Origin of the sequence: Kitasatospora sp. NPDC058032 (genome assembly GCF_042885845.1) — a bacterium.
In the GTDB taxonomy this organism is placed as follows: Bacteria; Actinomycetota; Actinomycetes; order Streptomycetales; family Streptomycetaceae; genus Kitasatospora.
The window spans coordinates 1-55,679 of record NZ_JBHVRK010000026.1 but is presented as its reverse complement, the minus strand read 5'-3'; the positions used below and the strand labels follow the sequence as shown (position 1 = coordinate 55,679).

Here is a 55,679-nt window from a genome sequence, read left to right as displayed (position 1 = left end):
GTGCCGCCGGCGACCGGACCGCGGTCGACGACGTCGACGGCGAGGCCGGCCCGGGCGGCGTAGTACGCGCAGGCGGCGCCGACGACACCGGCACCGACCACCACGACGTCGGGGAGTCTCTGGGAGTGGGACACGTCAGTAATATGTCACATGCCATCGAACCTGCCAAGACCACCCGCCCGGAACGGGCCAAAAACATCGAAAAGCCCCGGCCCGCCGCTCGGAAAGCGGCGGGCCGGGGCTCGGGGCCCGTGGCCGGACCTCAGGTCATCGGCCGGTTCAGGTGATGTCGTCCATCTGCTCGTGGCGGGCGGCCGGCACGTGGCCGGAGGCACTCGGCGTGCTCGACGCCTCGATCGCCTCGGCCCCGGCGACCGGCGCCACCGAGAGGTCCACCTGCGAGGCCTCCTCGTCGCTCAGCGCGAGGTCCGGGTTGCGCCGGGCCCTGCGCCGGTCGTTCAGCATCGCCACCCCGACCGCGAGGAAGTACAGCGCCCAGATCGGCGCGGCCAGCGCCAGCATGCTGAGCGGGTCGGCGCTGGGCGTCGCGAAGGCGGCGAACACGGTGATGCCCATCACCATGCCGCGCCACCAGCCCAGCAGCCGCTTGCCGGTGACCATGCCGACCAGGTTCAGCATCACCAGCAGCAGCGGGAACTCGAAGGCCAGACCGAAGACCAGCACCAGCCGGGTGGCGATGTCGAAGTAGTCCGCGGGCGGCAGGATCGGCGTGGTCTTGTCCGGGGTGAACGAGATCAGCACCTGGACCGTCACCGGCAGCAGCAGGATCGCCAGGGTCACACCGGCCAGGAACAGCGGAGCGCCGCACGCCATGAAGATCACGGTGTACTTGCGCTCGTGCTTGTGCAGACCGGGCGCCACGAAGGCCCACAGCTGGTACAGCCAGACCGGGACGGTGACGACCACACCGACCGTCAGGGCGACCTTGAGCATCCAGTTGAAACCGGCGGTCAGACCGATGGTGGAGACCTGCGCGCACTTGCCCTTGGTGGTCTCGATGGTCTCCGGGGTGCACTGCGGCAGCGGCTTGAGCAGCAGCGTCTCGATCTGCTTGTGGAAGATCAGCGCGACGATCGTGATCACCACGATCGCCAGGACCGACTTGACCACGCGGTTCCGCAGTTCCCGCAGGTGGTCGGCGAGGGCCATCCGCCCCTCGGGATCCTTGGGCGTCTTCGACGCCTTGGTGAGCTTGCTCAACCCCGGTCCTCAACTCGTGCGTCGAGGCCCGCCGGTCGACGGGCCTCCAGTGGTCGCGTGCGCCGCGCGCTCAGCGCGCCCCGCCGTCCGGAGCGGACTGCCCGGTGGGCTGCTCGTTCACCGGACGGGCGGTCTCGGGCGCGCCCGGGGCGGACTGGATGGTCTTCGCCGTACCGCCGTCGGCCACCGCCGGGGCGGACGGCGCCGGGGTGTCGGCGGTGCCGTCGGTGCGCATCGCCTTGGCCTCGCTCTTGAGGATCCGGGCCGACTGGCCCAGGGAACGCGCCAGCTCCGGCAGCCGCTTGGCACCGAAAAGCGCAATGGCGATGACCGCGACCACGAGGATCGCGGTGAACGAGACCCGCATGCTCGACCACCTTCAGTCTCGGCGGCATCCGACGGGCCGCCCGCTGCGGGGATGGTAACCGCTGCGGGTGACGCCGTGACGACGGCCGCCCGAACAGGACAGCGGCCCCCGTTCGCGCTCAGGAGCCAACTGAGAGCGTAACGCGCCCCTACCTCCGAAGAGCAGCCCCCGGTGCGCCCCGTTCGACATGACCGGCAGGTCCGCGACGGTCCGCCGCACTCCGTGCGCCGGGGTGAACGCTCCGTACGCCGGACCGCGGCGGGCCCGCGCGCCGTCAGGAGCGGGCCGCCGCCGAGGCCGCGAGGGCGCCGGCCGCCTCGGCCAGCGCCCGGGAGGCGGCGTCCACGCCCTTGGCCAGGGCCCGCACGTCCATCCAGAGCCGGACCGCGAGGACGCCGAGCACCAGCAGGCCGGCGGTGGCGAGGAGGACGGCGGCGACGAGCATCCAGGACATGTCCCCCACCCTATCCGCCCCGCTCACCCCTCGGCCGGCACCAGCCGCATGGTCCGCACCCCGGCCGCGGTCAGCGCGGCGACGATCTTCTCCCCGGCGGGCTTGCGCACCGCCGCCCCGCACAGCGGGCACCCGAAGCTGTAGTGCGGCTGCGCCGCCGCGCGGCCGAACGTCAGGCGGAACGCCTCGACCGGCAGCTCCACCTTCTCCCGGCACTCCGAGCAGTACACCTTGAATCTGGTACCGGGCTCCACGGCTCAGACCCGCCCCTCCCCGTAGTGCGCCAGCGCCTCCAGCGCCGCCGCCCGCGCCTGCCCGGCCAGCTCCGGCGGCGAGACGATCCGCCCGTCGCGGCCCAGCCGCAGCGCCAGCGGGCGCAGCTGCGAGGGGTCGGCGCTGCGCAGGGTGATCCGCAGCCCGCCGTCGGGCAGTTCCTCGGCCCGGTCGTGGGTGTAGTACTCGGCGACCCAGCGGCCGCCGGAGGAGACCTCGACGACGACCTCGGGGTCGTCGGCGGAGGGGTTGACCAGCCCGCCGGAGAGGTCGCGCGGCTCACGCTTGGGCGGATCGGCGGGGACGTCCAGGACCTTGATCTCGGCGACCCGGTCGAGCCGGAACATCCGGTGGTCCTCGGAGGTCCGGCACCAGGCCTCCAGGTAGGTGTGGCCCTCGGTGAGCAGCCGGATCGGGTCGACCTCGCGCTCGGTCATGCCGCCGCGGCCGTGCGAGTAGTAGCGCAGCCAGAGCCGGCGGCCCTCGCTGAGGGCGCGGTCGATGTCGGCGAAGACGTGGCTCTCGGCCTCGAAGGTCACGCCGACCCGGGCGCTGCCCTCGGCGTTCTCCCCCGCCGCGTTCTCGATCTTGGCGACGGCCCGGGTGAGCGCCTCGCGGTCGCCGGCCCGCAGGCCGGGCAGTCCGGCGACGGCGCGGGCGGCGACCAGCAGCGCGGTCGCCTCGTCGGCGGCCAGCCGCAGCGGCTGGGCGACGTCGTCGACGTTGTGCCACCAGATCCGCTCGCCGTCGGTGTCGATGTCGAGCAGGTCGCCGCCGCGGAAGCTGGTTCCGCACATCGGCAGGACGTTGAGGTCGCCGATGAGTTCGCGCTCGCTGATGCCGAAGGCGCGGGCCACCTCGGCGACCTCGGCGCCGGGGCGCTCGCGCAGGTAGGTGACCAGCGAGAGCATCCGCCGGGTCTGGTCGATCGCGTTGCTCATGCCCGCACATCCTCCACCACGGTGCCGGCCACCGCACGCAGCCGGTCGATGACGTCGGCCCGCAGCTCCTCGGGGCCGACCACCAGCACGTCCGGCCCGAACTCGGCGAGGTCGGCGCCGAGCCCGTTGCCGTACGGGATCTCCAGTTCGTCCCAGCCGTCGTCGGCCCGCCTGGTGGCGAGCGCCTTGGTACGCAGCGGGAAGCCCGCACCGCGGCGGACCCTGACCACGGCGGTGGCGGTGGCACCCTCCCCGGCGAACTTGGCCACGGTGGCGCGGACGTCGACGTGCTCGGGCACCGTGCCGAGGAAGGCGCCGGAACGGGCCCGGACCTTGCCGGTGATCCGGCTGAGCCGGAAGACCCGGGCGTCCTCGCGGTCACGGTCCCAGCCGGCCAGGTACCAGTGACCGCGCCAGCACTCCAGGGCCCAGGGTTCGACACTGCGCTGTTCGACGGCGGCGGCGCCGGCCTTGCGGTACTCGAAGGTGACCGGGCGGCGGTCGCGGGCGGCGGTGAGCAGCGGTTCGAAGGCGGCCTCCCGGGCGGGGATGCGCGGTTCGAGGGCGGGGCGGCGCTCGGTCTCGGTGAAGGGGACGCCGGCGGCGCGGAGCTTCTGGAGCGCGCCGCTGGCGGCGCCGCTCATCTTGGCCTGCTGCCAGACCCGGGCGGCGAGGGTGAGCGCGGCGGCCTCCTCGGCGTCGAGGGCGATCTCGGGCAGGCGGTTGCGGTCGGCGCGGGCCAGGTAGCCGAGTTCGCCGTCGAGGGCGTTCTCGTCGACGTCGATGACCAGTCCGAGTTCGCGCAGGTCGTCCTTGTCCCGCTCGAACATCCGGTTGAAGGCTTCCTCGCTGCTGTTCTGCCAGGCTTCGCGGTAGGCCTCGATGGACTCCCGCAGCTCCTTCTTGGAGAGCGGACGTCTGGTGTTCATCAGGCACAGGGCGAGATTCATCAGCCGCTCTGCCTTGGCGATCGCCATCGCTGACCCTTCCGGTGTGCCGCGCCGCGCGCGGGGTGCGCCCGCCGGGCGTCGTCGTTGACCCGGCGGGACCGACCGTACCGGTAGCGGTACACCGTGCAAAAGCCGAGTCCGCGAACATCCCCGAACACGTGGGGCCGCACCCCCCTCAGGGGGTGCGGCCCTGGCGATCAGCGTCCTCAGACGGAGATCAGGTCGACCACGAAGATCAGGGTCGAGCCCGCGGGGATGAGCGGGCTGGGCGACTGGTTGCCGTAGGCCAGGTGCGGCGGGATGGTCAGCTCGCGCCGGCCGCCGACCTTCATGCCGGCGACACCCTGGTCCCAGCCCTTGATGACCCGGCCGCCGCCGAGCGGGAACTTGAAGGTCGAGCCGCGGTTCCAGCTGGCGTCGAACTCCTCGCCGGTCGCGAAGGTGACGCCGACGTAGTGGACCTCGACGACCTGGCCCGGCTTGGCCTCCTCGCCGGTGCCGACGACGATGTCGCGGATCTTCAGCTCGGCCGGCGGGTCGCCGACCGGGAAGTCGATCTCGGGCTTGCTCACTAGTACCTCATCTCACGGTTGGTTCGTTCCACGACCAAGCGGCGGGCGCCCGCACCCCGGTCCGTTCCCGGACCACGGTACGGGCGCCCGCCGCCCGTCCGGGCCTCGACCACGCGGCCGGGCCCGGAGGTCACACGTACACCATTGTCACCCGAAAGTGGATCAGCCCTGACCGGCGTCGAGGATGTCGACGACGAAGACCAGCGTGGAGTTGGCCGGGATCTCGTTCTGGGCCTGGTCCTTGTAGCCGAGCGAGGCCGGGATGACGAGTTCGACCCGGCTGCCGATGGTCTGGCCCTCCAGGCCCTGGTCCCAGCCGGCGATGACCTGGCCGCCGCCGAGCGGGAAGGAGAACGCCTGGCCGCGGGTCAGCGAGGAGTCGAAGACCTTGCCGTCCTTGTACAGGGCGCCGGTGTACTGGACGAGGATCTTCTCGCCCTTCTCGACCTTGCGGCCCTCGCCCTTGATGAGGACGTGGCTCTTGAGCTCGGTCGGGTCGGCCGCGCCGGGCACCGGGGTGATGTCGGCGGGCTTCTTGCCGTTGTCCTTGACCTGCGGGAAGTCCGCGGGCGGCGGGGTCACGGTGCCGCTGACGACGGCGTCGGGGGCGTTGCTGTTGCGGATGTCGATGACGAAGATCAGATTGTCCTTCGCCCCGATCGACATGCTGGGGTTGCCCTGGGCGCCGAAGGCGGCGGCCGGCGGGGCGACGACCAGCAGCCGGGATCCGGCCTTCTTGCCGATGACGGCCTGGTCGAGCGCCGGGATGAGCGCATCGGTGCCGGCCTGGAAGATCTGCGGCTTGCCCTTGTCGTCGTAGGACGAGGGGATGTCCTTGCCGGTGTTCCAGTCCTTGCCGGTGTAGTCGACGGAGGTCCAGGAGTTCTTCTCGACCTTGGCGCCGTTGCCCTCGGAGAGGACCTTGACGACGAAGTTGCCGTCGGCCTGGTCGGCGGGCACCTCGATGGTGGCCTTGCTGCCGAAGTCGCCGGTGACGTTGGGCAGCACCTTGGCGCTGTCCTTGATCGGCGGGACGGGCTCGGCGGACGGCGTCGCCGGGGCGGACTTGGCGGCGTCCGGCTTGGCAGCGGCGGTGTCGTCCGAGCCGTCCTTGTTCACCAGGTACAGGGTGACGGCGCTGCCGATGAGCAGGACGCCCAGGACTGTGCCGAGGATCACGCCGAGCTTGCCGACGTTGCCCGGGTTCTCGTCGTACCCGGCCTCGGAGGTGTCCCCGCGGCGGACGGTGGACGCGAAGATCTGCGGGGCCTCGTCGGTCTTCGTCCCGGTGGCCCGCGGAGCTTCCCCGGACCCGCCCCACCCGGCCTGCTGCTTCAGGATCGCCGGGGGCACGATGATCGACTCACCGTCGCCCGGGAGCGGGCCGCCGGGCCGCGAGTCGGCCGGGTCGCCGGCGGAGTTACCAGGCGTGGTGCCGGACCCGCCCGGGCTCGACGCTTTCTCAGACATGACTCCCCATCCATCTCGCCACGAGGTCTTCGAGGTCTACGGCCGGCGTGGTGGCGCCGGGGTGCTGCCGCACTGCCCGCCCGGACCCCGGGCGCCGGCGGCGCCCACCACAGTGCGAGGGCAGTATGACAGGTCAGGATGAGGGCGGGCGCTTGCCCGTGCGAGCGCCCGCCCAAGCGTACGGACTCCCCCGGGCTCGAACCAGCCCGCGCCGGGGATCTCCGCTGATCCGGTGCTACACGGCCTCCAGGATGTCCACCACGAACACCAGGGTGGAGTTCGGCGGCACGGAGCCCTGTGCCTGGTCCTTGTAGCCGAGCGCCGGCGGCACCACCAGCAGGACCCGGCTGCCGACGTTCTGGCCGACCAGGCCCTTGTCCCAGCCCTCGATCACGCTGCCGGTGCCGATCTGCAGGGCCTGGGCGCCGCCGTGGCTCCAGGAGGAGTCGAACTGCTGGCCGTTGCTCCACAGCACCCCGGTGTACTGCACGACCAGGGTCTGCCCGGACTTGACCTGCTTGCCCTCGCCCTTGATCAGCACGGCCTGCTGGAGGTCGGTCGGCGGGGCCTCCCCGGCCGGCACGGTGATGGTCACGGCGGCCTTGCCGTTGTCCTTGACCTGCGGCAGGTTCGTCGGCGCCTGCGTCATGGTGCCGGACAGCGTGGAGTCCGGCGGCAGGCTCTCCATGATGTCCAGCACGAAGACCACGGTGTCGCCGGGGCCGACGCCGAGCTGGGTGGAGCCCTGGGTGCCGAAGGCGGCGGCCGGCGGGGCGACGACCAGCAGCCGGCTGCCGACCTTCTTGCCGATCACGCTCTGGTCGAAGGCCGGCACCAGCTGCCCGCTGCCCGCCTGGTAGAGCTGCGGCTTGCCGCCGGAGTCGTAGGAGCTGGGCAGGTCCTTGCCGGTGGTCCAGTCCTTGGCGGTGTAGTTGACCGTCACCCAGTCGCCCTTGTTGACCGCCGGGCGGTCCCCCTCGCTGACGGTGTTCACCACGAACTGACCGCTGGGCTGCTGGCCCTCGGGGATGGTGATGGTGGCCTTGCTCCCGAAGCCCCCGCCGGACAGCACCGGCATCGGCGAGGCCTCGTTCACCGGGGCGGGCACGGTGGGCGCGGCGGTCGGCGACGCCGTGGGCGTGGCCTGACCGGCGGGCTTGGTGGAGCTGCTGCAGGCCACCGCCAGCAGCAGGGGCAGGGTGAGAAGCAACCCGGCGGTGCGGCGCACGGCGTTCCTAACTGTCGGTCAAAGTCGGCTCTCCGGACTCCGGCTCCGGACTCGACGGACAGCGTATGCGCAGACGGCGCCCGGTCCCGGTAGGCACCACCGGGACCGGGCGCCGCGAAGATCACACCGACGGACGACGGGGGCCGCGCGCCGCTCCCCCGCCCGCGCGCCGGTCACATGCCGGCGATGAGCTTCTCCACCCGCTCGTCGACGGACCGGAACGGGTCCTTGCAGAGCACGGTGCGCTGCGCCTGGTCGTTCAGCTTGAGGTGCACCCAGTCGACGGTGAAGTCGCGGCGCTGCTCCTGCGCCCGGCGGATGAAGTCGCCGCGCAGCCGGGCCCGGGTGGTCTGCGGCGGGATCGACTTGGCCTCGAAGGTCTTGAGGTCGGTGGTCACCCGCTGCGCCTGGTTCTTGGCCTGGAGCAGGTAGAACAGGCCGCGACGGCGGTGGATGTCGTGGTAGGCGAGGTCGATCTGGGCGACCCGGGGGTTGCTCATGCTCATCTGGTGCTTCTCGCGGTAGCGCTCGATGAGCTTGTACTTCATGATCCAGTCGATCTCGGTGGCGACCCCGTCGAGGCGTTCGGTCCTGACCGCCTCCAGGGTGCGGCCCCACAGGTCGAGGACGCGCGCGATGGTGCCGGTGTTGATGCCCTTGCGGTCGGCGAACTCCAGGGCCTTGGTGTAGTACTCCTCCTGGATGTCGAGCGCGCTGGCCTCCCGGCCGTTGGCGAGCCGGACCTGGTGGGTGCCGGTGAGGTCGTGGCTGACCTCGCGGATCGCCCGGATCGGGTTCTCCAAGGTGAGGTCGCGCATCACCACGCCGGCCTCGATGAGCCGCAGCACCAGGTCGGTGGCGCCCACCTTGAGCAGGGTGGTGGTCTCCGACATGTTGGAGTCGCCGACGATCACGTGCAGCCGGCGGTAGCGCTCGGCGTCGGCGTGCGGCTCGTCGCGGGTGTTGATGATCGGGCGGGAGCGGGTGGTCGCCGAGCTGACGCCCTCCCAGATGTGCTCGGCGCGCTGGCTGACGCAGTAGACCGCGCCGCGGGGGGTCTGCAGCACCTTGCCGGCGCCGCAGATGAGCTGCCGGGTCACCAGGAACGGGATGAGCACGTCGGCCAGCCGGGAGAACTCGCCGTGCCGGGCCACCAGGTAGTTCTCGTGGCAGCCGTAGGAGTTGCCGGCGGAGTCGGTGTTGTTCTTGAAGAGGTAGACGTCGCCGGCGATGCCCTCCTCGTGCAGCCGCCGTTCGGCGTCGACCAGCAGACCTTCGAGGATGCGCTCGCCCGCCTTGTCGTGCGTCACCAGCTCGACGACGTCGTCGCACTCGGGGGTGGCGTACTCGGGGTGGGAGCCGACGTCGAGGTACAGGCGGGCACCGTTGCGCAGGAACACGTTGCTGCTGCGGCCCCAGGAGACTACGCGGCGGAAGAGGTAGCGGGCGACCTCGTCCGGGGACAGCCTGCGCTGTCCGCGGAACGTGCAGGTGACTCCGTACTCGTTCTCCAGCCCGAAAATTCGGCGGTCCATGGGCCATCCATTCTCTGATGGGAGCTGTCCGAAACCGCCTCCGCGAAAGCCCGTCCGGGCCGCCGCAGGGGCACCGGGGTCCCGTGCGGCCGCCGCCGTCGCCGGCCGCCGTACGGGACCCCGTGGGCACTACTGGTCGGAGTCGCCGGGCGGGGTGGCCGCCGGCTTCCCCTTGTCGTCCGCGTCGTCCGAGTCGTCCGACTCGGCGGACTGGTCGCCGTCGAGCAGCCGGGCGAGCTGGCCGCCCAGGATCCGCTTGAACTTGCGCTGCTGGAAGCGCTGGCGGTCCAGGACCGCCACCTCCAGCTGGTCGGGAGTGAGGGTGCGCGGGCTGCCGCCGTTGGGGTCGCGGGCGAGCGAGTCCACGGCCACCTTGACGGCCTCGGTGAGCGAGAAGCCGCTGCGGTGGCGCTGGCCGAGGTAGTTGCCGATCGAGTCGGCGTTGCCGCCGACCACGACGTAGTTCTTCTCGTCGACCACCGAGCCGTCCGGGGTGAGCCGGTAGATCTGGTCGTCCTCGGCCGTGCGGCCGACCTCGGCGACGATCAGCTCGACCTCGTAGGGCTTCTCGCCGACCGAGGAGAAGATGGTGCCGAGCGTCTGGGCGTAGACGTTGGCCAGGCCCCGGGCGGTGACGTCGGCCCGGTCGTAGGTGTAGCCGCGCAGGTCGGCGTAGCGGACGCCGCCGATGCGCAGGTTCTCGAACTCGTTGTACCGGCCGACCGCCGCGAAGGCGATCTTGTCGTAGATCTCGGACACCTTGTGCAGGGCCCGGGAGGTGTTCTCGGCGACGAAGACGATGCCGTCCGCGTAGGTGAGCACGACCACGCTGCGACCGCGCGCGATGCCCTTGCGGGCGTACTCCGCGCGGTCCGCCATGGCCTGCTGGGGGGAGACGTAGAACGGTGTGGACACCGGCGATCGTCCCTTCCTTCCTCAGTTGATGGCTAGAGCAGCGGGGCCTGCGGCCCGTTGGGGTGGGCCAGGCGCCGGTCGGTGATGGAGACGGCGATCTCGGTGACCTCGGCCTCGGTGAGCCGGCGGAAGCCGTCCTCGGTGATCAGCGAGACGATCGGGAAGATCTTGCGGGCGAGGTCGGGGCCGCCGGTGGCGGAGTCGTCGTCGGCCGCGTCGTAGAGCGCCTGGACCACCATGGTGGCGGCCTGGTCGGCCGTCAGGTCGTCGCGGTGGAGCTTCTTCATCGAGCCGCGGGCGAAGACCGAGCCGGAGCCGGTGGCGGCGAAGCCGCGCTCCTCGGAGCGGCCGCCGGTGACGTCGTAGGTGAAGATCCGGCCGCGGCCGAGGTCGAGGTCGTAGCCGGCGAACATCGGGACGACCGCCAGGCCCTGCATCGCCATGCCGAGGTTGCCCCGGATCATGGTGGTGAGCCGGTTGGCCTTGCCCTCCAGGGAGAGCACGGTGCCCTCGATCTTCTCGTAGTGCTCCAGCTCCAGCTGGAACATCCGGACCATCTCGATCGCGAGGCCGGCGGTGCCGGCGATGCCGATCGCGCTGTACTCGTCGGCCGGGAAGACCTTCTCCATGTCCCGCTGGGCGATCACGTTGCCCATGGTCGCGCGGCGGTCACCGGCGAGGACCACGCCGCCGTCGAAGACCGCGGCGACGATGGTCGTGCCGTGCGGGGCCTCGATGACGCCCTCGGGCAGCCGGCGCCGGCCGGGGATCAACTCGGGCCGGTGGGCCTCCAGGAAGTCGAGGAACGACGAGGACCCCGGGGTCAGGAAGGCAGCCGGTAGACGCCCGGTGCCACGAGTGTTGGCTTCCACACGATTCCTTCCAGGTAGCTTGAAGCGCGCACTGCCCGCACCCTACCGGCCGGACGATCACTGTCCAGCACGGTGCGGGGCCGGACCGGACGGACGGACGGCTCCCGCCGCCCGTCCGCCGTCATCGTTCGCGACCGTGGATTCCCGGAATGCCGCCGGGCAGCCTCCCGGATTCCGGACGGAATTACTGTCCGCCCTTTTGCACGAACTGCCGCACGAAATCCTCGGCGTTCGATTCCAGGACCTCGTCGATTTCGTCCAGAACCGCGTCGACGTCGTCGCTCAGCTTTTCCTGGCGTTCCTTGAGGTCATCCGAATTCTGCGCTTCCGCGGCCTGCTCCTCGACCTCCTCGGAGGAGCGGTTCGCCCGCTGCTGGCCGCCGCCGGTGTCCTTGCTCGCCATTTACCTCACCCCGCTCGATCGTCTGGCACGGTTTGGTCGTTGCTTGCTGCACCGACCCTATACACAAGGTGCGACAACCCGCTTCCGGTTTGCCGGTGGCGCTTCCTGTCCAACGTCCGCCGTCACCCCGGATGATTCCCATTTGCCCGGCGTTCACCCGTGGTGATCGGAAAGTGACCCGGCTACCCGCCGGAGAGGACCCGCAGCAGGTCCTCCGCCGTGCGGCAGCGGTCCAGCAGCTCCTTGACGTGGTTGCGGGTGCCGCGCAGCGGCTCCAGGGTGGGCACCCGCTGGAGCGAGTCCCGGCCCGGCAGGTCGAAGATCACCGAGTCCCAGGAGGCCGCCGCGACGTGCTCGGCGTACTGTTCCAGGCAGCGCCCGCGGAAGTACGCCCGGGTGTCCTCCGGCGGCTTGCCGACGGCCCTGACGACCTCCTCCTCGGTCAGCAGCCGGTCGAACCGGCCACGGGCCACCAGGCGGTTGTAGAGGCCCTTCTCGGGCCGTACGTCGCTGTACTGGAGGTCGACCAGCTGCAGCCGCGGGCTGTCCCACTCCAGGCCGTCCCGGCTGCGGTAGCCCTCCAGGATCTCCCGCTTGGCGATCCAGTCCAGCTGGCGGGAGAGCGACATCGGGTCGCGCTCCAGGCGGCCCAGCACGTCCTCCCAGCGGGCCAGTACGTCCACGGTCTGCTCGTCGGCGTCGGTGCCGAAGCGGTCCTCGACGTACTTGCGGGCCAGCTCGAAGTACTCCAGCTGGAGCTGGACGGCGGTGAGCCGGCGCCCGCTGCGCAGCGTGACCAGGTGCTTCAGCGTGGGGTCGTGGGAGATCCGGTGCAGGGTGCGCACCGGCTGGTCGACGGCCAGGTCGGAGGTGATGAAGGCGTCCTCGATCATGGCCAGGACCAGCGAGGTGGTGCCGAGCTTGAGGTAGGTGGAGATCTCCGAGAGGTTGGCGTCCCCGATGATCACGTGCAGCCGGCGGTACTTCTCGGCGTCGGCGTGCGGTTCGTCCCGGGTGTTGATGATCGGCCGTTTGAGGGTGGTCTCCAGGCCGACCTCGACCTCGAAGAAGTCGGCGCGCTGGCTGATCTGGAAGCCGTGGGCGGAGCCGTCCTGGCCGATGCCGACCCGGCCGGCGCCGGTGACCACCTGGCGCGAGACGAAGAAGGGGGTGAGGTGGCGGACGATGTCGGCGAACGGGGTCGCCCGCTTCATCAGGTAGTTCTCGTGGGTGCCGTAGGAGGCGCCCTTGTTGTCGGTGTTGTTCTTGTAGAGGTGGATGTTCTGCCCGTTGGGCAGCTCCAGCGCGCGCTGTGCGGCGGCTGCCATGATCCGTTCGCCGGCCTTGTCCCAGAGCACGGCGTCGCGCGGGTTGGTCACCTCGGGCGAGCTGTACTCGGGGTGCGCGTGGTCCACGTAGAACCGCGCGCCGTTGGTGAGGATGACGTTGGCGAGGCCGATGTCCTCGTCGGTCAGCTGGCTGGCGTCGGCGACGTCCCGTGCGAGGTCGAAGCCCCGGGCGTCGCGCAGCGGATTCTCCTCCTCGAAGTCCCAGCGGGCCCGCCGTGCCCGGTGCATCGCCGCCGCGTACGCGTTGACGATCTGGGACGAGGTGAGCATGGCGTTGGCGTTGGGGTGCCCGGGCACGGAGATCCCGTACTCGGTCTCGATGCCCATCACGCGCCGTACGGTCATGCGGCCCTCCTTGCCCGGTGGGCCGCCCCCGGCGGGCGGTCCACGCTGACGTACCGCTGAACAACACCGACGCCGGCCGTCTGCCCGCGAACGGTGGGTCGAGCCTAGAACGCGGTACCGACCGGCGGGTCCCGAGACGCGCCGTCCGGCTGCGGGGCCGCGAGGCGCCACAGCCGGACGGGGTGCGAGCGTTCCGGGAGGCCCGGACCGGGTCGGTTACAGGTACTGCCCGGTGTTCGCGACAGTGTCGATGGAGCGGCCGGACTCGGCGCCCTGCTTCCCCGTGACCAGGGTGCGGATGAAGACGATCCGCTCGCCCTTCTTGCCGGAGATCCGGGCCCAGTCGTCCGGGTTGGTGGTGTTCGGCAGGTCCTCGTTCTCCTTGAACTCGTCCACGCAGGCGTTGAGCAGGTGGGAGACCCGCAGACCGCGCTGGCCGTGGTCGAGGTAGTCCTTGATGGCCATCTTCTTGGCCCGGTCGACGATGTTCTGGATCATCGCGCCGGAGTTGAAGTCCTTGAAGTACAGGACCTCCTTGTCACCGTTGGCGTAGGTGACCTCCAGGAAGCGGTTCTCCTCGGTCTCGGAGTACATCCGCTCCACCACCGACTGGATCATCGCCGCCACCGTGGCCTCGACGGAGCCGTCGTGCTCCTTGACGTCGTCCGGGTGGAAGGGCAGCGAGTCCTTGAGGTACTTGGAGAAGATGTCCTTGGCCGCCTCGGCGTCCGGGCGCTCGATCTTGATCTTGACGTCCAGGCGGCCGGGCCGCAGGATCGCCGGGTCGATCATGTCCTCGCGGTTCGAGGCGCCGATGACGATGACGTTCTCCAGGCCCTCCACGCCGTCGATCTCGGCGAGCAGCTGGGGGACGATGGTGTTCTCGACGTCCGAGCTGACGCCGGAGCCGCGGGTGCGGAAGAGGGACTCCATCTCGTCGAAGAAGACGATGACGGGGGTGCCCTCGCCGGCCTTCTCACGGGCCCGCTGGAAGACCAGGCGGATCTGCCGCTCGGTCTCGCCGACGTACTTGTTGAGCAGCTCGGGGCCCTTGATGTTGAGGAAGTAGCTCTTCCCCTGGGGGCGGCCGGTGACCTCGGCGACCTTCTTGGCCAGCGAGTTCGCCACGGCCTTGGCGATCAGCGTCTTGCCGCAGCCGGGCGGGCCGTAGAGCAGCACGCCCTTGGGCGGGCGCAGCTCGTACTCCTTGAAGAGCTCGGCGTGCAGGTAGGGCAGCTCGACCGCGTCGCGGATCAGCTCGATCTGGTTGGACAGGCCGCCGATCTGGCGGTAATCGATGTCCGGGACCTCCTCGAGGACCAGTTCCTCGACCTCGGCCTTCGGCACGACCTCGTACACGTAGCCGGAACGCGGTTCCAGCAGCAGGGCGTCCCCCGCCCGGAGGGTGGTCTCGCGCAGCGGTTCGGCGAGGCGCACCACCCGCTCCTCGTCGGTGTGGCCGATGACCAGGGCCCGCTCGCCGTCCTCCAGGACCTCCTTGAGGGTGACGAGGTCGCCGATGCGCTCGAAGGCCATCGCGTCCACGATGTTGAGGGCCTCGTTGAGCATGACTTCCTGGCCGCGCCGCAGCTCGTCGAGGGCGACGTTGGGGCTGACGTTCACGCGGAGCTTGCGGCCGCCGGTGAAGATGTCGGCGGTGTCGTCCTCGTTGGCGCTGAGGAAGACGCCGAATCCGGCCGGGGGCTGTGCCAGCCGGTCCACTTCCTCCTTGAGGGCCACGATCTGGTCGCGGGCCTCACGCAGGGTGGAGGCGAGCCGTTCGTTCTGGGCGGTCACGCCGGCCAGGTTGGTCTGGAGCTCGACGATCCGCTCTTCGAGGATTCTCGAATTGCGCGGCGAGTCGGCGAGCTTGCGGCGCAGCACGGCGATTTCCTGCTCAAGGTACGAGACCTGAGCGGCCTCGTCGGAACCACGAGCGGGCCTGCCGGTGCTGCGGTTGTAGTCGTCATCGTGGGCTGCCACGGTCCTCACCTCCTCCGGGGAGCTGGACGCTTCCAGACCCTACCTGGGACCAGGGGTCCGTAAACCCCTAGATCAAGAAAGATGGAACGGGCGTGTCCGATCTTCGCCCTCGCGTGCTTCCCCTCTGCTAGGGGGATACCCACCGCGCACGGGCCAAAGCGGACCAGATGTATCGTCGATCGAGTCGATATCCGATCGCGACCGACGCACGGGGTCCGATCGTTGTACGAATGGCGGGAATGCCCCAGGACGGGGCGTCCCGGGACAGAAACGGCGGACAATCATCATGTCGGTGAGCGAGTCGAAGGCGGCTTCCGAGCCGCTGGAGGTGTGGATCGACCAGGATCTGTGCACCGGCGACGGCATCTGCGCGCAGTACGCGCCGGAGGTCTTCGAGCTGGACATCGACGGCCTCGCGTATGTGAAGGGCGAGGACGACGAGTTGCGCCAGCAGCCCGGCGAGACGGTGCCGGTGCCGCTGACGCTGCTTCAGGACGTCGTGGACTCGGTGAAGGACTGCCCCGGCGACTGCATCCACGTGCGCCGGGCCGCGGACGGCGTCGAGGTGTACGGGCCTGACGCGGAGTAGGGGTTCGTCACCACGAGCCGCTGGACAGGGCCTACTGGACAGGGCCTAGGTGAGGCTCAACGGGGCGGCGGTCTGGGAACGGTCCCAGCCGCCGCCCTTGCGCGTCCAGGTGAGGGAGAGCGAGATGTCGGGCGCGAACCGCGGTACGTCGTCGCCGGAGTAGCCCTGCGCGTGGGCGGTGACGGCCCCGTCGGAGCGCAGCGCGAGGCGGCTGACGGTGAGGTTCTCGCGCTCGGAGAGCAGGGTGGCCAGCACCGCGGGGCGCCCGTCGGTGCCGGTGCCGAGCAGGTAGACGGCGTCGGGCGGGGTGCCGTTCTCGGCGGCGCAGTGCGCGGCGGCGACGGTGCCGGGGCGGCCGTCGCCGAGGTCGGCGGCGAAGCTGACGGCCACGGTGACCGGGAACGGCCCGCAGTCGAGCGGGAGTTCGGCCTTCGACGGGTCGGGGGCGGCGGCCGCGGGCAGCGCCCTGGGGGCGGGCCGGGCGGGCGCGGGGGCGCCGCTGGCGGGGCCGGCGACGAGGGCGGCGGTCACCACGGCGGCGCAGCCGGCCACCGTCACGGCCCAGTGCCAGGGGGCGGTGCGCCCGTGCCGGGGGCCGGTTGGGCCCGTGGCGGTCTGCTGTCCAGCCGTCGTGCCGACCGCGGTCTCCACCAGGCGTCCCCTCCAGTGGTCTGTGTGAGCGAGCATCGTCCCACACCGGGGCGACCGCGAGGTGGTGCGGGTGCGCCCGGACGCGGGAGGGGTGGCACGGCGCTGCCGTACCACCCCTCCGGGAGGCGTCTTCGTCGGGCGGCTCAGTCGAGGACGGCCTGCTCCGCGGCCTCGGTGCGGGCGGCGGCCCGGGCGGCGGCGCGCTCCTGCAGGGTCGGCTCGGGGGCCCCGTTGTCGTAGTCCTCGCCGTAGGCGCCCTTGGCCGGGCGGCGGCGGCGCAGCGGCGGCTCGACGCCGTCGGCGAGCCGGCGGGCGGTGAGCAGGAAGCCGGTGTGGCCGATCATCCGGTGGTCCGGGCGGACGGCCAGGCCCTCCAGGTGCCACGTGCGGACCATGGTCTCCCAGGCCTGCGGCTCGGTGAAGGTGCCGTGCTCGCGCAGCGCCTCGACGGTCCTGGACATCTGCGTGGTGGTGGCCACGTAGCAGCAGATGAGGCCGCCGGGGACGAGCGCCTCGGAGGCGACGTCCAGGCACTCCCAGGGGGCGAGCATGTCGAGGATGACGCGGTCGACGTCGGTCTCGACGAGGTTGTCCTGGAGGTCGCCGACGGTGAGCTTCCACGCCGGGTGCGGCCCGCCGAAGTAGCGCTCGACGTTGCCCTGCGCGATGTCGGCGAAGTCCTGGCGGCGCTCGTAGGAGGCGAGCATGCCGGTGTCGCCGACGGCGCGCAGCAGGTAGGTGGAGAGCGCACCGGAGCCGACGCCGGCCTCGACCACGCGGGCGCCCGCGAAGATGTCGGCCATGGCCAGGATCTGCCCCGCGTCCTTGGGGTAGATCACGGCGGCCCCGCGCGGCATGGACAGGACGTAGTCGGGGAGCAGGGGGCGCAGCGCGAGGTACGGGACGTTCCCCGTGGTGCGCACGACCGTGCCCTCGGGGGCGCCGATCAGCTCGTCGTGGGGGAACGCACCCTTGTGGGTGTGGAACTGGTTCCCGGCCTGGAGCGTGAACGTGTAGTGGCGGCCCTTGGGGTCGGTCAGCTGGACCTGGTCCCCGACCTGGAAGGGCCCTCGTCGGCGGGCGGCACCGGTCGGTTCGGACATGCGGACAATCCTAAGGGAAGCGAACCGTCCGGCTTACCAGGTGATCCTTCTCAGCGGCCGGTGACGGCGGCGGTCAGGCGCTGCTCGATGTCGGTGAGCGCCGCGACGCCGAACACCCGCCCGTCCTCCTCGACGACCAGGTACTCCCCGGCGGGGGTGGCCCGCACGGCGCGCAGCAGGTCCTCGCCGGCCAGGTCGGCGGGCAGCCGCAGGCCGGGTTCGAGGTCGCGGGCGAGCGGGCCGACGGCGACCCAGGGGCGGCGGCGCTCGGGGACCGAGCGGACGGCGGACTCCCGGACGAGGGCGATCGGCTCGCCCCGGCCGTCGATGACCACCACGGCCCCGGCCTGCGCCTCGTGGGCGCGCCGCATGGCCTCGCCGAGCGAGGTGTCGGCGGTGACCTCGACGGCCCGCCGGGCGAGGTCGCGCAGCCGCAGGCCGGGCAGGACCTCCTTGAGCCGGGCGTTGCGCAGCGCGCCGGTGGCGCCGTTCCAGATGATGGCGGCGAGGACGGCGGCGAGCACCGCGTCGACCAGGGTGTCGGTGCGGCTGCGTTCGAGGGTGCGGGCGGAACTGATCAGCGGCAGGCCGATCAGGACGGCGATGGCGAGGGCCCGCCCGGCCCAGGCGGCGGCGACGGTGCCGGCCATCGGCCGTCCGGTGACGGCCCAGACGACGGCGCGCAGCATCCGGCCGCCGTCCAGCGGCAGGCCGGGCAGCAGGTTGAAGGCGGCGACGACGAGGTTGGAGACCATCAGGCCGGTGAGCAGGACGCCGGGGACGGTGGAGACCTCGACGGCCTGCAGGGCGAGGTAGAAGACGCCGCCGAGGACGAGCGACAGCAGCGGGCCGACGAAGGCCAGCCAGAACTCCCGCCAGGGGCGTTCGGCCTCGTTCTCGATCTCCGAGACGCCGCCGAAGAACTGGAGCTGGATGCGGCGCACGCCCAGCTTGTAGCGCAGCGCGACCAGGGTGTGGGCGAGTTCGTGGACCAGGACCGAGCCGTAGAAGGCGACGGCGAAGGAGAACGCGATCAGGTAGCGGGTGGCGCCGAGGTGGGGCAGCACCTGGTCGAGCCGGCCGCCGAAGACCCAGGTGATGAGGGCGGCGATGACGAACCAGGACGGGGTGACGTAGATCGGCACGCCGAAGGGGCGGCCCACCAGGATGCCGCCGCGGGGTTCCGGCTCGCGGGGCGGTGGGGGCCCCGGCCGGGTGTTGCCGCCGTGCGGTGGCTGGTCGGAGGTCTGGTGCCCCCTGGAGTCGCTCACCGTGTTCCCTTCGTCCGTCGCCCCCGGCGTGCGCCGCGCGCCGGTGCGCCCACGCTACGTGATCGGGACCGCCGCGCGGCGCCCGCCCCTCGCCTTCCCACTGCCTTCATACCCCGTGGCGGGCGCTTTGCGGCAGCACCGTGGCAGCGGGATGACAGCAGGGGGCAATAGGGTCTTGGGTATGCAGCAGACCGAGACCAGCGGCTCCGCCGCGGCGCCGCCCCGTCCGGCGGCGGCCCCGACCGGGCTGTCCCCGTCGCGTGCGGGCGACTTCCTCACCTGCCCGCTGTTGTACCGGCTGCGGGTGATCGACCGGTTGCCGGAGCCGCCGAGCTCGGCGGCGACCCGGGGCACCCTGGTGCACGCGGTGCTGGAGCGGCTGTTCGACTCGCCGGCGGCCGACCGGACGCCGGAGCGGGCGCTGGGGCTGCTGCGCCCGCAGTGGGAGCGGCTGCTGGGCGAGCGCCCGGAGCTGGCCGGGCTGTTCCCGGAGGACCCGGACGGCGCGGCGCTGACCCGCTGGCTGGCGGACGCCGAGAAGCTGGTCGGGCAGTGGTTCCGGCTGGAGGACCCGACCCGGCTGCACCCGGTGGAGCGCGAGCTGTACGTGGAGACGGCGCTGGAGTCGGGGCTGCTGCTGCGCGGCTACATCGACCGGGTGGACGTCGCGCCGACCGGTGAGGTCCGGCTGGTGGACTACAAGACCGGCCGGGCGCCCTCGCGGGACTTCGAGGGCAAGGCGATGTTCCAGATGAAGTTCTACGCACTGGTGGTCTGGCGCTGGAAGGGCGTGATCCCCAAACGGCTGCAGCTGGTCTACCTGGGCGGCGGCGGGGACGTGGTCAGCTACGACCCGGACGAGGCGGACCTGCTCGCGGTGGAGCGCAAGCTGCTGGCGCTGTGGGAGCGGATCGGCCGGGCGGTGGCGACCGGCGACTTCCCGGCGACCCGCAACCGGCTCTGCGACTGGTGCGACCACCAGGCCAGCTGCCCGGAGTTCGGCGGCACGCCCCCGCCGTACCCGCTGCCGCTGGCGCGTACGTCCGACGAGCGCGATCCCACGGGGGATCCGACGAACGAGGAGTCGTAGGTGACGATCCGAGTGCTGCTGGTCGACGACCAGCCGCTGCTGCGCACCGGTTTCCGGATGATCCTGGAGGCCGAGTCCGACCTGGTGGTGGTCGGTGAGGCCGGCGACGGCCAGCAGGCGCTGGACCAGGTGCGGGCGCTGCAGCCCGACGTGGTGCTGATGGACATCCGGATGCCGCGGATGGACGGTGTGGAGGCGACCCGCCGGATCGCCGGGCCGGGGCGGGACGGGCCGGCGAAGGTGCTGGTGCTGACCACCTTCGACCTGGACGAGTACGTGGTGGAGGCGCTGCGCGCGGGGGCGAGCGGCTTCCTGCTGAAGGACGTGCCGGCCGAGGAGCTGGTGCAGGCGATCCGGGTGGTGGCGGACGGCGCGGCGATGCTGGCGCCGTCGATCACCCGGCGGCTGCTGGACATGTACGCCACCAAGCTGCCGTCGGGCGAGGAGGCGCCGCCGCAGGCGCTGAACGCGCTGACCGAGCGGGAGCTGGAGGTGCTGAAGCTGGTGGCGCGCGGGCTGTCGAACGCGGAGATCGCGGCGGAGCTGTTCGTCAGCGAGACGACGGTGAAGACGCACGTCGGCCATGTGCTGACCAAGCTCCAGCTGCGCGACCGGGTGCAGGCGGCGGTGTACGCCTACGAGAGCGGGCTGGTGCGCCCGGGCACGCTGTAGGCGGCGCGGGACGACGGACGGCGGCCCGTCCGCTCCCCCGGCCGAGGCCGGGCGGGGCGGGCGGGCCGCCGTGCTGTCCGCGGGCGTTACTTGCCGCTCCGGCCGATCTCCCAGAAGCGGAAGAAGCCGGTGGTGTCGACGGTGGACTCGACGCCGGTGATGTTGGAGCGGGAGGTGAAGAAGGCCTTGTTCTGGAACAGCGGGATGAGCGGGGCGTTCTCGGCCACGATGCCCTGGATCTGGGCGTAGCTGTTGGTCGCCGCGGCCCGGTCGGTCTGCCGGAGGGTGTCGGGCACCAGCCGCTGGCTGATCCGCGGGTCGTCCCAGCCGTGGTGGTAGGAGCCGCCGTCGACGATCAGCGGGGCGACGTAGTTGTCCGGGTCCGGGTAGTCCGCGAACCAGCCGATGATGTACGCCTGGTACTTGCCCTCGTTCCAGCCCTTCTTGTAGGAGTCCCAGTCGGGCTCCTGCTGGACCGTGACCTGGAACAGGCCGCCGGCCTCCAGCTGCTTCTTCAGGGTCTCGGCCTCGGCGGACTCGGCGCGCGAGCGCGCCCAGGTGATGCTGAGCTTGACCGGGGTCTGGACCTTGGCGGCGGTGAGGATCGCCTTGGCCTTGGTGACGTCCTGGTCGCCGTAGCGGTCGAAGAAGGCCGTGTTGTGGCCGGTGACGCCGGCCGGGACCATCGAGTACAGCGGCTGGACGGTGCGCGCGAAGACGTCGCGGGCCAGCGACTTGCGGTCGATCAGCTGGGCGGCGGCCTGGCGCACCGCGACGTTGCCGCCGGTGGCGTCCTTGGTGTTGAAGACCAGGTAGCGGGTGTCGTTGCTGTCGCCCTCGACGACGCGCAGGTCGGTCTTGCCGCCCTGCTGGTCGGAGAGGATCTGGGCCGCGGTGTTGGGCTCCAGGCTGTTGTCGGCCAGGTCGACGCCGCCGCTGTCCAGCGCGGCCTTGAGGTCGGCCGGCTTGTCGAAGTAGCGCAGGATGAACTTCTTGTTCCGCAGCTTGGCGTCGCCGGTGTACTTGTCGTTGGGCAGCAGCACGACCTTGGCCGGGCCGCCCTTGGCCATCGCCTCGACCGAGTCGATCCGGTACGGGCCGGAGCCGACCAGCTTGTCGTTGGGCAGCGCCTTGTCGGCCGGGTAGATCTCCTGGTCGACGATGGCGCCGGCCGGGCCGGCCAGCTTGGCGGGCAGGGTGGCGTCGGGCTGGCCGAGGTGGAAGACCACCTCGGTGTCGTTGGGCGCCTCGACGGACTTGATCGACGACAGCAGGCCGGCCGGGCCGTTCGGGTCGTTGATCTTCAGGGTCCGCTGGATCGAGTAGACGACGTCGGCGGCGGTGAGCGCGTGGCCGTTGGAGAACTTCAGCCCGGTCTTGAGCGTGCAGTGGTACTGGGTGGCGTCGCCGGCGGTGAACTCGCAGGACTGGGCGGCGTCCGGGGTGGGCGCGCTGGACGCGGCCGGGTAGGTCAGCAGCGACTGGAAGGTGTTGCGCAGCAGCAGCCAGGAGCCCGCGTCGTAGGCGACGGCCGGGTCGAGGGCGCTGGTCAGCGCGGTGGTGCCCAGGGTGATGGACTTGTCGCCGTCCCCCTTGACGGCGTCGGTGACCGAGCCGCAGCCGGCCACCGAGGCGGCGACGATTCCGGCACAGCCGAGCACGGCCAGTCGTTCAGCTGGAGTCTTCACGGGTCGCGTCCTTCTGGGGTGCGGTCCGGCTGCGACCGCGGGCACGACGGGGGTGCCCGTCAGCGGCGGTGCCTGGGCTGGGGTTGCAACGAACCCGAGTAGCGTGCCATATCGAACAGACACCCCCGGCCCCCTCGCAGGTGACGGTTGGGACACGGCGACGGGCTCTGGTCAGGCCTGTCCGACGAGTTGTCAGGCAATGCCCGTTTTCTCCCGGGACGCTCCCCCGGGGCCCGGCCGCCTCCGCCCGCTTGGCGGTGGTTCCACCCGCTCTGCGATGAGACGACAATCACACTCGCGAGGTCACGAGGGAGCGCAGCAGCTCCAGGTCGACCTGCTCCAGCGAGGACAGCACCAGCCGGCCGGGCGCGGGCTCGATCGGCGCCACCGAGGGCACCGCGATCACCGGGCAGCCGGCCGCCTCGGCGGCCCGCACCCCGGTCGGCGCGTCCTCGACCACCACGCAGCGCGCCGGGTCGGCGCCCAGCCGGCGGGCCGCCTCCAGGTACGGGTCCGGGTGCGGCTTGGTGCGCGGGACCTCGTCCCCGGCGACCGAGAACGCGAAGTGCTCGGCGCCCAGCGAGCGGAGCACGATGTCGATGATGTGCCGGTGCGAGGCGGACACCAGCGCGGCCGGCACGCCGTGCGCGGCCAGCGTGTTGAGCAGCCGCTCGGCGCCCGGCATCAGCGGCACCCCGCCGCCCAGCAGGTCGACGAAGCGCTGGTTGATCAGCACGGTCAGGTCGGCCGGCGACAGGTCCACGCCGGTGCTGCTCAGCAGGTGGTCGATCACCCGGGTCATCGGGCCGCCGACCACGTGGGCGCGGTCCTCGGCGGTCAGCTGGTGGCCGAGGTCGGCGAAGAGCGAGCACTCGGCCTGCCACCAGTAGTCCTCGGTGTCGACCAGCGTCCCGTCCATGTCCAGCAGCACCGCCTGGAGGCCCCGGTCGTCGCCGCCGAGGATCTGGGTGGCGGTGGAGATGGTGGTCATGGCGGGATCCTTCCGTCCGTGCCCGGATCGGCCCCGGGGATGGCACGGGCCGGCCCGCTTTTGAGCGGACCGGCCCGTTCAGGATCATCAAGGATACGCCCCGCTCGCCCGGAAAGAGCGAACGCTGCGCGACACGGGCGTTACCGGGCGTTGAAGTACTTCGCCTCGGGGTGGTGGATCACGATCGCGTCGGTCGACTGCTCCGGGTGCAGCTGGAACTCCTCGGAGAGCACCACGCCGATCCGCTCGGGCTTCAGCAGCTCGGCGATCTTGGCGCGGTCCTCCAGCTCCGGGCAGGCGCCGTAGCCCAGCGAGAAGCGGGCGCCGCGGTACTTGAGCGCGAACATGTCCTTGACGTCCTGCGGGTCCTCGTCGCCGAAGCCCAGCTCGTAGCGGACCCGGGCGTGCCAGAACTCGGCCAGCGCCTCGGCCAGCTGGACGGACAGCCCGTGCAGCTCCAGGTAGTCGCGGTAGGAGTTGTTCGCGAACAGCTCGTTGGCCGCCTCGGAGATCCGGTTGCCCATGGTGACCACCTGCAGGCCCACCACGTCGCGCACCCCGGACTCCTCCGGGCGGAAGAAGTCCGCCAGGCACAGCCGCCGCCCGCGCCGCTGGCGCGGGAAGGTGAAGCGGGTCCGCTCGGTGCCGTCCTCGTGGAAGACGATCAGGTCGTCGCCCTTGGAGTTGGCCGGGAAGTAGCCGTAGACCACGGCCGCCTCCAGCCAGCCCTCGGTCTGCAGCCGGTCCAGCCACATCCGCAGCCGCGGCCGGCCCTCGGTCTCCACCAGCTCCTCGTAGGACGGCCCCTCGCCGGTGCGGGCGGCCTTCAGGCCCCACTGCCCCTTGAACAGCGCGTCCTCGTCCAGCCAGGAGGCGTAGTCGGCGAACGGCACGCCCTTGACGATCCGCTCGCCCCAGAACGGCGGGGCCGGCACCCGGTTGTCCAGTGCCACGTCGGAGCGGATCTGGCCGAGGTTGACCTCCTCCGGCTCCTCGACCTCCACCCGGGCGTGCCGGCGCTGCTTGAGCTCCGGCAGCACGGCGCCGGGCACCCCGCGCTTGACCGCGATCAGCGCGTCCATCAGCCGCAGGCCCTCGAAGGCGTCCCGGGCGTAGCGGACCTCGCCCTCGTAGATCTCGTGCAGGTCCTGCTCGACGTAGGCGCGGGTCAGCGCGGCGCCGCCGAGGATCACCGGGAACTGGGCCGCCAGCTTGCGCTGGTTCAGCTCCTCCAGGTTCTCCTTCATGATCACGGTGGACTTCACCAGCAGGCCGGACATCCCGATGACGTCCGCGTTGTGCTCCTGCGCGGCGTCCAGGATCGCCGAGACCGGCTGCTTGATGCCCAGGTTGACGACGTTGTAGCCGTTGTTGGACAGGATGATGTCGACCAGGTTCTTGCCGATGTCGTGGACGTCGCCCTTCACGGTGGCCAGCACGATGGTGCCCTTGCCCTCCGAGTCGGACTTCTCCATGTACGGCTCCAGGTGCGCCACCGCGGACTTCATCACCTCGGCGGACTGGAGCACGAACGGCAGCTGCATCTGGCCGGAGCCGAACAGCTCGCCGACCACCTTCATGCCGGACAGCAGGGTGTCGTTGATGATCTCCAGCGCCGGGCGGGCCGTCAGCGCCTCGTCCAGGTCGGCCTCCAGGCCGTTGCGCTCGCCGTCGATGATCCGGCGCTGGAGCCGCTCCTCCAGCGGCAGCGCGGCCAGCTCCTCCGCCTTGGACGCCTTGACCGAGGCCGAGGAGACGCCCTCGAACAGCTCCAGCAGGCGCTGCAGCGGGTCGTAGCCGTCCCGGCGGCGGTCGTACACCAGGTCGAGCGCGGCCTCGCGCTGGTCCTCCGGGATCCGCGAGATCGGCAGGATCTTGGAGGCGTGCACGATCGCCGAGTCCAGGCCGGCCTCCACGCACTCGTGCAGGAAGACCGAGTTGAGGACGACCCGGGCGGCCGGGTTGAGGCCGAAGGAGATGTTGGACAGGCCCAGCGTGGTCTGCACCGCCGGGCGGCGGCGCTTCAGCTCGCGGATCGCCTCGATGGTCTCGATGCCGTCCCGGCGGGACTCCTCCTGACCGGTCGCCAGGGTGAAGGTCAGGCAGTCGACCAGGATCGAGCCCTCGTCGATGCCGTAGTCCGCGGTGAGCTCGCCGATCAGCCGCTCGGCGATCCCGACCTTCTTGTCGGCGGTGCGGGCCTGGCCCTCCTCGTCGATGGTGAGCGCGATCAGACCGGCGCCGTGCTCGCGGGCCAGCGCGGCGATCCGGCCGAAGCGGGACTCCGGGGCGTTGCCGTCCTCGTAGTTGACCGAGTTGAGCACCGCGCGACCGCCCAGCGCCTCCAGACCCGCCCGCAGCACCTCCGGCTCGGTGGAGTCCAGCACGATCGGCAGGGTCGAGGCGGTGGCCAGCCGGGCGGCGATCTCCTTCATGTCGGCGACGCCGTCGCGCCCGACGTAGTCCACGCACAGGTCCAGCAGGTGCGAGCCGTCCCGGATCTGGTCGCGGGCGATCTCCACACAGGCCTGCCAGTCGCCGGCCAGCATCGACTCGCGGAACTTCTTGGAGCCGTTGGCGTTGGTGCGCTCGCCGATCGCCAGGTACGAGGTGTCCTGGCGGAACGGCACCGACTGGTACAGCGAGGCGGCGGCCGGCTCCGGGCGCGGGTCGCGCGCGGCCACCGGGCGGCCCTGCACCCGCTCGACCACCTGGCGCAGGTGCTCCGGCGTGGTGCCGCAGCAGCCGCCGACCAGCGACAGCCCGTACTCGCGGGTGAAGACGTCGTGCGCGTCGGCCAGCTCGACCGGGCTCAGCGGGTAGTGCGCGCCGTCCTTGCCCAGCACCGGCAGACCGGCGTTCGGCATGCAGGACAGGCCGATCCGGGCGTTCTTCGCCAGGTAGCGCAGGTGCTCGCTCATCTCGGCCGGGCCGGTGGCGCAGTTCAGGCCGATGTAGTCCACGCCCAGCGGCTCCAGGGCGGTCAGCGCCGCGCCGATCTCCGAGCCGAGCAGCATGGTGCCGGTGGTCTCCACGGTCACCTGGACCAGCACCGGCAGGTCCACGCCCGCCTCGGCCAGCGCCTGCTTGGAGCCCAGGATCGCGGCCTTGGTCTGCAGCAGGTCCTGGCTGGTCTCCACCAGCAGGGCGTCCGCGCCGCCGGCGATCAGGCCGGCCGCGTTCTGCCGGAAGCCCTCGCGCAGCGTCTCGTACGGGGCGTGGCCGAGGGTCGGCAGCTTGGTGCCGGGGCCGATCGAGCCGAGCACCCAGCGCAGCCGGCCGTCCTCGGCGCCGTGCGCGTCGGCGGCCTCGCGGGCCAGCCGGGCGCCCGCCTCGGAGAGCTCGAAGACGCGGTCGGCGATCTCGTACTCGCCGAGCGCGGAGTGGTTGGCGCCGAAGGTGTTGGTCTCCACGCAGTCCACGCCGACCGCGAAGTAGGCGTCGTGCACCGAGCGGACGATGTCGGGCCGGGTGAGGTTGAGGACCTCGTTGCAGCCCTCCAGGTTCTGGAAGTCCTCCAGCGTGGGGTCCTGTGCCTGGAGCATGGTGCCCATCGCCCCATCGGCGACCACCACACGGGTGGCGAGGGCCTCGCGCAACGCGTTCGCGCGGCTCTGCTGGGTGACGGACGGGGCGGCTGCAGTGGCCATGGGGCTTCTCCCTGGGTGCGACGGCTGTCGGCTTTGCGAACCCGCTGAATCGGGGACGCACGTGGCCAGGGTATCCGGCGATCGCCGGGTGGTGACCACCAGTTCCGTATCCTGAGTGCTCGGCCATGAGGGGGGAGCCCACGGCATGACCACATTCCGGATACCTTTTCGAGACGGGGTGCGCGGGGCGCTGCGCCGGGCGGGGGCCCTGGCGGGGGCGCTGCGGGCCCGCTGGCGCGGCTGGTCCCGGTGGCGGAAGGCCGTGGTGGTGGCGGTGGCGGCGCTCGCCGTGGTGGCCGTGCCGGTCGGTTCGGCGGCGCTCGCGCTGCGCCTGCAGTACGTCGGCGACCCCTCCCCCGAGGCCCGCACCCGGGGCCGCGACGCCGTCTGGCTCGGCCATGCCTGGGTGGACGGCCGGAAGGGTGACGCCGACGTCGCCGAACTCGCCCGGCGGCTGGCCGGCACCGGTGTGCGCGACCTCTACGTGCACACCGGCCCGCTGGAGCACGACGGCTCGCTGCCGCCTTCCGTGCACCCCCGTGCGCGGTGGTTCACCGAGGCCGCGCACCGGGCGCTGCCCGGGATCCGGGTGCAGGCCTGGCTCGGCGACGAGGTGAAGCCCGAGAGGGACGCCCTCGACCTGGAGGACACCGCCACCCGCGAGCGGGTCACCGCCTCCGCCGGTCAGGTGCTGGACCAGGGCTTCGACGGCGTGCACTTCGACATGGAGCCGATCCGGCCCGGTTCGAAGGGCTGGCTGGACCTGCTGGAGCGGGTCCGCCCGGTCACCGCGGGGCGCGGCGCGGTGCTCTCGGTGGCCGCCCCGCAGATCGACCCGCTGCCCTACCAGCACAACCTGGGCATCGCGTTCACCGGTCACGGCAAGTGGTGGGACCAGGCGTACTTCGCCGCCACCGCCCGCCGGGTCGACCAGATCGCGCTGATGACCTACGACTCCAGCATGCCGACCGAGGCGCTCTACGGCGGCTACAACGCCTACCAGACCGGACTCGCCCTGGAGGCCACGCCGCAGGACGTCGACCTGCTGATGGGCCTGCCGTTCTACTGGGAGGACGAGTGGGGCCACTGGGGCGACGCCGAGACGGTGACCGCCGGGATCCGGGGCATCCGGCTGGGCCTGGGCCGCCACGACATCGGGCGGCGCAACTTCGGCGTCGGGCTGTACGTGGACTTCGCGGCCACCGAGCAGAACTGGGCCGACTACCGGCGCGAGTGGGTGCGGTAGGTCTCGTCCCGTGGATCAGCCCGGGGCCGTGCGGTGGGCGAGCGCGGTCAGGAAGCGGTGCACGGTGGCGCCCTCACCAGTCACGTAGTGCGACACGGCCCGGTACAGCGGCTGGTACACCTCGCCGCGCTCGGTGACGGTGAGCGTGCAGCCCGCGCCGACCGCGGTCAGCGTGAAGGTCCAGGTGCCGCCGTACGGCAGGTCGGGGTCGGCGATGCCGGTCACCAGGCGGTGCGGGGCCTCGCTCTCCACCACCTCGTACACGGTGTGCCCGTGCCGGCCGACCTCGCGCCAGCGCGGGCGGCCGGCGGCGGTGGCGGGCAGCCGCTCGACGAGCACCACGTCCGGGCGCCAGGCCGGGAAGAGGTCGACGTCGGTCAGCACGTCCCAGACCTCGCCGGGCGGCCGTGCCAGCTCCAGGCCGCCCCCGCTGAGGTGCTCCACCGGCAGCCGCCGCCCCGCGGCCCAGGCCACCGCGCCCGCCGCCGCCACCCCGGCCGCACCCGCCGCCAGGGCCGCCGCCGCGGCACCCGCCCACCGCCGTCCACTCATCCGCCGGCTCCTCGCTGCCACGCCGTCCGGCCCCCGCCTCCCATCATCGCGCCGTCGGCGCGCTGCGGCACGGGCGGGCGGGCGGTGACGCTGGATAACCGGTGGATCGTGGGCGTCCGCTCGCCCAGACTGTCCCGGTGGCCCGGCGGAACGGGGCTTCAAAGCCCGTAGGCTGGGCAGGTAGGGAACCATGGAGCGAGGCGTTCCATGGGTGACGAGAGGTTCGACCGTCGGCATCCGGCCCGCCGGCGCCCGGGCAGTCCCGGCCGGGCGGGGCGGAGGCGGCCGACCGGAGGGAGACGCTGGGTGATCGAGCTGGAAGATGTTCCCGAGTTGATCGACCCGGTGATGGTCTGCGCCTTCGAGGGCTGGAACGACGCCGGCGACGCCGCCTCTGCGGCCCTGGCGCATCTGGAGGAGACCTGGGGCGGCAAGGTGTTCGCCGCGCTCGACGCGGAGGACTACTACGACTTCCAGGTCAACCGGCCGACCGTCTGGCTGGACGGCGGGGTGCGCCGGATCACCTGGCCGACCACCAGGCTCTCGGTGATCCGGGTGACCGAGCCGACGACCCGGGACGTCGTGCTGGTGCGCGGCATCGAGCCGAGCATGCGCTGGCGCTCGTTCTGCAACGAGCTGCTGGGCTTCGCGCACGAGCTGGGCGTCGAGCTGGTGGTGATCCTGGGCGCTCTGCTCGGCGACACCCCGCACAGCCGCCCGGTGCCGGTCAGCGGTGTCACCTCGGACCCCGAGCTGGCCCGCCGGCTGGAGCTGGAGGAGAGCCGCTACGAGGGCCCGACCGGGATCGTCGGGGTGCTGCAGGAGGCCTGCACGCACGCCGGGGTGCCGGCGGTGACGCTCTGGGCGGCGGTGCCGCACTACGTCGCGCAGCCGCCGAACCCCAAGGCCACCCTGGCGTTGATCAACAAGCTGGAGGACCTGCTGGACCTGCGCATCCCGCCGGGCGACCTCGGTGAGGACGCCCGGGCCTGGCAGCTGGGCGTGGACCAGCTGGCCGCCGAGGACAGCGAGGTCGCCGAGTACGTCCAGCAGCTGGAGGAGGCGCAGGACACCGCGGAGCTGCCGGAGGCCTCGGGCGACGCGATCGCCCGCGAGTTCGAGCGCTACCTGCGGCGCCGGGAGAACGTCGGGCCGACCGGGGAGAAGCCGGTCGCCGGGCACGCCACGGTGGAGCGGCCGGCCGATCCGGAGCCGCCGGCCGGCCGGGACGGCCAGGACGGCGCCGAGGAGGAGTGAGCCGCCTCGGCCCGTCGGCGCGGACGCCGAAGGGGCGCCGGGACCAGTGGTCCCGGCGCCCCTTCGCCGTTTGTCAGAGGGCCACGCCGAGCAGCGCGTCCACGGTGCGGGTGACCAGACCGGGGGCACCGATGTCGGTGCCGCCGTCGGCCTGCTGCGCGGCGGCCCAGCGGTCCACCGCGGCCAGCGCGGCGGGCGCGTCCAGGTCGTTCGCGAGCGCCGCGCGGACCTCTCCGAGCAGCTGCTCGGCGGCCGGCCCGTCCGGCCGGGAGACGGCGGCGCGCCAGCGGGCGAGCCGCTCGACGGCCTCGTCCAGGGTGGCCTTGGTCCACTCCCAGTCCTCGCGGTAGTGGTGCGAGAGCAGGGCGAGGCGGATCGCGGCCGGGTCGACGCCCTCGCGGCGCAGCGCCGAGACGAAGACCAGGTTGCCGCGGGACTTGGACATCTTGTGGCCGTCCAGGCCGACCATGCCGGCGTGCACGTAGGCCCTGGCGTAGGGGTGCTCGCCGCGGGCGACCTGGGCGTGCGAGGCGCCCATCTCGTGGTGCGGGAAGGAGAGGTCGCTGCCGCCGCCCTGGATGTCGAAGGACATGCCGAGGTACTGCAGCGCGATGGCGACGCACTCGATGTGCCAGCCGGGGCGGCCGTGGCCGAGCTCGGTGTCCCAGGCGGGTTCGCCGGGGCGGGCCGCGAGCCAGAGCAGGGCGTCCAGCGGGTGGCGCTTGCCGGGGCGGTCCGGGTCGCCGCCGCGCTCGGCGAAGACCGGGCGCATGGCCTCGCGGGTGAGGCCGGAGACCTCGCCGAAGTGCGGGTCGGCGTCGACCGAGAAGTAGATGTCGCCGTCCAGTTCGTAGGCGGCCCCGCTCGCCAGCAGCTTCTGGACCAGCGGGACGATCCACGGGATCGACTCGACGGCGCCGATGTAGTGGGCCGGCGGGAGCAGCCGCAGCGCGGTCATGTCCTCGCGGAAGAGCGCGGTCTCGCGCTCGGCGAGGGCCACCCAGTCCTGGCCCGTCTCGACCGCGCGCTGCAGCAGCGGGTCGTCGACGTCGGTGACGTTCTGCACGTAGAGGACGTCGTGGCCGGCGTCCTTCCACACCCGCTGCACCAGGTCGAAGGCGTTGTAGGTGGCGGCGTGGCCCATGTGGGTCGCGTCGTAGGGGGTGATGCCGCAGACGTAGATCCGGGCGGTGCCGTCCTGCGGGACGACCTCCCGGATGCCTCCCGTCGCGGTGTCGTGGATTCGGAGGGGGAGCCCCTGACCAGGCAGGGCGGGAACCTCGGAGGCGGGCCAGGCATGCATGGCATTGACTTTAACCGTGAGAACATTTGAAAGCCTAACCAGTCGGCAAGATCGACTGGATTCGCTTCCTTTCGTGGCCCGAGCGGTTCCGGACCGATAGTGCCCGGCGCTTGACAGCGCCGGGCACCGGCCCGGATCCGCCCCGCGCACGGCCTCGCGGGGCGGATCCGGGCGGTCGGCCGCCCGGCCGGCCCTGCCGCCGACCGGGCGTCCGTGACCCTCTGGGCTCGCGGCCGGAGCCGCTACAGCCGCTGCCAGAGGGCCGGCACGTTCGGCGGCTCCCACCCGACGAAGGCGGTGTGCGCCTGGAGGCACACGTAGGAGACGCCGGCGTAGGTGACGCGGTCGCCCGCCTTGTAGGCGGTGCCCGCGGCCCAGGTGCCGCCGCCGCCGGTCTGGGTCGGCGTCGGGGTCGTGGGCGTGGTGGTCGGGGTGCCCGACGGGGTCGGGGTCTGCGCCACGTTGAGCACGAAGTCGTACGTGCCCTCCTTGGCCGACCCGACCTGGCGGACGTTCATCAGCAGCCGGGCGTCGTAGATGGTGTCCGTGCTGTTGCGCGGCTCGCCCGGGAAGTACAGCTGGGTGGTGATCACCGGCCGGCCGGGCGCCTGGAGCTTGACGTGGATGTGCCGGGTGCGGCCCGGGTAGAGGCCGGGCACGATCGTGGTGAGGCTGAAGGCGCCCTGGGCGTTGGTGAACTGGTGCCCGCGGAAGGTGAAGCCGACGTTGTCGTAGTCACCGTTCACGTCGGCCTGCCAGAAGTCCATCAGGACGTTGGCGATCGGCAGGCAGGCCCGGCCGAAGACGTAGCCGCTGACGGTGAGCCGGGTGCCCGGGGTGCTGTCGGTGATCAGCGAGGTGCGCAGCGGGGAGTTGGGCTTGAAGTAGGGACCCTCGGTCTGCTCGATGGTCGGGGCGTCGCCGTCGTGGCACTCCGGGGTGAACTCCGTCATCTCGCCGGTGCCGACCCGGTCACGGGCCAGGGCGACGCCGCCGCCGACCAGCAGCGGTGCGGTGCCGAGCACGGCGGCGGCCCGGAGGACGGTCTTGCGGCTGATCCGGCGGTCGGTCGGACCGTCCGTCCCGGTGAGGGGCTCTTCGGACGCGGGCATGCGCCGACTCCTTCGGTGTGAGTGTGGGGGATCTGGTGGTTCCGTCCGGGGGCGGCCCTTGCCATGGTGGGGGCATGACAAGGACCGGGCCGACGGGCCGCCCGCTCGCGCCGGGCGGTCCGCCGGTGGCCCGCAGTCAACCTACGGTCCGCCGGGAGCCGCCGCGATGGACGTGATCCGGGGATCGTGGTGATTTCCTCCGACCCCCGCCCGGAACTCCCCCGGCGTCATCCCGGTCTCTCTGCGGAAGAACCGGCAGAAGTACGCCGGATCACCGAATCCGGCCTCCCTGGAGACCTGTCGCACCGTCAGTTCGGTGCAGGCCAGCAGGCGTTTGGCCTCCAGCGTCTGCTGCTGGCGGATCAGCCGGCCCGGGGTGCGGCCGGTCGCCTGCTTGACCATCGCCTGCAGGTGGCCCGGGGAGACGCCCAGCTCGTGCGCGCAGGAGGCGACCGAGCGCTGCACCCCGCCCGGGGTGGCGATCAGCCGGGTGAAGGCGGCCGCGAGGTCCCCGGTGCGGCCGGGCAGTCCGCCCCCGCCGCCGGGCGAACAGGCCCGCAGGGCGCGCACGATGAGGATGTGCAGGCTGGCCCGCAGCACGCCCGGGTAGCCGGCCGGCCGGGCCCGGTACTCGGCCTCCATGTCCGCCAGCAGCGCGGCGATCGGCGCGGCGTGCTCACCCAGCCGCACCGCCGGGCGGGAGGCCAGGGTGCGCAGCGCGGAGCGGTCCTGCGGATGGTCCAGCAGGAAGTCCTCGTTGAACAGCACGACCTGTCCGACGAGGTCGTCCGCGTCCGCCCAGTAGTGCACCTGACCGGGGGCGATCACGCACAACTGCGGGGGCTGCACCGGCCGCTGGACCAGGTCCAGGACGTGGGCGCCGCGCCCGCCGGTGAGGTAGACGATCTCGTAGAAGGAGTGCCGGTGGGGGAAGCCGGCCCGGGAGAGCGGGCCGATGGCGTCGAAGCTGCCGATCGCGAACGGGAGCAGATGCGGCAGCGGGACCTGGAGGCGGTGCAGCGGCAGGTCCAGGTGGGGGGTGGTCCGTCGCTCGTCCATCGTCGCAGTGTGCTGCCCGCACCGCGCACCGGTCCAGACCATTACCGGCTGAGCGGGCCGCTGCTCCGTCGGATCGAGGGCTCGAACCGCCTTCGAACCCTCGGCTCGGCGGGCTGCCCGGCCGTCAGATCGGCGGCCAGGGGATGGACGGCCAGTCCTCGGAGGGCAGCGGGTGGGTGCCGGTGGCGAGCAGTGCGGCCACCCGGGCGCGGGCGGCGTCCAGTTCGGCGGCGGTCAGGTGCGGGGCCAGCCGCTCCCCCAGCGCACCGTCCAGCCGCTCGGCCAGCCCGGCCAGCACGGCGGTCGCCTCGGCGGGCAGCGGCTGCCCGGCCCAGCCCCACAGCAGGGTGCGCAGCTTGCCCTCGGTGTTGAAGGTGACGCCGTGGTCGATGCCGTAGAGCCGGCCGTCGGCGGCCGGGATCAGGTGACCGCCCTTGCGGTCGGCGTTGTTGAGGACGGCGTCCAGCACCGCCAGCCGGCGCAGCCGCGCGTCGTCGGGGTGGACCAGCAGCGCGGTGCGGCCGTCGCCGACCTCGGCCCGGACGATCGGCAGCCAGCCGTCCTCGGGGCCGCGCGGGTCCTGCAGCGCGAGCAGCGGGGCGGCGTCCGGGTCGGGCTCCACCCACAGCTGCACCATGCCGGGGCCGTGCGGGCCCTCGCGCAGCACGGTCGGCGGCACCAGGCCCCAGCCGGTGGCGGCGGACAGCTCGTACGCGGCCACCTCGCGGCCGGCCAGGGTGCCGTCCGGGAAGTCCCAGAGCGGCCGTTCGCCGGCCACCGGCTTGTAGACGGCCTGCGCCGAACGGCCGTCGGCGGCGGTGACGGTGCAGTAGAGGGCGGCGTTGGAGGCGTCGGTGAGCCGGCCGTGCACGGTCAGCGCGCCCTCGCGCAGCAGCCGCAGCGCGGTGCGCGGGTCGGCGGCCAGGGCGGCGGCCTCGGCGGGGTCGGACCGCGGCGGCTCCGGCGGGTCGGCGGGCCGGACGGTCGGCGTGTTCAGCGCCGGTACCCGTTCGCGCGCGGGCACAGGTGGCCCTCCGGGTCGAGCGGCAGGTTGCAGAACGGGCAGGGCTTGCGACCGGCCGCGACGAGGTCCAGCGCCCGCTTGGCGAACACCCGGGCCATCGCGCCGGAGAGCCGCACCCGGAGCATGTCGGGGCCGTTCTCGTCGTCCTCGAAGACGGCGGCGCCCTCGCCCTCGCCCTCCTCGTCCTCGACCAGCGCCTGGGCCTCGACCACCAGGCAGCTGTCCACGGCGTCCCAGGCGAGCGCCATCGTGCCGACCCGGAACTCCTGCTCCAGCGGCAGGTCCAGCGGCGCGGTGTCGAGCAGGTCCTGCGGGGCGCTGGCCGGGATGGTGGCGTCGCCGCCGCCGCTGCGGCGCAGCGCCTCGTCGAGGACCTCGTCGATCCGCTCGGCGAGCGCGGCGACCTGGGTCTTCTCCAGCAGCACGCTGGTGATCCGCCCACGGGCGCTGGCCTGCAGGTAGAACGCCCGGGCGCCGGGCTGGCCGACGGTGCCGGCCACGAACCGTTCGGGCTGGTCGTAGAAGAAGACCTGACGGGTCACGCTCTCGCTCCGGGTCGTATCGATCGTCGTGGGCGCCGGCGGACGCCGCTGGGGTCGGTCGGGGTCGGGGCTGGGTGGTCCGGGGCACCCCGGGCCGACGGCGCGGGGACCCACTGGTCACCCTACGACCTCCGGGGCCGCACCGGGGAGCCGAGCCCCGGGCGGGGGCCGGGCGGGCGGCTCAGGCCGTGCCGGTGGAGCCGCCGACCACCGCGTCCCCGGCCGGGCCGCCCGGGCGGGCGCCCGGGCCGGCCGGCCGCGGGGCGAGGGCGGCGAGGTCGCCGGTGTCGCCCATCCGCAGCACGAAGGGCCGGCGCGCGGTGTAGCGGATCGCGGTGACCGAGCACGGGTCGACGTTGATCCGCTGGAAGTGGTCGAGGTGCAGGCCGAGCGCGTCGGCCACCACCGCCTTGATCACGTCGCCGTGCGAGCAGGCGATCCAGACCGCGTCCTCGCCGTGCTCGGCGGCGATCTTCTCGTTCCACTCGCGGACCGCGCCCACCGTGCGGTGGCTCAGCTCGCGCAGCGACTCGCCACCGGGGAAGGCCGCCGCCGCGGCGTGGTCCTGGACGGTGCGCCACAGCGGCTCCTTGGCCAGCTCGGCGAGCGGGCGGCCGGTCCACTCGCCGTAGTGGCACTCGCCGAGCCGCTCGTCCAGCGCCGGGCCGGCCAGCTCGGGACGGGCGGCCAGCAGCGGCTCCAGGGTCTGCCGGCAGCGCTCCAGCGGGCTGCTGACCGCCTGGACCAGCGGGACCGGGGCGAGCCGGGCGGCGAGCGCCGCGGCCTGCGCGCGCCCGGTGTCGTCGAGCTCCACCCCGGGCGTCCAACCGGCCAGGATTCCGGCGGTGTTCGCGGTGGAGCGGCCGTGGCGGACGAGCAGCAGGGTGGGCATGGGGCCTACCCTACGGCCTCCCGGCCCGGGCCGGGTCCGCCGGCGGATCCCGCCCGGGAGCCGGGCGGGGGGCCGGGCGGGGAGCCGGGCGGGGAGCCGGGCGGGGAGCCGGGCGGGGAGCCGGGCGGGGAGCCGGGCGGGCGCGCTGGTACCGGGACGGAAGCCGGTCGCGGCGGATGTTCCGCGACCGGCCGAGGGGCCACAATGGCCCGCATGATCGTCCATTGCGCCATCTACCGCGACGGCCGCCCGATCGCGACGCCCGCGGACCCCGCGGGCAGCCTCGCCGCCGCGCGCGCGGCGGGCCCGGGCGGCTTCGTCTGGATAGGCCTGTTCGAGCCCACCGTCGAGGAACTCGACCGGGTCGGCGCCGAGTTCGGGCTGCACCCGCTGGCCGTCGAGGACGCCGTCACCGCCCACCAGCGCCCCAAGGTGGAGGCGTACCAGGGCTCGCTCTTCGTGGCGCTGAAGACGCTCGGCTACCACCCGGGCGGCCACGCGGTGACCAGCGGCGAGGTGATGGTCTTCGTCGGCGAGGACTTCGTGATGACCGTCCGGCACGGCACCGACAGCCCGCTCGGCGAGCTGCGCTCCCAGCTGGAGCAGCGGCCGGAGGTGCTCCGGTACGGCCCGAGCGCCGTCCTGCACTCGGTCTGCGACACGGTGGTGGACGGCTACGTGGACGTGGCCGTCGGCATCCAGGCGGACCTCGACGAGCTGGAGGCGGACGTCTTCTCGCCCGGCCGGGTGGGCCGCGACGTCGCCGGCCGGATCTACGGCTACAAGCGGCAGCTGGTGACCGTCCGCCGGGCCACCGGCCCGCTGGTCGAGCCGATGATGCGGCTGGAGCGCGGCGGCGTGCCGTACGTCCGGGCCGAGGCGCTGCCGTACCTGCGGGACGTCTCCGACCACCTGGCCCGCGCCAACGACCAGGTGGAGGGCATGGACCGGCTGCTGTCGGACATCCTGTCGGCCAACCTGGCGCAGGTCAGCGTGCAGCAGAACAACGACATGCGGAAGATCTCCGCCTGGGCGGCGCTGGCCGCCGTGCCGACGATGATCGCCGGCGTGTACGGCATGAACTTCCGGGACATGCCCGAGCTGCGCCAGCCGTGGGGCTACCCGGCGGCGCTCTCGCTGATGGCGGTGGTCTGCGTGGTGCTGCACCGGGTGTTCAAGCGCCACGACTGGTTGTAGCGCCGTCCCCCGGGTGTCCGCCGGGGGGACGGGGGGACGGCCGGCCGCCGGGGCCGTCACGCCAGGCCGGCGCGCTCCAGGGCCTCGACGCCGGTGCGCAGCGCCGTGATCCGCTCGTCCAGCGTGAAGCCGGCCGGGGCCAGGGTGAGCGTGGTGACGCCCGCGTCGGCGTAGGCCTGCATCCGGTCGGCGATCCGGGCGGTGTCGCCGATCAGCGAGGTGGCGTCGATCAGGTCGCGCGGGACGGCGGCGCCGGCGCCCGCGTAGTCCTTGGCCAGGTAGCGCTCCTGGACCTCGTCGGCGGCCTGCTCGTAGCCCATCCGGCGGGCGAGCTGGTTGTAGAAGTTCTTCTCCTTGCTGCCCATGCCGCCGATGTAGAGCGCGGTGTAGGCGCGCTGGGAGTCGATGCCCGCCTCGATGTCCTCGCCGACGGCGATGGCGACGGTCGGGCAGACGTCGAAGCCGTCGAACTCCTTGCCGGGCTCGGCGCCCGCCTTGGCGCGGCCGGCCTTCAGCGGGTCGAGGGAGAGCGCGGCGTGCGCCGGGTCGAAGAAGATGCCGAGCCAGCCGTCGGCGATCTCGCCGGTCTGCTCCAGGTTCTTCGGGCCGATCGCGGCGATGTACAGCGGGATGTGCTCGCGCACCGGGTGCACGGTGAGCTTGATCGGCTTGCCGGGACCGCCGGGCAGCGGCAGCGTCCAGTGGGCGCCGTCGTGGACCAGCCGCTCCCGGGACATCGCCTTGCGGATGATCTCCACGTACTCGCGGGTGCGGGCCAGCGGCTTGTCGAACTTCACGCCGTACCAGCCCTCGGAGACCTGCGGGCCGGAGACGCCGAGGCCGAGCCGGAACCGGCCGCCGGAGAGGGTGTCCAGGGTGGCGGCGGTCATCGCGGTCATCGCCGGGGTGCGCGCCGGGATCTGGAAGATGGCCGAGCCGACGTCGATCCGCTCGGTCCTGGCGGCGACGTACGAGAGCACGGTGGCCGCGTCCGAGCCGTACGCCTCGGCGGCCCAGCAGACCGCGTAGCCGAGCCGGTCGGCCTCCTGGGCGACGGCGATGTTGTCGGCGTCCATGCCGAGTCCCCAGTAGCCGAGGTTGATGCCGAGTCGCATGGGCACTGCCTTCCAGTCCGGTTGCTCGTGAGCGCGACGACGCGTCCGGGCGACATGCTACTGGCCGGTAGCGGTGTTCCGGGTCACATTTCGACACCTGTCCGCCGCACCCCGGTCCGGCGCGGCCGACGGTGATCTTCCTGCGGGTCTGCACACCTGCCCGGGCACCGGCCGCTACGCTCAGCCGACGTGGGGCGCCGCGTCCCACCTGCGGGTTTGTCCCGTGGGCACGCCGCCCCGCAGCGTTCCGCCACCGCACCTTCGGCCAGTGAGAGGGCCCGTCCGATGGAACAGCGTCACCTCGGCCGCACCGGGCTGCAGGTCTCCCGGCTCGGTCTCGGCACCATGACCTGGGGCCGCGACACCGACGAGCAGGAGGCCGCCGAACAGCTCAAGGAGTTCGTCGACGCCGGCGGCAACCTCGTCGACACCGCCGATGTCTACGCCGACGGCGACGCCGAGTACCTGCTCTCCCGGCTCACCGACGGCCTGATCCCCCGCTCCGACCTGGTCATCGCCACCAAGGCGGGCAGCGTGCCGGCCTCCGGCCGCCGCTTCGACGGCTCGCGCGGCCACCTGCTCGCCGCGCTCGACGCCTCGCTGCGCCGGCTCGGCACCGACTACGTCGACCTCTGGCAGGTGCACGCCTTCGACCCGGCCACCCCGGTCGAGGAGACCCTGAGCGCCCTGGACATCGCCGTCTCCTCCGGCCGCGCCCGCTACGTCGGGGTCTGCGACTTCAGCGGCTGGCAGCTCGCCAGGGCCGCCACCTGGCAGCACGCCCACCACGGCCGGGTGCCGCTGGCCGGGGCGCAGCTGGAGTACTCGCTGCTGCAGCGCGGCATCGAGCGCGAGGCCCTGCCGGCCGCCCGGGACACCGGGGTGGGCCTGCTCGCCGGCTCCCCGCTCGGGCGCGGCGTGCTCACCGGCAAGTACCGGCACGGGCTGCCGCAGGACTCGCGCGGCGCCTCGCCCTACCTGTCCGGATTCGTCCAGCCCTACCTCGGGGAACGCGCCCGGCGGATCGTGGACGCCGTCGCCACCGCCGCCGACGGGCTGGCCAGCAGCCCGCTGGCGGTCGCGCTCGCCTGGGTGCGGGACCGCCCCGGGGTGGCGAGCGCGCTGGTCGGGGCGCGGACCGTGGGACAGCTGCAGGCGGCGCTGTCGGTGGAGGCGCTTACGCTTCCGGAGGAGATCCGCGGTGCGCTCGACGACATCTCGGCGCCGGTCCACCGCTACCCCGACCAGGGGTGGAGCGAGCTGTAGCACCGCTCGACCCCGCGACCCGAGCCTGCCCGAACCGACCGACCGCCGGCCCGGCCGCCCCGTGCGGCCCCGGACCGGCCCGACCCGGCCGACCGCCCGCACCACGGGGCGGGCGGCGCCCAGCATGTGGAGTTGAGCTTTTGTGGAGCGGACGATGACTGACGCGGAGAACGGCGCTCCGGAGGAGACCCCGGCGGGCTCGGGCGGCGACGGTGCGGCCGGCGGCGCGGGCGCCGTCCCCGGGCAGGCGTCGTCGCCGGACACGGCCGAGCAGGGCGCTTCCGACCAGGACGCTTCCCAGCAGGGCGCGGCGGTCGCCGGTGACCCGGCGGGCACCGACCCGGCGGAACGGGCGGCGGCCGTCGCGGCGCTGGCGGAACGGGTGCGCTCGGTCGGCCGGTCCGCCGGGAGCCCCGACGGCCCGGCCCCCGCGGGCGCGCCCGCGGGGGAGGCGGGCGCTGCCGGGGCCGACCGGCCGGTGACCGACGAGCAGCGGGCGCAGGCGCTCAAGGCCACCGCCGAGGTGCTGACGGCGGGCGGCGCCCCGGCCGCACTGGCCGGCGCCGCCGTGGCGGCCTTCGGCGACGGCGCGGCCGAGCAGCTCCGCGAGGACCCGTGGGCCGTGCTCACCCTGCCCGGCGTCCGCCCGGAGCACGCGGACGGCTTCGCCCGCGGCCTGCTCGGCGCGCAGGCCGGCCCCGGCGACCCGCGGCGGGCCCAGGCGCTGGTCGGCTGGCTGCTCGAGCAGGCGGCGCTGCGCGGCCACTCGGCCCTGGAGATCGGCGAGGTGACCGCCGGGCTGGAGCGCCTCGGTGTGCCGGACTCCGCCGCCGCCGTCCAGGCCGCCGTGCTCGACGGCCGGGCGATGCCGTTCCAGGAGGAGCTCACCGGCGCCGAGGCGCACACGGCGGGCGGGGACGACGAGGACGAGCCGCCGACCCGCACCCTGCTCGCCCTGGAGCGGCTGGCGCTGGCCGAGGAGAGCCTGGCCGACGGCCTGGTCCGGCTGATGTCCACCTTCGTCCCCGGCGAGGACCTCGCGGAGGACGCCGACGAGGACGCCGTCGACGGCACCGAGGCCGAGGCCGAAACGGACGCCGGCGGGGACGCCGGCACCGAGGCCGGACCGCAGGCCCCCGAAGCCGCCGAGCAGGCGCCCGTCGCCCCCGGGCCGGCCGCCTGGGAGGCCGCCGCGGCCGCCGCCCCGTCCTCCTCCGCGACCGCCCTGGTCCGGGCCGCCGCCGAGAGCGCGCTCGTCCTGCACACCGGCGGCGAGGCCGCCCGCGCCGAACCGGCCGCCCTGCTGGCCGCCGCCACCGGCCTCGGCCTGCGGGCCTGGGCGGCCACCTGGAGCGACCACGGCCGGGACGCCTTCGCCGCGCTCGTCCCGCTCGCCGACGCCCCCGCCGACACGCCCGCGCCCGTCACCACGCTGGCCGAACTGCTCGCCGGAGCGGCCGGCCCGGGCCGATCCGCCGACGGCACGCTGGCGCTCGACCTGCTGATCGTCCTGGACGCCCCGCTGCTGGACGTCGAGCTGGCCGCCACCCTGCTGGAGTCGCTGGCCGACGGCACCCGCCTGGTGCTCAGCGGCGACCCGGGCCAGCTCTGGTCGGCCGGCCCCGGCCGGTTCTTCGCCGACCTGCTGGCCGCCAAGGCCTGCCCGGCCGTCGCCTCCCGCACCCCCGACTTCGGCCCGATCGGCGAGCTGGTCTCCGGTGTCGGCATCGGCGAGCTCCAGCCGGTCGAGGCGCCCGGCAAGGAGGTGGTCATCCTGACCGCCAAGGACGCCGGGGAGGCCGTCCACCGCGCCGTCCAGCTGCTCACCGACTCGATCCCGCGCGCCCTCGGCATCCCGTCCGAGCAGGTCGTCCTGCTCACCCCCGGGCACGGCGGCGGGGCCGGTACCCGCGCGCTGAACGCCGCCGCCAAGGCCCGGCTCAACCCGGGCCCGGGCCGGTTCGGCGGCTTCGACCCGGGCGACCGGGTCGCCGACTCGCCCGCCCCCGGCCACACCAGGCTCGCCCGGGTGCTGGACGGCGACGCCACCGGTCTGCACCTGGAGTACCCCGACGGCACCCGCCGCACGGTCGCACCCGCCGAGGCCGGAAAGCTGCGGCACGGCTGGGCACTGACCGTCCACCAGGCGGTCGGCCGCCGCTGGCCGGGCGCGGTGGTGGTGGTGCCGGAGGACGCGACCGCGGCACTCACCCGGCAGTGGGTGTACACGGCGTTCGGCCGCGGCGAGCGCCACCTCTCGGTGGTCCACTCCGCCGGCCCGGCGCTCCCGCAGGCCGTCGCCGGGCGCCCGGCCGCACCGCGCACCACGCGGCTGCGCGCGATCCTCGCGGAGAACGCGGCCGAGTCCTCCTGACCGGCGCCGTCCGCGCGAGGAACGTCCGAAATCATGCGCCCCGGTGGGCGCTCGGGCCCGGGGCACTCCGCCCCGGGCCCGCCGACGGATCAGTCGTCGGGGTCCTCGTCGTCGTAGACCTCGCTCACGTCGAAGCGGCAGATCAGCAGCTGCGGATCGGCGTGCTCGAACGGCTCCGGCAGCCACTCCCCCGGCTCGCTCGGCTCGGCGGCCGCCACCCAGAGCGTGGAGTCGGCCTCCTCCAGCCCGAACTCCTCGCTGCGGGCGGCGATCTCGTCCGGCTCGAACTCGCCGAACAGCACGCCGATCGCGGCGTTCACCCCGCCGCCGTCCGAGCCCCCGCCCGGGGTCAGCGAGTCGTCCAGCCGCTCGGCCTGGGCGCGCAGCCGCTTCGGGTCGACGACGTGGTAGTCGCGGCGGATCAGCACGCTGATCGCCTCGGGCTGTTCGGGGCCGTGGTACCCGCCCGGACCCTCGTCACCGGGGACCTCGAAGGGGGTGACCTCGTCGTAGACCTCGTACAGGAGTTGGTCGTACGCGATGGCCGCCGTCGCCAGCTGCTCGTAGGCGGTGGACACAGCGGAATCGTCCGCTGCGCTCTGGCTCGACACCGCTTCCAGATGACGGTCGATGGCGGCCTTGACCGCCTCGGCGGCGGCGCGTACCTCGGCAATGGTGGGCTGCGCGGCATCAGACATGGTGCAGACGCTATCTCCCCTCGGTGCCGGTACGCACAGCGGTTGTCACCTACACCCGCGATTTCACCGCAACTTCCCCCGCGATGTCCGTTCCGGGTGGGTCTGTCCCCCGGGGCGCCGGACGGCGGCGTGCGCCGGGCGCCCGCGCACACGGTCCGCGCGGGCCGTCCGGGTGCCGCTTCGCGCGGCGCGCCGGGGGTATGTCCTCCCCAGGAGCAAAGGAACTGATGCGCTGTCAGCGCGGAGCGGGTCGGGCGGCCGAAAATACCCGGGCCCGCGGTCCGAGGCAGGCCGTAGGCTTGCCCGCAGGTGTCCCTCAGGAGGAGCGTTTTGACCCCACCGAAGCCGGTCCGGCAGCCGGAGTACGAGTACCAGTCGCTGCGCATGCCGCGCGGAACGTCCCGCAACGCGGCACGCCAACTGCTCACCGATCACGCCGAGTACGGGCACTGGGAACTGGACAGGCTCCGCCTGCTGCCGGACGGCAGCCGCACGGTGCTGCTGCGCCGGCGGATCATCCGGCAGGTCCGGAGCTGGTGACGGCGGGTGCGCGGCGGGTCGACCCGCCGCGCACCCGGTGCGTCCGCTGTGTCCGGTGCGCCGTGGAGGCTCAGCGGGCGCCGGCGCGGGCGCGGCGGTAGAGGACGCCGCCGCCGATCAGCAGGGCCAGGCCGGCCGCACCGAGCAGCTCGGTGTTGCCGGCGCCGGTGGCGGCCAGCTGCTGGTCGGCCTCCGCGACGGCCGGACCGGCGTGCGCGGCGGCCGGGCGCACCGCCGGGGCGGCGTGCTGCGGGGCGGGGGCCGCCGACGGCGCGGTCGGCACGGCCTCGGTCGGACCGTTGCCCGCCCGGGGGGTGCCCTGGGTGCCCTCGTGGTCGCTCGGGGCGGCCGGCGGCGGGGCGCTGTGCGGCGTGTGCTCCTCCGGCGGGCAGTCCTCCTGCGGCGCGGCGGGCTTGCTGGGCACCGGCGCGGCCACGTTGGCGCAGTTGTTGCCGTAGGCCGGGTTGAGGGCGCCGACCACGTCGATCGAGTTGCCGCAGGCGTTGACCGGGACGTGCACCGGGGCCTGGACGCTGTTGCCGGAGATCACCCCGGGCGAGCCGGTGGCCGTGCCGGAGGCCGTCGCCCCCGAGGCCGCCGTACCCGCGGCGGCGCCCGCCGCCCCCGAACCGGCCTGACCGCCGCCCGTCTGGGCACCGCCGGCCTGGGCACCGCCCGCACTCGCGCCCGCGCCGCCGGACTGGCCGCCGCCGGTGTGGGCACCGCCCGCGCTCGCGCCGCCCGACTGAGCGCCGCCGACGTGCGCGCTGCCGCCGGGGTGGCCGGAGACGTTGGCGCACTTGTTGCCGTAGGACGGGTTCAGCAAGCCGATCACGTCGACCGTGTTGCCGCAGGCGTTGATCGGCACCTCGATCGGCACCTGCACCGAGTTGCCCGAGGCGACACCCGGCGAGCCTGCCGCGACACCCTCCGCGCCGGCGCCCGCATAGGCGTAACCGGCGGTCGAGGCCAGCACACTGCCGGTGGCCACGGCCGTGAGGAGCCCCTTCTTGGCTGCGTTCCTCATATTTTCCCCTGACATTTCGAGACGACGTGACGACCTCCCGAAAGTCGGAATTTCCCACTAGGCGGGGAGGTCCTCGGCTGCAACGGAAAGAACGAAGGAATCCACGGGGAGGTTGGCCGGTTCCACGCCCATTCACCCTTTCGAGGGATCTCACGGGCCGGACGCGGGGCGGTCCGAAAAAACAAGCGCCCCCGGCACGACGCGCACGCCGTCCGGGGGCCCGGCTCAACGACCGACGTGGGCTCAGACGTTGAAGCAGGTGTTGCCGAACGCCGGGTTCAGCACACCGATCACGCTGATGGTGTTGCCGCACACGTTGACCGGGATGTGCACCGGAATCTGGATCTGGTTGCCGGACAGCACGCCCGGGGAGCCGGCGGCCACGCCCTGGGCACCGGCCCCGCCGTGGGCGGAGGCGACACCGGTGACGGCGAGCACCAGGCCACCGGCGGCGGCGGTCACGGCGGCGATCTTCTTGACCTTCATCATTCCTCCTGTATGAACACCCGGATATCGGTTCCGGGCTGTCACAGGAAGGAACGACGCTGCGGCAAACGGGGTACGGACCGGCCGTCCGCTTCACCCAGACCGGTGATACTACGAACAGGAAATCGATCTGTCAGAACGGCGATGGCCCGCCCCCGAAAGCTCCGGGAGCGGGCCATCGCCGGGCGCTCAGCAGGCGTCGATGAACCGGTCCAGCACCCGCACGCCGAACTTCAGGCCGTCCACCGGCACCCGCTCGTCCACGCCGTGGAACATCCCGGCGAAGTCCAGCTCCGGCGGCAGCTGCAGCGGCGCGAAGCCGAAGCAGCGGATCCCCAGGTCTTGGAACGACTTGGCGTCCGTACCGCCGGAGAGGCAGTAGGGCACCGCCCGGGCGATCGGGTCCTCGGCGCGCAGCGCGGTCTGCATCGCCTCGACCAGGGCGCCGTCGAAGCCGGTCTCGATCGCCTTGTCCGAGTGCAGGCTCTCGCGCTTCACGCGCGGGCCGAGCACGCTGTCCAGCTCGGCCAGGAACTCCTCCTCGTAGCCGGGCAGGAAGCGGCCGTCCACGTGCGCGGTGGCCTGGCCGGGGATCACGTTGACCTTGTAGCCGGCGCCGAGCATGGTCGGCTGGGCGGTGTTGCGCAGCGTGGTGCCGATCATCTTGGCGATGCCGCCGAGCACCCGCAGCGTCTCGTCCATGTTCTCCGGGTCGAGCTCGACGCCGAGCGCGTCCGACAGCTCGTCCAGGAAGGCCCGCACGGTCTTGGTGATCCGCAGCGGGAACTGGTGCCGCCCGAGCCGGGCCACCGCCTCGCACAGCTCGGTGATGGCGTTGTCGTCGTTCTCCATCGACCCGTGCCCGGCCCGGCCCTCGACCGTGAGCCGCATCCAGTGCATGCCCTTCTCGGCGGTCTCCACCAGGTAGAGCCGGGTGCGGTCGTTGACCGTGAAGGAGAAGCCGCCGACCTCACCGATCGCCTCGGTCACGCCCTCGAACAGGCCCGGGTGCTTGTCCACCAGGTAGCGGGCGCCGTAGGTGCCGCCCGCCTCCTCGTCGGCGAGGAAGGCCAGCACCAGGTCCCGCGGGGGCTTGCGGCCGGTGCGCAGCCGGTCGCGGACGACCGCGAGGGTCATCGCGTCCATGTCCTTCATGTCGACCGCGCCGCGGCCCCAGACGCAGCCGTCCGCGATCTCCCCGGCGAACGGGTCGTACGTCCAGTCCGCGGCGTTGGCGGGCACGACGTCGGTGTGCCCGTGGATCAGCAGGCCCGGACGCGAACGGTCCTCGCCCTCGATCCGGACCACGGTGGACGCCCGCCCCTTGGCCGACTCGATGATCTGCGGCTCGAGGCCGAACTCGGCGAGCTGCTCGGCCACGTACTCGGCCGCCTTCCGCTCCCCCGGGCCGGAGCCGTCGCCGTAGTTGCTGGTGTCGATCCGGATCAGATCGCGGCAGAGGTCGGCGACCTCGGACTCGCCCGTCACCTTCGGCGCCGCCGCCCGCTCCGCCGACTCGCTCCGCTCGCTCACGGTCACTCCTCGTCTCCAGCCCGCACCGGCGCCCCAGCGCCACCCCCGGGACCTCCGCCCGGGCCGCACGAGCACGTCCGACCATCCTCTCCCAGCCCCCGACCCGGATCCACCCCCCGGATACGGGGCGACACGCCGCCGCAACCTGCGCTCCCCCGTCCGGAGCCGTTTTGGGACCGGCAGCAGATCACTGCTACAGTTACATCTGTCAGCGCGGCCGACGAACAGAAGGAAGCCGTGAGGACAACACCCCGTCCGGGTGGCGGAATGGCAGACGCGCTAGCTTGAGGTGCTAGTGCCCTTTATCGGGCGTGGGGGTTCAAGTCCCCCCTCGGACACCGCTGAGCGGGCCAGGAGAAATCCTGGCCCGCTTTTCGTGTTGCCCTCCGTCCCTTTCCGCCCGGACTGTTTCCCGTCGGCGCACCATTTGTACGCTGTTGGTCCCTGTTCGGTTGCCGTGACCTGAGGTTTACTTTGTCGGCGCCGCCCTCCCGGGGGTGACGCCGACGGGGGTGTCCAGGCCGGTTCGATGGGAAAGGGGGGGCGTTCCGTGGGGAACCTCCCGGATGGGTCGTATGCCGTTGACGGTCGCGGAGCCGCGCAGGTGTGCGTCATCGGCGCGGGGCTGGCGGGTCTCGCCGCCGCGCACGCGCTGGCGGTGCGGGGCATCGACTTCGTCTGCCTGGAGAAGGCTCCGGAGGTCGGCGGGATCTGGCGCAAGCCCGGTGCCGGGGAGCACGGGCCGGGCTACCGGTCCCTGCACCTGAACACCGCGAAGGAGCTGACCGGCTACGCCGCGTTCCCGATGCCGGACTCCTTCCCGACCTATCCCCGGCACGACGAGATGGCCGCCTACCTGCGGGCCTTCGCCGAGTGGGCGGGTCTGCTGCCGCGCATCGAGTTCGGCACGGAGGTGCTGTCGCTCCGACAGGACTTCGACGGCTCCTGGCTGGTGGCCGCCCGGGACGCGAACGGGGTCGTCGGCACGAGGCGTTTCGCGCGGGTGGTCGTCGCCTCGGGCGCCAACGCGGAGCCGGTGCTGCCGGACCCGGTGCCGGAGGGCGCCGAGTCGTTCACCGGCCGCATGCTGCACGCCGTCGACTACCTGGAGGGCGGCGAGTTCCGCGGACAGCGGGCGGTCGTGGTGGGCCTCGGCGCCTCCGCCGTGGACGTCGCCTCGGACCTGTCCCGGCACGCCGCACACACCGTGCTGTCGGTCCGCCGGGGGCTGCACGTCGTCCCGAAGCAGCTCTACGGCATACCGTGCGACGTGATAGCCGAGTCGCCGTGGTTCACGGACATGCCGCTGACCGAGCGGCGCGAGTACATCGAGCAGGCCCTGCTGGTCGCCCGGGGCCGGCTGTCGGACTACGGCCTGCCCGAGCCGGACCACCCGATCTTCTCCTCCGCCGTGACGATCTCGGACGAGATCCTCAGCCTGATCCGGCACGGCGAGGTGACCCCGAAGCCGGAGATCGAGTCCTTCCGCGGGAGCGTGGTCCGGTTCACCGACGGGTCGGCGGTGGAGGCCGACGCGGTCGTCTGGTGCACCGGCTACCGGATGTCCTACCCGTACCTGCCCGCCGACTGCCCGATCGGTCCGAGCGGCCGGGTGGAGCTGTACCGGCGGATCGCCGTGCCGGAGCGGCCCGGGCTGTACTTCGTCGGCCTGATCCGCCCGGTGGGGGCCATCACCCGCGCCTTGGAGGCCCAGGCGGACTGGGTCGCGCGGCTCGTCGGCGGCGAGGGGTCGCTTCCCGCCGAGGACGTCATGCGCAAGGAGATCGACGACTACCTGGCCGGCATCACCGCGCGCTACGGGCAGGGGCTCGGCCCCTCGATCCAGATCGACGTGGTGCCCTACGTGCAGGACCTCCGCACGCCGTAGCCCCTGCCCGCGCGGCGGTCAGCCGGTCGGCGGCCGGACGGCGTAGGCCTCCGCGGAGAGGTACGCGGTGATCCTGGGCGGACGGCCCCGCTGGTGGGCGAGCGCCAGGTAGGCGATCATCCCGACGCCGTCCCGCGGCCGGCGGCCGGTGAGCGCGGGCAGCGCGCGCAGGAGCGGGTCCGGGTCCATGCCGTTCCGGGAGAGCAGGTCCACCGCCCGGTCCAGGGCCTCGCCGTCGTGCCGGACGTAGTCCCGCACCGGGACGTGCAGGGTGAAGCCGCTCGGCAGGTCGTCCGCGGGGTCGGTGAAGGAGTGGCAGGACAGCACGGGCAGACCGGAGAACCGGGCGTCCGCGCGCCCCGTCCCGGCCGCCGCGGCGGCGAACTCCCGGAGCTCGGCCGCCGGCGGGCCGTCGGGCATCCGGGACAGCTCGCCGACCTCGGCGGCCGACAGGCCGGAGTGGCGGACGTAGACCTTGACCCGGGGCAGCTCCCAGTCGCCGAGGTCCAGGGCGAGGAACGGGTAGCCGTCCCCCTCGGGCAGGCCCTCGAAGGCCCAGTGGTGGCCGATCCGCTCCAGCGCCTCGCGCACGGTCGCACCGGCCCGGGAAGCGCCCCGGGCGGCCGGGTTCAGGTACACCTTGACCCGGGGGACGCCGCCGGGGCGCAGTTCCAGCGCGCACCACAGGGCCAGCGGACCCTGCGGGGAGGGCGGCAGGAGCAGTTCCTCCAGCTTGTCCAGGCAGGCGGTGCCGAACCCCCAGCGCCGGGACATGGCGTGCACGGCCGCCAGTCCGGCGCGCCCGTTCTCCTCCAGGGTGCCCGCACCGCAACCGGGTTCCAGCAGCACCCGCAGGTCCGGCGGGCCGTCCGGCCGGAAGGCGAGCGAGTACTCCACCGGTGTGTGGTCGTCGGACAGGAAGGTCCGGCCGGACGGCGGCAGGTCGAGCCGCCGTCCGGCCTCCGGTCCCAGCTCCCCGGTGAGGACGTCCGCGTAGGTCCGCGCGTCCTCCGGTCCGAGGCCCGCGACCGCGCACAGTCGCTGCAGCTGACCCGAGGTGAACTCCCCGAGCGTCGCGACGCCCCGTCTTTCCGGGTCGCCGGTCACTTCGCCAGCCAGCTCAGGAAGGAGCTCCACAGCCCGCGCTCCTTGCGGGGCGCGGCGTGCTCCTCCCGGGCGGCCGCGGCGGGCCGGGCCGCGGCGGCGGGCCGGGGCGCCTCCTGGACCGGGGTGAACCGGGTGGGAAGGGCGGAAAGCGCCCGGCTGAACGGGCCCGGACGCCAGGTCAGGCTGTCCGCCGGCACCGCGAGTTCGATGTCGGGCAGCCGGTTGAACAGGTTCTCGATGGCCGTCACGGTGATGTGCCGGGCGGGCTCCTTGGAGGGGCAGGCGTGCGGGCCCGCGCTCCAGGCCAGGTGGGCCCGGTTGCTGCCGGCCCCGCCCGTGTTGGCGGCCGCGATGCTGACCAGCACCAGCTCGCCGGCCTCCAGCTTCGTCCCGGCGAACTCCATGTCGGCCGCGGCGTAGTGCGGCGCGTAGTTGGTCAGCGGCGGGTTGCCCCACAGCGTGTCGTCCAGCGCCTCGGCGATCAGTCCGCCCTTGTGGGCGTACTGGTCCTGGGTGAGCAGCCGGTGCAGGGTGTTGCCGATGAGGTTGCGCAGCGGCTCGGCGCCCGCGCCCAGGAGAATCGCCAGCTGGTGGACCATCTCCTCGTTGTCCAGGGCCGCCTCGTGCTGCATCAGCCACGAGGTGACGTCGTCACCGGGCCTGCTCCGCTTGAGGATCACCAGGTCCGCGGTGGCCTGCAGCAGGACGTCGGCCGCCCGGGCGGCGTTGACGCCGTCGAACATGCCGGAGATCCCGAACATCACCCGGTCGCCGATGTCGGCCGGGCAGCCGAAGAGCTCGTTGAAGACGAACAGCGGCAGCTGCTTGGCGTACTCGCCGACCAGGTCGGCCGAGCCGCGGGAACTGAACTGGGCGATGAGGTAGTCGGAGATCTGCCCGATCCGCTGGGTGAGCCGGCGGGTGTCGATCCGGGCGAGGCTGTCGGTGACGGCCTGACGCAGCCGCAGGTGCTCGACCCCGTCGCTGAACAAGCAGTTGGGCCGGTAGGCCAGCAGCGGCAGGACCGGGCTGTCGGCCGGGACCCGGCCCTCGTTGAGGTCCCGCCAGCGGCGGGAGTCCTTGCGGAACGAGGCCGGGTCCTGCAGCAGCTGCAGCGCGGCGGTGTAGTCGGTGACGAGGGTGGCCTCGACGCCCGGGGCGAGTTCGACCGGAGTGGTCGCGCCGAAGTGGCGCATGTAGGCGTAGTAGGCCTGCGGGTCGGCCGCGAACTGCGACCCGTACAGGGGTATCCGTTCGCCGCTGCCGTGGGCGGGGCACCCCGGCGGGGGTACGAGTGCGGTGGACTCAGCGTCCATGTCTGCTCCTAGTGGACACGGTTAGTGGACACGGTCCAGCAAGTGACGGACCAGTCTGATCAATGCTTCGGCGGAGGACTTCTCGTCGCGGGCGTCGCAGGTGACCACGGGGGTGTCGTCCAGCAGGTCCAACGCCTCCCGCAGGGCGGCCTCCTGGTAGACCGGCGTGCCGTCGAAGCGGTTGACGGCGATCGCGTAGTCGAGCCCGTACTGCTCGATCAGGTCGATCACGGCGAAGGAGTCCGCCAGCCGGTCGGGGTCGACCAGCACCAGCGCGCCGAGCGCGCCGCGTGCCATGTCCTCCCACATCTGTACGAAGCGCAGCTGCCCGGGGGTCCCGAACAGGTACAGCACGACGCGGTCGCTGAGGGTCAGTCGGCCGAAGTCCATGGCGACGGTCGTGGTGGTCTTGCTCCTGACCCCCTTGAGGTCGTCGACCGCCTCCCCGGCCCGCGTCATGGTCTCTTCGGTGGACAGCGGGGTGATCTCGGAGATCGAGCCGATGAAGGTGGTCTTGCCCACCGCGAAGTGCCCGACGACGAGGATCTTCACGGCGGTCTGGTTGGCTCCGTCGCGGACGTAGGCCCGCTCATCCAAACTTGGCCTCAAGTCCATTCAGCACCTCCTGAAGGATGCGCGTGTCCACCAGGGAGGCACGCGCGACGGGCGGCCGCACGAGAAGGTAGCCGCCTTCACTGAGGGCCGAGAGAAGGATCCTCACCACGCCCAGGGGCAGCCGGGTGTGTCCGGCGATCTCGGCCACCGTGAGGTAGCCCGCGGCACATAATTCGAGCAGGCCCTGCTCCTCGGGGGAGAGCCGTCGGGTGGGGCGCTGCTGCTCGTCGCCCGCCGCCGTGACCAGCGTGACCAGGGAGAGCTGCTCGTCGTCCGGCAGCCCCCGGCCCTTGGTGATGACGTACGGTCTCACCAAGGGCGGGGCAGCGTCGGGGCCGTGCTCGCCACGGCTGGTCATGGGCGCACGCCGAGGTTCTCGCGCGGGGGCGCCATGAGCGCCTTGCCGAGCTGTCCGACGAGTTGCTGCATCCGGAAGGTGATGTCCGCCATGTCGACGTCCGGGGAGGCCGAGACGCCGAGGTAGGCGCCCTGGCCGGCGGAGATGAGGAAGACCCAGCCTCCGTCGAACTCCACCAGGGTCTGCCGCCACTGGTGCTGGGAGCCGTTGCAGAAGAAGGCAAGCGAACGGCTCAGCGACTGCACTCCGCTCATCCCGGCGGCGACCCGGTCCGCGTCGTCCTTGCCGATCTCTCTCGTCCGGGCCATCAGCAGGCCGTCCGCGGATATCAGGACCGCGTGCAGGGCACCGGGGATCTCCAGGGCACTGTCAAGCATCCATGACAGGTCGTTGTTCACGGGTACTCATGTCCTTCACTACTTGCAGCGGTTGGGCTGCTCGTCGTCTCCGCGGCGTCCGGACTCGTCGCCCGGCCGGACTGGGTGCCTCGCTGGAAGGCGCCCATGATCGCCGCCGTCTCCGCGCCGGAACGGACCGGTGTCCCGGGGGCCGGTGCGCCGAAGGGCTGACCGAAGCCCTGGCCGAAGCCCTGGGCGTCAGCGGCGACCGGCTCGGCCGGTACGACGGACATCGGCCGCTTGCGGCGCCGCTTCGGCAGGCCGTCGGGGCCGGTCGCGGCGGCGACCGGCGCGGCCTCGAACGGGTTGCGGGCCGTTTCGGCGCCGCCGGGGCCGGCCTCCGTCGGCCGGTGCTCCGGCATGGCGGTGAGGAGTTCGTGCGGCAGGAGGAGAACCGCGCGCACACCGCCGTAGGGGGAGGAGGAATCCACCGAGGCCTCGAAACCGAAGCGCTCGCTGAGCACACCGGCCACCGCGAAACCGAACTGCGGCGGGTTCCCGAGCGAGGAGACGCCGGAGACCCGCTCGGTCGACAGCAGCTTGTCCGCCCGGCTGCGCTCCTCGTCGTTCATGCCGATACCGGCGTCGTCGACGACGATGCAAATGCCCTTCGGCACGGTGCGGATATTGATTTCCACCATCGTGTCGGGGCTGGAATAGCTGGTAGCATTGTCGAGAAGTTCGGCGAGCACCAGCGCCACCGGTTCGACGGCCCGGCTGGTGATTCCGTAATTGACCTGGGAAAGAATCTCGACCCGCCGGAAATGCCGGATGCGGCCCTGCGCGCTGCGGACCACGTCGTAGATCGACGCCACCTCGCGCTGCCGGCCCAGCCATCCGTCGCACAGGACGGCGATGGACTGGGCACGCCGGCCGAACTGCGAGTTCGTGTGGTCGATCTCCAGGAGGTCCTCCAGGATGATCGAGTCGCCGTACTTGTTCTGCAGCCGGGAAATGACCAGCTGCTGTTCGGCGGCAAGGCCCTGAAGGGTTCGCATGGCGGACTTCAGGACCGTTTTGGTCTCTTCGTCGGCGCGCACGTGAGCCGCCTCGACGGATTGCGAGAAGTCGCTCTCCAACGCGGCGTAGTGGACTCTGAGTGCGTCGGACTCCTTTCGCGCCGACGCTGCCGCCCTGCGCTGGAGGACAATGACGGCGATTGCGCCGAGGAGGACGACGAGAAGAGCCCAGAGAATGGGGTTCTGCAGGGAATGCGTCATAGGACTCTCTTCAGGAGAGTGGCGGCCAGCTGCTGATTTACCGTCAAAGCAGGGGTGGGCCGGCGGGCGTCCGCGCCGGGGTCACCGCCCGAACCGCCCCTTGTGATTCCGTCTCACACCCGCCCGATCCCCCCGGCAAGCGCCGTGATCATATCATCGGATGAAACGCCCCTTCGCAGCCCGCCACCAGGGACGTCTAGTTGACGTGCGCTCAGTTCGCCCCACAACGAACACCGCCCCCGGGGCCGCTGCGACGCCCATTCGACCAGACCATGACACGACGGGCAAACGCGCTGCTCCCGCCGCCGGCGGAACGCGGCTGCCCGGTGGGCGGGTTCAGCGCGGCGGGGCCGCCGGGGCCGGCGCCCGGCCCGTCCACCGTGCGGCGAGACTGCGGACCGACTCGCCGACGACAAACGCCGTCACGGCTGTGACCAGCAACAACGGGAGCAGGTTGGACGCCTGGGACCCCAGCAGGGCGGTCGCCAGCACCGTGCTGGTGACCGGCAGGCGGGTGACCGCCGTACTGGCGGCGGCGAGTCCGACGGCCAGCCCCGGCGCGGTGCCGAAACCGGGCAGCGGACCGCAGGCCAGGCCGAGGGCGGCGCCGATCAGCACCGCCGGGAAGATCGGCCCACCGCGCAGACTGCCCAGCGCGACACCCCAGGCCGTCGCCTTGCAGAGGGCCAGCATCAGCAGCGCGAACACCGACCAGGCCGCCGGGTCCGCGGCGAGCGTGCCCAGGGTCGCCTGGCCGGAGAGCGCCGCCTCCTGCGGCGAACGGCCGGTCAGCAGCGCGTAGGCGGAGATGCAGGCACCGACCGCGACGGCGCACAGCACGGTGCGCACCCCCGTCCGCCGCGCGGTCGGAGGCGCCGCGGCGCGCTCCGGGTCGCCGGTGGTGAACACCTTCACCCGCCGGCCCAGCGTCTGCGCCGCGACGCAGACCACCGTGACGGCGGCGGCGATCGGCACGCCCCACAGGAAGTCGCCCGGGTCCGGGACCCCGCTGTGCGGCACCGAGGGCAGCGAGAGCGCGCCGATGGACAGCCCCGTCCAGTGGCCGAAGCCGGTGAAGACCAGCGCGCCGACCCCGCTGGCCAGCAGGCAGGGCATGACCAGCAGCAGGAGCCGCGGGCCGCCCAGGCCGGCCGCCTCGATCATCATCACGGCGGCCACCAGCGGGCTGCCGAAGATGGTGGAGATCGCCGCCGTCGAACCGGCCGCGCCGAGCACCGGCACCAGCTGTGGCCGCGCCGTCCGCCGGACCGGGCGGACGGCGAGCAGCGCCAGCCCGCCGCCCATCGCCATCAGCGGTGCCTCCGGACCGAGCACCACACCGAGCGGCAGACCGACGAGGGCGGCGAGGAGGACGCCGGGCACGGCCTTCGGCGGGGCCGGCGGCCCGCCCAGGCCGTCCACCGGGACGTGGCCGCCGTGGCCGGGCAGCCGGGTGATCACCGGGACGATCAGCAGGCCGGCCAGCAGCAGCGCGGGCAGCGGCCACCACCAGGGCGCGCGGTCGTGGCCGAGGGCGTCCGGCAGGCTCTCCCAGATCCAGTGCTGGAGTTGGTGCTCCAGGCCGACGAACCAGAAGGCGGCCAGCGAGACCGGGACGCCGACCAGGGCGGAGATCAGCAGCAGGCCCAGGTAGCCCTTGGTCAGCAGGACCTCGCGCAGCGCCGGGGCGGGCGCCTCCGCGGGGCCGGGCGCTTCGGCGGATCCGGTCGTCGGGGCGGGCCCGGTCGTCGGGGCGTCGCCGCCGCTCGGTCCGGCGCTCGGCTCGGGCATCGTCCGCCTCCGTCGCGTTCCCGCGCCGGTCCGGCTCCGGCCGCGTGCTGCGACCGAGTCTCGCCCGCGCCCGCGGGGCCCGCACGTAACCGCCCGTGCGGCTGCGCGCCGCTTGCGCCGTCGGGGTGACTGGGGGCGCGCGTCAGTCCCCTTGGACCTGCCGGGACTCGCCGAGGGCGCTCTCGATGCCCTGCACCATCCGCCACAGCGGCGCCCGGCGGCTGGCGACCAGGACCACGACGTCGTCCTGCTCCCCCGGCCCGGCACCGTCGGCCGTACCGCTGCCACCGCTGCCGGGCCGGTCGCTCCAGGTGTCGGTGACGAAGGCCATCGCGCGGTCCACCTCGGCCACCCAGTCGCTCTCGCCGCCCGAGCGCAGCCAGGTGCGCAGGGCGTGGTTGTGCGCGGCGACCACGGCGGCGGCGACCACGTCGGCCCGCAGCGGCCCGTCCGGGCGTTCGGCGAAACGACCGCGCAGGTAGTGCGCGAGGGTGTGCTCGTAGCGCCAGACCACGGACAGCTCGTAGGCGCGCAGGCCGGGGACCTTGCGGGTGAGCCGGTAGCGCTGGACGGAGAAGGACGGCTGCTCGGCGTACATCCGCAGGACGAGCCGGGCGGCGTCGCCGGCGTGCCGGACCGGGTCCTCCTCGCCGGTGCCGGATTCGAGGAACTCCGTCATGTCGGCGAGGCCGCGCTCGTGGTCGGGGAAGACCACGTCCTCCTTGGCCGGGAAGTAGCGGAAGAAGGAGCGCCGGCCGACCCCGGCCAGCGAGACGATGTCGTCGATCGTGGTCTGCTCGAAACCGCGCTCCAGGAAGAGCTCGAAGGCGGCGGCTACCAGCGCCTCGCGCATCGCGGGCTTCGGGTGCCCGTCGTTCATGGGCTGGTCCTGCTCTTCCTTCTCGCTCATTCTCCGGAACATAGCATCGGCCCCCGGCACCCGGACCGGGCCGCGGACGGCCGGCCCGGGTGCGTGCGGGGGTTGGGGTTACGGGAGGTTGCGGGCCATCACGATGCGCTGGATCTGGTTGGTGCCCTCGTAGATCTGCGTGATCTTCGCGTCCCGCATCATCCGCTCCAGCGGATAGTCCCGCGTGTACCCGTACCCGCCCAGCAACTGCACCGCGTCCGTCGTGATCTCCATCGCCGCGTCCGACGCGAAACACTTCGCCGCCGCACC

At 72.8% G+C, this 55,679-nt stretch carries 53 protein-coding genes, 1 tRNA gene and 1 pseudogene (1 of these 55 running past the window's edge); 11 read left to right on the top strand and 44 right to left on the bottom strand.

All coding sequences use genetic code 11. The features are described 5' to 3' along the window. From ACFVUH_RS30745 to arc, 17 genes and pseudogenes are all read right to left on the bottom strand, one after another. On the bottom strand, nt 1-134 hold the 5' end (the start) of the coding sequence (locus tag ACFVUH_RS30745; protein ID WP_355372485.1) for an FAD-binding oxidoreductase. 1,036 nt of this gene lie to the left of the window's left edge; 134 of the gene's 1,170 nt are visible here — the first part of the coding sequence; it begins with the start codon at nt 132-134; its stop codon lies off the left edge, out of view. A gap of 145 nt (nt 135-279) precedes the next feature. Next, the gene (gene tatC / locus ACFVUH_RS30740) at nt 280-1,170 is read right to left on the bottom strand and encodes a twin-arginine translocase subunit TatC (protein ID WP_387916666.1); all 891 of its coding nucleotides are present in this window, start codon (nt 1,168-1,170) and stop codon (nt 280-282) included. Nucleotides 1,171-1,291: 121 nt separating this feature from the next. Beyond that, nucleotides 1,292-1,588, bottom strand: coding sequence for a Sec-independent protein translocase subunit TatA (tatA, locus tag ACFVUH_RS30735; RefSeq protein WP_387916624.1), 297 nt, complete (start codon nt 1,586-1,588; stop codon nt 1,292-1,294). 274 nt (nt 1,589-1,862) lie between these two features. Then, a complete protein-coding gene (locus ACFVUH_RS30730) occupies nt 1,863-2,042 on the bottom strand; it encodes a hypothetical protein (protein WP_387916622.1) in 180 nt (59 codons plus the stop codon). Nucleotides 2,043-2,065: 23 nt separating this feature from the next. Then, complete coding sequence (locus ACFVUH_RS30725) at nt 2,066-2,272, bottom strand: hypothetical protein (protein ID WP_355372474.1); 207 nt, start codon at nt 2,270-2,272, stop codon at nt 2,066-2,068. Nucleotides 2,273-2,299: 27 nt separating this feature from the next. Then, nucleotides 2,300-3,256, bottom strand: a complete 957-nt coding sequence (locus ACFVUH_RS30720) for a WYL domain-containing protein (protein WP_355372471.1) — start codon at nt 3,254-3,256, stop codon at nt 2,300-2,302. Beyond that, nucleotides 3,253-4,233 carry a WYL domain-containing protein gene (locus ACFVUH_RS30715; protein WP_355372468.1) on the bottom strand — a complete coding sequence of 327 codons (981 nt, stop codon included), beginning with the start codon at nt 4,231-4,233 and terminating at the stop codon, nt 3,253-3,255. Before ACFVUH_RS30715 ends, ACFVUH_RS30720 begins: the two co-directional genes overlap by 4 nt. A gap of 179 nt (nt 4,234-4,412) precedes the next feature. Beyond that, nucleotides 4,413-4,778, bottom strand: a complete 366-nt coding sequence (locus tag ACFVUH_RS30710; protein WP_355372465.1) for an FKBP-type peptidyl-prolyl cis-trans isomerase — start codon at nt 4,776-4,778, stop codon at nt 4,413-4,415. 162 nt (nt 4,779-4,940) lie between these two features. Further along, nucleotides 4,941-6,248, bottom strand: a complete 1,308-nt coding sequence (locus ACFVUH_RS30705) for an FKBP-type peptidyl-prolyl cis-trans isomerase (RefSeq protein WP_355372462.1) — start codon at nt 6,246-6,248, stop codon at nt 4,941-4,943. A gap of 235 nt (nt 6,249-6,483) precedes the next feature. Then, nucleotides 6,484-7,476, bottom strand: coding sequence for an FKBP-type peptidyl-prolyl cis-trans isomerase (locus tag ACFVUH_RS30700; protein ID WP_387916619.1), 993 nt, complete (start codon nt 7,474-7,476; stop codon nt 6,484-6,486). A 173-nt stretch (nt 7,477-7,649) separates the two neighbouring features. Then, entirely contained in the window at nt 7,650-9,011 is a 1,362-nt protein-coding gene (gene pafA, locus ACFVUH_RS30695) for a Pup--protein ligase (RefSeq protein WP_355372456.1), read from the bottom strand. A gap of 129 nt (nt 9,012-9,140) precedes the next feature. Beyond that, nucleotides 9,141-9,926: a proteasome subunit alpha gene (gene prcA / locus ACFVUH_RS30690; RefSeq protein ID WP_380687244.1), complete on the bottom strand. Its 786-nt coding sequence runs from the start codon at nt 9,924-9,926 to the stop codon at nt 9,141-9,143. 32 nt (nt 9,927-9,958) lie between these two features. Next, nucleotides 9,959-10,753, bottom strand: a complete 795-nt coding sequence (prcB, locus tag ACFVUH_RS30685) for a proteasome subunit beta (protein WP_387916665.1) — start codon at nt 10,751-10,753, stop codon at nt 9,959-9,961. Then, nucleotides 10,750-10,827: pseudogene (locus tag ACFVUH_RS30680) on the bottom strand (recombination endonuclease VII); the annotation flags it as partial. The pseudogene ACFVUH_RS30680 and the gene prcB, both read right to left, overlap by 4 nt. 155 nt (nt 10,828-10,982) lie before the next feature. Continuing rightward, nucleotides 10,983-11,201 (bottom strand): ubiquitin-like protein Pup, encoded by a 219-nt coding sequence (locus tag ACFVUH_RS30675; protein ID WP_344321819.1) that lies wholly within the window; start codon nt 11,199-11,201, stop codon nt 10,983-10,985. A 182-nt stretch (nt 11,202-11,383) separates the two neighbouring features. Further along, nucleotides 11,384-12,895: a depupylase/deamidase Dop gene (gene dop / locus ACFVUH_RS30670; RefSeq protein WP_355372447.1), complete on the bottom strand. Its 1,512-nt coding sequence runs from the start codon at nt 12,893-12,895 to the stop codon at nt 11,384-11,386. 216 nt (nt 12,896-13,111) lie between these two features. Next, entirely contained in the window at nt 13,112-14,878 is a 1,767-nt protein-coding gene (gene arc / locus ACFVUH_RS30665) for a proteasome ATPase (protein ID WP_355372445.1), read from the bottom strand. 286 nt (nt 14,879-15,164) lie between these two features. Here arc and ACFVUH_RS30660 point away from each other — a divergent pair, with 286 nt between their 5' ends. Beyond that, complete coding sequence (locus ACFVUH_RS30660; protein ID WP_355372442.1) at nt 15,165-15,467, top strand: ferredoxin; 303 nt, start codon at nt 15,165-15,167, stop codon at nt 15,465-15,467. 45 nt (nt 15,468-15,512) lie between these two features. Here ACFVUH_RS30660 and ACFVUH_RS30655 read toward each other — a convergent pair whose 3' ends face one another. The 3 genes from ACFVUH_RS30655 to ACFVUH_RS30645 form a co-directional block, all read right to left on the bottom strand. Further along, on the bottom strand, nt 15,513-16,154 hold the full coding sequence (locus ACFVUH_RS30655) for a hypothetical protein (protein WP_387916617.1): 642 nt from the start codon (nt 16,152-16,154) through the stop codon (nt 15,513-15,515). A gap of 107 nt (nt 16,155-16,261) precedes the next feature. Continuing rightward, nucleotides 16,262-17,221 (bottom strand): tRNA (adenine-N1)-methyltransferase, encoded by a 960-nt coding sequence (locus tag ACFVUH_RS30650; RefSeq protein ID WP_355372436.1) that lies wholly within the window; start codon nt 17,219-17,221, stop codon nt 16,262-16,264. Nucleotides 17,222-17,271: 50 nt separating this feature from the next. Continuing rightward, complete coding sequence (locus tag ACFVUH_RS30645) at nt 17,272-18,492, bottom strand: site-2 protease family protein (RefSeq protein WP_355372433.1); 1,221 nt, start codon at nt 18,490-18,492, stop codon at nt 17,272-17,274. A 181-nt stretch (nt 18,493-18,673) separates the two neighbouring features. Here ACFVUH_RS30645 and ACFVUH_RS30640 point away from each other — a divergent pair, with 181 nt between their 5' ends. Continuing rightward, nucleotides 18,674-19,582, top strand: coding sequence for a RecB family exonuclease (locus ACFVUH_RS30640; protein ID WP_355372430.1), 909 nt, complete (start codon nt 18,674-18,676; stop codon nt 19,580-19,582). Continuing rightward, complete coding sequence (locus ACFVUH_RS30635; RefSeq protein WP_148647703.1) at nt 19,583-20,254, top strand: response regulator transcription factor; 672 nt, start codon at nt 19,583-19,585, stop codon at nt 20,252-20,254. It begins immediately after the preceding gene. 86 nt (nt 20,255-20,340) lie between these two features. Here the strand turns inward: ACFVUH_RS30635 and ACFVUH_RS30630 are convergent, their stop codons facing one another. From ACFVUH_RS30630 to metH, 3 genes are all read right to left on the bottom strand, one after another. Beyond that, nucleotides 20,341-21,942, bottom strand: coding sequence for an ABC transporter substrate-binding protein (locus ACFVUH_RS30630; protein ID WP_387916615.1), 1,602 nt, complete (start codon nt 21,940-21,942; stop codon nt 20,341-20,343). Between the two features lie 289 nt (nt 21,943-22,231). Beyond that, on the bottom strand, nt 22,232-22,933 hold the full coding sequence (locus ACFVUH_RS30625) for an HAD family hydrolase (protein WP_387916614.1): 702 nt from the start codon (nt 22,931-22,933) through the stop codon (nt 22,232-22,234). A gap of 140 nt (nt 22,934-23,073) precedes the next feature. Further along, complete coding sequence (gene metH, locus ACFVUH_RS30620; RefSeq protein WP_387916612.1) at nt 23,074-26,583, bottom strand: methionine synthase; 3,510 nt, start codon at nt 26,581-26,583, stop codon at nt 23,074-23,076. A 145-nt stretch (nt 26,584-26,728) separates the two neighbouring features. Here metH and ACFVUH_RS30615 point away from each other — a divergent pair, with 145 nt between their 5' ends. Then, the gene (locus ACFVUH_RS30615) at nt 26,729-27,829 is read left to right on the top strand and encodes a hypothetical protein (RefSeq protein WP_387916611.1); all 1,101 of its coding nucleotides are present in this window, start codon (nt 26,729-26,731) and stop codon (nt 27,827-27,829) included. 15 nt (nt 27,830-27,844) lie between these two features. Here ACFVUH_RS30615 and ACFVUH_RS30610 read toward each other — a convergent pair whose 3' ends face one another. After that, nucleotides 27,845-28,381, bottom strand: coding sequence for an SRPBCC family protein (locus ACFVUH_RS30610; RefSeq protein WP_355372416.1), 537 nt, complete (start codon nt 28,379-28,381; stop codon nt 27,845-27,847). 306 nt (nt 28,382-28,687) lie between these two features. Here ACFVUH_RS30610 and ACFVUH_RS30605 point away from each other — a divergent pair, with 306 nt between their 5' ends. Continuing rightward, nucleotides 28,688-29,638 (top strand): PAC2 family protein, encoded by a 951-nt coding sequence (locus ACFVUH_RS30605; protein WP_355372413.1) that lies wholly within the window; start codon nt 28,688-28,690, stop codon nt 29,636-29,638. A 73-nt stretch (nt 29,639-29,711) separates the two neighbouring features. Here ACFVUH_RS30605 and mshC read toward each other — a convergent pair whose 3' ends face one another. The 6 genes from mshC to ACFVUH_RS30575 all read right to left on the bottom strand — a co-directional run bounded on the left by mshC (nt 29,712) and on the right by ACFVUH_RS30575 (nt 35,570). After that, nucleotides 29,712-30,941 carry a cysteine--1-D-myo-inosityl 2-amino-2-deoxy-alpha-D-glucopyranoside ligase gene (mshC, locus tag ACFVUH_RS30600; protein WP_387916608.1) on the bottom strand — a complete coding sequence of 410 codons (1,230 nt, stop codon included), beginning with the start codon at nt 30,939-30,941 and terminating at the stop codon, nt 29,712-29,714. Between the two features lie 242 nt (nt 30,942-31,183). Next, nucleotides 31,184-32,053, bottom strand: coding sequence for a carbohydrate-binding protein (locus tag ACFVUH_RS30595; RefSeq protein ID WP_355372407.1), 870 nt, complete (start codon nt 32,051-32,053; stop codon nt 31,184-31,186). A gap of 141 nt (nt 32,054-32,194) precedes the next feature. Further along, the gene (locus ACFVUH_RS30590) at nt 32,195-33,112 is read right to left on the bottom strand and encodes an AraC family transcriptional regulator (protein WP_355372404.1); all 918 of its coding nucleotides are present in this window, start codon (nt 33,110-33,112) and stop codon (nt 32,195-32,197) included. A 124-nt stretch (nt 33,113-33,236) separates the two neighbouring features. Next, nucleotides 33,237-34,037 (bottom strand): SCO1664 family protein, encoded by an 801-nt coding sequence (locus ACFVUH_RS30585; protein ID WP_355372534.1) that lies wholly within the window; start codon nt 34,035-34,037, stop codon nt 33,237-33,239. A gap of 68 nt (nt 34,038-34,105) precedes the next feature. Then, a complete protein-coding gene (locus tag ACFVUH_RS30580; protein WP_387916606.1) occupies nt 34,106-34,678 on the bottom strand; it encodes a DUF3090 domain-containing protein in 573 nt (190 codons plus the stop codon). Nucleotides 34,679-34,859: 181 nt separating this feature from the next. Next, nucleotides 34,860-35,570, bottom strand: coding sequence for an MSMEG_4193 family putative phosphomutase (locus tag ACFVUH_RS30575; protein ID WP_355372399.1), 711 nt, complete (start codon nt 35,568-35,570; stop codon nt 34,860-34,862). A 204-nt stretch (nt 35,571-35,774) separates the two neighbouring features. Here ACFVUH_RS30575 and ACFVUH_RS30570 point away from each other — a divergent pair, with 204 nt between their 5' ends. Continuing rightward, nucleotides 35,775-36,767, top strand: a complete 993-nt coding sequence (locus ACFVUH_RS30570; RefSeq protein WP_387916605.1) for a magnesium and cobalt transport protein CorA — start codon at nt 35,775-35,777, stop codon at nt 36,765-36,767. A gap of 56 nt (nt 36,768-36,823) precedes the next feature. Here the strand turns inward: ACFVUH_RS30570 and ACFVUH_RS30565 are convergent, their stop codons facing one another. Further along, nucleotides 36,824-37,882 carry an LLM class F420-dependent oxidoreductase gene (locus ACFVUH_RS30565; RefSeq protein WP_355372393.1) on the bottom strand — a complete coding sequence of 353 codons (1,059 nt, stop codon included), beginning with the start codon at nt 37,880-37,882 and terminating at the stop codon, nt 36,824-36,826. 285 nt (nt 37,883-38,167) lie between these two features. Here ACFVUH_RS30565 and ACFVUH_RS30560 point away from each other — a divergent pair, with 285 nt between their 5' ends. Together ACFVUH_RS30560 and ACFVUH_RS30555 are read left to right on the top strand one after the other, a co-directional pair. Next, nucleotides 38,168-39,148 carry an aldo/keto reductase gene (locus ACFVUH_RS30560; protein ID WP_355372391.1) on the top strand — a complete coding sequence of 327 codons (981 nt, stop codon included), beginning with the start codon at nt 38,168-38,170 and terminating at the stop codon, nt 39,146-39,148. Between the two features lie 154 nt (nt 39,149-39,302). Continuing rightward, a complete protein-coding gene (locus tag ACFVUH_RS30555; RefSeq protein ID WP_387916602.1) occupies nt 39,303-41,522 on the top strand; it encodes a helix-hairpin-helix domain-containing protein in 2,220 nt (739 codons plus the stop codon). Nucleotides 41,523-41,611: 89 nt separating this feature from the next. Here the strand turns inward: ACFVUH_RS30555 and ACFVUH_RS30550 are convergent, their stop codons facing one another. After that, a complete protein-coding gene (locus tag ACFVUH_RS30550; protein ID WP_355372385.1) occupies nt 41,612-42,220 on the bottom strand; it encodes a hypothetical protein in 609 nt (202 codons plus the stop codon). A 330-nt stretch (nt 42,221-42,550) separates the two neighbouring features. Between ACFVUH_RS30550 and ACFVUH_RS30545 the strand changes: the two genes are divergently transcribed. Beyond that, nucleotides 42,551-42,760, top strand: a complete 210-nt coding sequence (locus ACFVUH_RS30545; RefSeq protein ID WP_355372383.1) for a DUF5703 family protein — start codon at nt 42,551-42,553, stop codon at nt 42,758-42,760. Between the two features lie 70 nt (nt 42,761-42,830). On the opposite strand, the gene ACFVUH_RS30540 is transcribed toward ACFVUH_RS30545, so the two are convergent. The 3 genes from ACFVUH_RS30540 to ACFVUH_RS30530 form a co-directional block, all read right to left on the bottom strand. Further along, entirely contained in the window at nt 42,831-43,787 is a 957-nt protein-coding gene (locus ACFVUH_RS30540) for a chaplin (RefSeq protein ID WP_387916600.1), read from the bottom strand. A gap of 243 nt (nt 43,788-44,030) precedes the next feature. Beyond that, nucleotides 44,031-44,276, bottom strand: coding sequence for a chaplin (locus ACFVUH_RS30535; RefSeq protein ID WP_355372378.1), 246 nt, complete (start codon nt 44,274-44,276; stop codon nt 44,031-44,033). A 186-nt stretch (nt 44,277-44,462) separates the two neighbouring features. Then, nucleotides 44,463-45,806, bottom strand: a complete 1,344-nt coding sequence (locus ACFVUH_RS30530) for a M20/M25/M40 family metallo-hydrolase (RefSeq protein ID WP_355372376.1) — start codon at nt 45,804-45,806, stop codon at nt 44,463-44,465. Nucleotides 45,807-46,059: 253 nt separating this feature from the next. Here ACFVUH_RS30530 and ACFVUH_RS30525 point away from each other — a divergent pair. Beyond that, nucleotides 46,060-46,144 (top strand) — tRNA-Leu (locus tag ACFVUH_RS30525). Between the two features lie 266 nt (nt 46,145-46,410). Continuing rightward, a complete protein-coding gene (locus tag ACFVUH_RS30520; RefSeq protein ID WP_387916598.1) occupies nt 46,411-47,694 on the top strand; it encodes a flavin-containing monooxygenase in 1,284 nt (427 codons plus the stop codon). A gap of 18 nt (nt 47,695-47,712) precedes the next feature. On the opposite strand, the gene ACFVUH_RS30515 is transcribed toward ACFVUH_RS30520, so the two are convergent. The 9 genes from ACFVUH_RS30515 to ACFVUH_RS30475 all read right to left on the bottom strand — a co-directional run. Beyond that, nucleotides 47,713-48,831 (bottom strand): tryptophan dimethylallyltransferase family protein, encoded by a 1,119-nt coding sequence (locus ACFVUH_RS30515; RefSeq protein WP_387916596.1) that lies wholly within the window; start codon nt 48,829-48,831, stop codon nt 47,713-47,715. Further along, nucleotides 48,798-50,117, bottom strand: a complete 1,320-nt coding sequence (locus tag ACFVUH_RS30510) for a cytochrome P450 (protein ID WP_387916594.1) — start codon at nt 50,115-50,117, stop codon at nt 48,798-48,800. The genes ACFVUH_RS30515 and ACFVUH_RS30510 overlap by 34 nt, the downstream gene beginning before the upstream one ends. Before the next feature lie 21 nt (nt 50,118-50,138). Beyond that, nucleotides 50,139-50,732, bottom strand: coding sequence for an ATP/GTP-binding protein (locus ACFVUH_RS30505; protein ID WP_350572322.1), 594 nt, complete (start codon nt 50,730-50,732; stop codon nt 50,139-50,141). Next, nucleotides 50,707-51,090 (bottom strand): DUF742 domain-containing protein, encoded by a 384-nt coding sequence (locus tag ACFVUH_RS30500; protein ID WP_380686049.1) that lies wholly within the window; start codon nt 51,088-51,090, stop codon nt 50,707-50,709. Before ACFVUH_RS30500 ends, ACFVUH_RS30505 begins: the two co-directional genes overlap by 26 nt. Continuing rightward, nucleotides 51,087-51,488, bottom strand: a complete 402-nt coding sequence (locus ACFVUH_RS30495) for a roadblock/LC7 domain-containing protein (protein WP_355372362.1) — start codon at nt 51,486-51,488, stop codon at nt 51,087-51,089. The genes ACFVUH_RS30500 and ACFVUH_RS30495 overlap by 4 nt, the downstream gene beginning before the upstream one ends. Continuing rightward, nucleotides 51,485-52,708, bottom strand: a complete 1,224-nt coding sequence (locus ACFVUH_RS30490; RefSeq protein WP_387916592.1) for an ATP-binding protein — start codon at nt 52,706-52,708, stop codon at nt 51,485-51,487. Before ACFVUH_RS30490 ends, ACFVUH_RS30495 begins: the two co-directional genes overlap by 4 nt. Before the next feature lie 336 nt (nt 52,709-53,044). After that, nucleotides 53,045-54,499 (bottom strand): chloride channel protein, encoded by a 1,455-nt coding sequence (locus ACFVUH_RS30485; RefSeq protein WP_387916591.1) that lies wholly within the window; start codon nt 54,497-54,499, stop codon nt 53,045-53,047. 142 nt (nt 54,500-54,641) lie between these two features. Further along, nucleotides 54,642-55,352, bottom strand: coding sequence for a TetR family transcriptional regulator (locus tag ACFVUH_RS30480; RefSeq protein ID WP_387916663.1), 711 nt, complete (start codon nt 55,350-55,352; stop codon nt 54,642-54,644). Nucleotides 55,353-55,487: 135 nt separating this feature from the next. Continuing rightward, on the bottom strand, nt 55,488-55,679 hold a 192-nt coding region (locus ACFVUH_RS30475; protein WP_375925771.1), incomplete at its 5' end, for an acyl-CoA dehydrogenase family protein.

Coding starts and splice junctions, on each gene's coding strand:
- tatC (WP_387916666.1), bottom strand. CDS start 1,170: ATGGCCCTCGCCGACCACCTGCGGGAACTGCGGAACCGCGTGGTCAAG.
- tatA (WP_387916624.1), bottom strand. CDS start 1,588: ATGCGGGTCTCGTTCACCGCGATCCTCGTGGTCGCGGTCATCGCCATT.
- ACFVUH_RS30730 (WP_387916622.1), bottom strand. CDS start 2,042: ATGTCCTGGATGCTCGTCGCCGCCGTCCTCCTCGCCACCGCCGGCCTG.
- ACFVUH_RS30720 (WP_355372471.1), bottom strand. CDS start 3,256: ATGAGCAACGCGATCGACCAGACCCGGCGGATGCTCTCGCTGGTCACC.
- ACFVUH_RS30715 (WP_355372468.1), bottom strand. CDS start 4,233: ATGGCGATCGCCAAGGCAGAGCGGCTGATGAATCTCGCCCTGTGCCTG.
- ACFVUH_RS30705 (WP_355372462.1), bottom strand. CDS start 6,248: ATGTCTGAGAAAGCGTCGAGCCCGGGCGGGTCCGGCACCACGCCTGGT.
- pafA (WP_355372456.1), bottom strand. CDS start 9,011: ATGGACCGCCGAATTTTCGGGCTGGAGAACGAGTACGGAGTCACCTGC.
- ACFVUH_RS30675 (WP_344321819.1), bottom strand. CDS start 11,201: ATGGCGAGCAAGGACACCGGCGGCGGCCAGCAGCGGGCGAACCGCTCC.
- dop (WP_355372447.1), bottom strand. CDS start 12,895: ATGACCGTACGGCGCGTGATGGGCATCGAGACCGAGTACGGGATCTCC.
- ACFVUH_RS30660 (WP_355372442.1), top strand. CDS start 15,165: ATGTCGGTGAGCGAGTCGAAGGCGGCTTCCGAGCCGCTGGAGGTGTGG.
- ACFVUH_RS30655 (WP_387916617.1), bottom strand. CDS start 16,154: ATGCTCGCTCACACAGACCACTGGAGGGGACGCCTGGTGGAGACCGCG.
- ACFVUH_RS30650 (WP_355372436.1), bottom strand. CDS start 17,221: ATGTCCGAACCGACCGGTGCCGCCCGCCGACGAGGGCCCTTCCAGGTC.
- ACFVUH_RS30640 (WP_355372430.1), top strand. CDS start 18,674: ATGCAGCAGACCGAGACCAGCGGCTCCGCCGCGGCGCCGCCCCGTCCG.
- ACFVUH_RS30625 (WP_387916614.1), bottom strand. CDS start 22,933: ATGACCACCATCTCCACCGCCACCCAGATCCTCGGCGGCGACGACCGG.
- metH (WP_387916612.1), bottom strand. CDS start 26,583: ATGGCCACTGCAGCCGCCCCGTCCGTCACCCAGCAGAGCCGCGCGAAC.
- ACFVUH_RS30615 (WP_387916611.1), top strand. CDS start 26,729: ATGACCACATTCCGGATACCTTTTCGAGACGGGGTGCGCGGGGCGCTG.
- ACFVUH_RS30610 (WP_355372416.1), bottom strand. CDS start 28,381: ATGAGTGGACGGCGGTGGGCGGGTGCCGCGGCGGCGGCCCTGGCGGCG.
- mshC (WP_387916608.1), bottom strand. CDS start 30,941: ATGCATGCCTGGCCCGCCTCCGAGGTTCCCGCCCTGCCTGGTCAGGGG.
- ACFVUH_RS30595 (WP_355372407.1), bottom strand. CDS start 32,053: ATGCCCGCGTCCGAAGAGCCCCTCACCGGGACGGACGGTCCGACCGAC.
- ACFVUH_RS30590 (WP_355372404.1), bottom strand. CDS start 33,112: ATGGACGAGCGACGGACCACCCCCCACCTGGACCTGCCGCTGCACCGC.
- ACFVUH_RS30575 (WP_355372399.1), bottom strand. CDS start 35,570: ATGCCCACCCTGCTGCTCGTCCGCCACGGCCGCTCCACCGCGAACACC.
- ACFVUH_RS30570 (WP_387916605.1), top strand. CDS start 35,775: ATGGCCCGCATGATCGTCCATTGCGCCATCTACCGCGACGGCCGCCCG.
- ACFVUH_RS30565 (WP_355372393.1), bottom strand. CDS start 37,882: ATGCGACTCGGCATCAACCTCGGCTACTGGGGACTCGGCATGGACGCC.
- ACFVUH_RS30560 (WP_355372391.1), top strand. CDS start 38,168: ATGGAACAGCGTCACCTCGGCCGCACCGGGCTGCAGGTCTCCCGGCTC.
- ACFVUH_RS30555 (WP_387916602.1), top strand. CDS start 39,303: ATGACTGACGCGGAGAACGGCGCTCCGGAGGAGACCCCGGCGGGCTCG.
- ACFVUH_RS30550 (WP_355372385.1), bottom strand. CDS start 42,220: ATGTCTGATGCCGCGCAGCCCACCATTGCCGAGGTACGCGCCGCCGCC.
- ACFVUH_RS30540 (WP_387916600.1), bottom strand. CDS start 43,787: ATGAGGAACGCAGCCAAGAAGGGGCTCCTCACGGCCGTGGCCACCGGC.
- ACFVUH_RS30535 (WP_355372378.1), bottom strand. CDS start 44,276: ATGATGAAGGTCAAGAAGATCGCCGCCGTGACCGCCGCCGCCGGTGGC.
- ACFVUH_RS30510 (WP_387916594.1), bottom strand. CDS start 50,117: ATGGACGCTGAGTCCACCGCACTCGTACCCCCGCCGGGGTGCCCCGCC.
- ACFVUH_RS30505 (WP_350572322.1), bottom strand. CDS start 50,732: ATGGACTTGAGGCCAAGTTTGGATGAGCGGGCCTACGTCCGCGACGGA.
- ACFVUH_RS30500 (WP_380686049.1), bottom strand. CDS start 51,090: ATGACCAGCCGTGGCGAGCACGGCCCCGACGCTGCCCCGCCCTTGGTG.
- ACFVUH_RS30490 (WP_387916592.1), bottom strand. CDS start 52,708: ATGACGCATTCCCTGCAGAACCCCATTCTCTGGGCTCTTCTCGTCGTC.
- ACFVUH_RS30485 (WP_387916591.1), bottom strand. CDS start 54,499: ATGCCCGAGCCGAGCGCCGGACCGAGCGGCGGCGACGCCCCGACGACC.
- ACFVUH_RS30480 (WP_387916663.1), bottom strand. CDS start 55,352: ATGCGCGAGGCGCTGGTAGCCGCCGCCTTCGAGCTCTTCCTGGAGCGC.